At 61.4% G+C, this 56,477-nt stretch carries 50 protein-coding genes (2 of these 50 running past the window's edge); 28 read left to right on the top strand and 22 right to left on the bottom strand.

The window, feature by feature from the left end:
• Positions 1-832, bottom strand: partial view of a phosphoglycerate dehydrogenase gene (gene serA, locus N2A98_RS25535; RefSeq protein ID WP_003195214.1) — the 5' portion only. 398 nt of this gene lie to the left of the window's left edge; only the first 832 of its 1,230 coding nucleotides appear in the window; the start codon lies at positions 830-832; its stop codon lies off the left edge, out of view.
• A gap of 205 nt (positions 833-1,037) precedes the next feature.
• On the opposite strand from serA, the gene N2A98_RS25530 reads away from it, so the two are divergent.
• The 4 genes from N2A98_RS25530 (at position 1,038) to N2A98_RS25515 (ending at position 5,321) form a co-directional block, all read left to right on the top strand.
• The gene (locus tag N2A98_RS25530) at positions 1,038-2,432 is read left to right on the top strand and encodes an FAD-binding oxidoreductase (RefSeq protein WP_275622790.1); all 1,395 of its coding nucleotides are present in this window, start codon (positions 1,038-1,040) and stop codon (positions 2,430-2,432) included.
• Between the two features lie 22 nt (positions 2,433-2,454).
• A complete protein-coding gene (locus tag N2A98_RS25525; protein WP_034134009.1) occupies positions 2,455-3,120 on the top strand; it encodes a fumarylacetoacetate hydrolase family protein in 666 nt (221 codons plus the stop codon).
• A 247-nt stretch (positions 3,121-3,367) separates the two neighbouring features.
• Complete coding sequence (locus tag N2A98_RS25520; RefSeq protein WP_003195207.1) at positions 3,368-4,291, top strand: SdiA-regulated domain-containing protein; 924 nt, start codon at positions 3,368-3,370, stop codon at positions 4,289-4,291.
• Positions 4,292-4,412: 121 nt separating this feature from the next.
• Entirely contained in the window at positions 4,413-5,321 is a 909-nt protein-coding gene (locus tag N2A98_RS25515) for an SdiA-regulated domain-containing protein (RefSeq protein WP_044269658.1), read from the top strand.
• Here N2A98_RS25515 and N2A98_RS25510 read toward each other — a convergent pair whose 3' ends face one another.
• Positions 5,322-7,268, bottom strand: coding sequence for an autotransporter domain-containing protein (locus tag N2A98_RS25510; protein ID WP_275622789.1), 1,947 nt, complete (start codon positions 7,266-7,268; stop codon positions 5,322-5,324).
• Between the two features lie 347 nt (positions 7,269-7,615).
• A complete protein-coding gene (rpiA, locus tag N2A98_RS25505; RefSeq protein WP_044269656.1) occupies positions 7,616-8,287 on the bottom strand; it encodes a ribose-5-phosphate isomerase RpiA in 672 nt (223 codons plus the stop codon).
• 138 nt (positions 8,288-8,425) lie between these two features.
• Between rpiA and ilvA the strand changes: the two genes are divergently transcribed.
• Both ilvA and N2A98_RS25495 read left to right on the top strand, forming a co-directional pair.
• Positions 8,426-9,940 (top strand): threonine ammonia-lyase, biosynthetic, encoded by a 1,515-nt coding sequence (ilvA, locus tag N2A98_RS25500; protein ID WP_032894657.1) that lies wholly within the window; start codon positions 8,426-8,428, stop codon positions 9,938-9,940.
• A gap of 40 nt (positions 9,941-9,980) precedes the next feature.
• On the top strand, positions 9,981-10,394 hold the full coding sequence (locus N2A98_RS25495) for a DUF2269 family protein (RefSeq protein WP_044269654.1): 414 nt from the start codon (positions 9,981-9,983) through the stop codon (positions 10,392-10,394).
• A gap of 105 nt (positions 10,395-10,499) precedes the next feature.
• Here the strand turns inward: N2A98_RS25495 and N2A98_RS25490 are convergent, their stop codons facing one another.
• Entirely contained in the window at positions 10,500-11,156 is a 657-nt protein-coding gene (locus N2A98_RS25490) for an HAD family hydrolase (protein ID WP_275622788.1), read from the bottom strand.
• 143 nt (positions 11,157-11,299) lie between these two features.
• Here N2A98_RS25490 and N2A98_RS25485 point away from each other — a divergent pair, with 143 nt between their 5' ends.
• Positions 11,300-11,779: an RNA pyrophosphohydrolase gene (locus N2A98_RS25485; protein WP_003176750.1), complete on the top strand. Its 480-nt coding sequence runs from the start codon at positions 11,300-11,302 to the stop codon at positions 11,777-11,779.
• Positions 11,780-11,801: 22 nt separating this feature from the next.
• Positions 11,802-14,081, top strand: a complete 2,280-nt coding sequence (ptsP, locus tag N2A98_RS25480) for a phosphoenolpyruvate--protein phosphotransferase (protein WP_078804005.1) — start codon at positions 11,802-11,804, stop codon at positions 14,079-14,081.
• 98 nt (positions 14,082-14,179) lie between these two features.
• On the opposite strand, the gene N2A98_RS25475 is transcribed toward ptsP, so the two are convergent.
• Entirely contained in the window at positions 14,180-14,926 is a 747-nt protein-coding gene (locus N2A98_RS25475) for an NRDE family protein (RefSeq protein ID WP_044269649.1), read from the bottom strand.
• Positions 14,927-15,142: 216 nt separating this feature from the next.
• On the opposite strand from N2A98_RS25475, the gene lgt reads away from it, so the two are divergent.
• Positions 15,143-15,955 (top strand): prolipoprotein diacylglyceryl transferase, encoded by an 813-nt coding sequence (lgt, locus tag N2A98_RS25470; protein WP_003195189.1) that lies wholly within the window; start codon positions 15,143-15,145, stop codon positions 15,953-15,955.
• A gap of 51 nt (positions 15,956-16,006) precedes the next feature.
• Positions 16,007-16,840: a thymidylate synthase gene (locus tag N2A98_RS25465; protein ID WP_014720362.1), complete on the top strand. Its 834-nt coding sequence runs from the start codon at positions 16,007-16,009 to the stop codon at positions 16,838-16,840.
• Between the two features lie 130 nt (positions 16,841-16,970).
• On the opposite strand, the gene cadR is transcribed toward N2A98_RS25465, so the two are convergent.
• Positions 16,971-17,411, bottom strand: a complete 441-nt coding sequence (cadR, locus tag N2A98_RS25460) for a Cd(II)/Pb(II)-responsive transcriptional regulator (RefSeq protein WP_003195185.1) — start codon at positions 17,409-17,411, stop codon at positions 16,971-16,973.
• An 85-nt stretch (positions 17,412-17,496) separates the two neighbouring features.
• On the opposite strand from cadR, the gene N2A98_RS25455 reads away from it, so the two are divergent.
• The 8 genes from N2A98_RS25455 to N2A98_RS25420 all read left to right on the top strand — a co-directional run bounded on the left by N2A98_RS25455 (position 17,497) and on the right by N2A98_RS25420 (position 27,241).
• Entirely contained in the window at positions 17,497-19,809 is a 2,313-nt protein-coding gene (locus N2A98_RS25455; RefSeq protein WP_275622787.1) for a heavy metal translocating P-type ATPase, read from the top strand.
• A gap of 16 nt (positions 19,810-19,825) precedes the next feature.
• Positions 19,826-20,689 (top strand): LysR family transcriptional regulator, encoded by an 864-nt coding sequence (locus N2A98_RS25450; RefSeq protein ID WP_275622786.1) that lies wholly within the window; start codon positions 19,826-19,828, stop codon positions 20,687-20,689.
• 247 nt (positions 20,690-20,936) lie between these two features.
• Entirely contained in the window at positions 20,937-22,001 is a 1,065-nt protein-coding gene (locus tag N2A98_RS25445) for a putative 2-aminoethylphosphonate ABC transporter ATP-binding protein (protein ID WP_003195180.1), read from the top strand.
• Position 22,002: 1 nt separating this feature from the next.
• Positions 22,003-23,715, top strand: a complete 1,713-nt coding sequence (locus N2A98_RS25440) for a putative 2-aminoethylphosphonate ABC transporter permease subunit (protein WP_044269641.1) — start codon at positions 22,003-22,005, stop codon at positions 23,713-23,715.
• A 23-nt stretch (positions 23,716-23,738) separates the two neighbouring features.
• Positions 23,739-24,761: a putative 2-aminoethylphosphonate ABC transporter substrate-binding protein gene (locus tag N2A98_RS25435; RefSeq protein WP_275622785.1), complete on the top strand. Its 1,023-nt coding sequence runs from the start codon at positions 23,739-23,741 to the stop codon at positions 24,759-24,761.
• A 126-nt stretch (positions 24,762-24,887) separates the two neighbouring features.
• Entirely contained in the window at positions 24,888-26,024 is a 1,137-nt protein-coding gene (locus N2A98_RS25430) for a TIGR03364 family FAD-dependent oxidoreductase (protein ID WP_275622784.1), read from the top strand.
• A complete protein-coding gene (locus N2A98_RS25425; RefSeq protein WP_044269637.1) occupies positions 26,021-26,575 on the top strand; it encodes a phosphonate degradation HD-domain oxygenase in 555 nt (184 codons plus the stop codon). The genes N2A98_RS25430 and N2A98_RS25425 overlap by 4 nt, the downstream gene beginning before the upstream one ends.
• Positions 26,576-26,665: 90 nt before the next feature.
• Positions 26,666-27,241 carry a hypothetical protein gene (locus N2A98_RS25420; protein ID WP_078804001.1) on the top strand — a complete coding sequence of 192 codons (576 nt, stop codon included), beginning with the start codon at positions 26,666-26,668 and terminating at the stop codon, positions 27,239-27,241.
• Between the two features lie 45 nt (positions 27,242-27,286).
• Here the strand turns inward: N2A98_RS25420 and N2A98_RS25415 are convergent, their stop codons facing one another.
• Together N2A98_RS25415 and N2A98_RS25410 are read right to left on the bottom strand one after the other, a co-directional pair.
• The gene (locus tag N2A98_RS25415; protein ID WP_275622783.1) at positions 27,287-28,669 is read right to left on the bottom strand and encodes a DUF3482 domain-containing protein; all 1,383 of its coding nucleotides are present in this window, start codon (positions 28,667-28,669) and stop codon (positions 27,287-27,289) included.
• Positions 28,662-30,041, bottom strand: a complete 1,380-nt coding sequence (locus N2A98_RS25410; protein ID WP_275622782.1) for a DUF2868 domain-containing protein — start codon at positions 30,039-30,041, stop codon at positions 28,662-28,664. The genes N2A98_RS25415 and N2A98_RS25410 overlap by 8 nt, the downstream gene beginning before the upstream one ends.
• Before the next feature lie 69 nt (positions 30,042-30,110).
• Between N2A98_RS25410 and N2A98_RS25405 the strand changes: the two genes are divergently transcribed.
• A complete protein-coding gene (locus N2A98_RS25405; protein ID WP_044269630.1) occupies positions 30,111-30,623 on the top strand; it encodes a dihydrofolate reductase in 513 nt (170 codons plus the stop codon).
• Between the two features lie 84 nt (positions 30,624-30,707).
• On the opposite strand, the gene N2A98_RS25400 is transcribed toward N2A98_RS25405, so the two are convergent.
• A complete protein-coding gene (locus N2A98_RS25400) occupies positions 30,708-32,099 on the bottom strand; it encodes an L-cystine transporter (RefSeq protein ID WP_044269628.1) in 1,392 nt (463 codons plus the stop codon).
• A gap of 242 nt (positions 32,100-32,341) precedes the next feature.
• Between N2A98_RS25400 and N2A98_RS25395 the strand changes: the two genes are divergently transcribed.
• On the top strand, positions 32,342-33,403 hold the full coding sequence (locus N2A98_RS25395) for a hypothetical protein (protein ID WP_044269626.1): 1,062 nt from the start codon (positions 32,342-32,344) through the stop codon (positions 33,401-33,403).
• A 188-nt stretch (positions 33,404-33,591) separates the two neighbouring features.
• On the opposite strand, the gene ilvD is transcribed toward N2A98_RS25395, so the two are convergent.
• The 3 genes from ilvD to N2A98_RS25380 all read right to left on the bottom strand — a co-directional run bounded on the left by ilvD (position 33,592) and on the right by N2A98_RS25380 (position 38,174).
• Positions 33,592-35,433, bottom strand: coding sequence for a dihydroxy-acid dehydratase (ilvD, locus tag N2A98_RS25390; protein ID WP_003195159.1), 1,842 nt, complete (start codon positions 35,431-35,433; stop codon positions 33,592-33,594).
• Positions 35,434-35,662: 229 nt separating this feature from the next.
• Positions 35,663-36,853 carry an MFS transporter gene (locus tag N2A98_RS25385; protein ID WP_275622781.1) on the bottom strand — a complete coding sequence of 397 codons (1,191 nt, stop codon included), beginning with the start codon at positions 36,851-36,853 and terminating at the stop codon, positions 35,663-35,665.
• Positions 36,854-36,977: 124 nt separating this feature from the next.
• On the bottom strand, positions 36,978-38,174 hold the full coding sequence (locus N2A98_RS25380) for a class I SAM-dependent rRNA methyltransferase (protein WP_003195152.1): 1,197 nt from the start codon (positions 38,172-38,174) through the stop codon (positions 36,978-36,980).
• 298 nt (positions 38,175-38,472) lie between these two features.
• On the opposite strand from N2A98_RS25380, the gene N2A98_RS25375 reads away from it, so the two are divergent.
• Both N2A98_RS25375 and mutM read left to right on the top strand, forming a co-directional pair.
• Positions 38,473-39,285, top strand: coding sequence for an HDOD domain-containing protein (locus N2A98_RS25375; protein WP_179119776.1), 813 nt, complete (start codon positions 38,473-38,475; stop codon positions 39,283-39,285).
• Between the two features lie 21 nt (positions 39,286-39,306).
• The gene (gene mutM / locus N2A98_RS25370; RefSeq protein WP_044269621.1) at positions 39,307-40,119 is read left to right on the top strand and encodes a bifunctional DNA-formamidopyrimidine glycosylase/DNA-(apurinic or apyrimidinic site) lyase; all 813 of its coding nucleotides are present in this window, start codon (positions 39,307-39,309) and stop codon (positions 40,117-40,119) included.
• Positions 40,120-40,251: 132 nt separating this feature from the next.
• Here the strand turns inward: mutM and N2A98_RS25365 are convergent, their stop codons facing one another.
• The 5 genes from N2A98_RS25365 to N2A98_RS25345 form a co-directional block, all read right to left on the bottom strand.
• Complete coding sequence (locus N2A98_RS25365; protein ID WP_003195146.1) at positions 40,252-40,503, bottom strand: YfhL family 4Fe-4S dicluster ferredoxin; 252 nt, start codon at positions 40,501-40,503, stop codon at positions 40,252-40,254.
• Positions 40,504-40,605: 102 nt separating this feature from the next.
• Positions 40,606-41,085, bottom strand: a complete 480-nt coding sequence (gene coaD / locus N2A98_RS25360) for a pantetheine-phosphate adenylyltransferase (protein WP_003195136.1) — start codon at positions 41,083-41,085, stop codon at positions 40,606-40,608.
• A gap of 103 nt (positions 41,086-41,188) precedes the next feature.
• The gene (locus tag N2A98_RS25355) at positions 41,189-42,784 is read right to left on the bottom strand and encodes a GMC family oxidoreductase (RefSeq protein ID WP_275622780.1); all 1,596 of its coding nucleotides are present in this window, start codon (positions 42,782-42,784) and stop codon (positions 41,189-41,191) included.
• An 87-nt stretch (positions 42,785-42,871) separates the two neighbouring features.
• Positions 42,872-43,417: a hypothetical protein gene (locus N2A98_RS25350; protein WP_044269617.1), complete on the bottom strand. Its 546-nt coding sequence runs from the start codon at positions 43,415-43,417 to the stop codon at positions 42,872-42,874.
• Positions 43,418-43,446: 29 nt separating this feature from the next.
• Positions 43,447-44,874, bottom strand: a complete 1,428-nt coding sequence (locus N2A98_RS25345; protein ID WP_044269614.1) for a coniferyl aldehyde dehydrogenase — start codon at positions 44,872-44,874, stop codon at positions 43,447-43,449.
• A gap of 145 nt (positions 44,875-45,019) precedes the next feature.
• On the opposite strand from N2A98_RS25345, the gene N2A98_RS25340 reads away from it, so the two are divergent.
• Both N2A98_RS25340 and N2A98_RS25335 read left to right on the top strand, forming a co-directional pair.
• A complete protein-coding gene (locus tag N2A98_RS25340) occupies positions 45,020-45,691 on the top strand; it encodes a TetR/AcrR family transcriptional regulator (RefSeq protein WP_005792294.1) in 672 nt (223 codons plus the stop codon).
• Between the two features lie 33 nt (positions 45,692-45,724).
• Positions 45,725-46,579: a sulfurtransferase gene (locus tag N2A98_RS25335; protein ID WP_044269612.1), complete on the top strand. Its 855-nt coding sequence runs from the start codon at positions 45,725-45,727 to the stop codon at positions 46,577-46,579.
• 117 nt (positions 46,580-46,696) lie between these two features.
• On the opposite strand, the gene N2A98_RS25330 is transcribed toward N2A98_RS25335, so the two are convergent.
• The 4 genes from N2A98_RS25330 to N2A98_RS25315 form a co-directional block, all read right to left on the bottom strand.
• Positions 46,697-47,692, bottom strand: a complete 996-nt coding sequence (locus N2A98_RS25330) for a hydrolase (RefSeq protein WP_044269608.1) — start codon at positions 47,690-47,692, stop codon at positions 46,697-46,699.
• Positions 47,693-47,804: 112 nt separating this feature from the next.
• Positions 47,805-48,410: a 16S rRNA (guanine(966)-N(2))-methyltransferase RsmD gene (gene rsmD / locus N2A98_RS25325; RefSeq protein ID WP_044269606.1), complete on the bottom strand. Its 606-nt coding sequence runs from the start codon at positions 48,408-48,410 to the stop codon at positions 47,805-47,807.
• The gene (locus tag N2A98_RS25320; RefSeq protein WP_044269604.1) at positions 48,410-49,900 is read right to left on the bottom strand and encodes a pitrilysin family protein; all 1,491 of its coding nucleotides are present in this window, start codon (positions 49,898-49,900) and stop codon (positions 48,410-48,412) included. Before N2A98_RS25320 ends, rsmD begins: the two co-directional genes overlap by 1 nt.
• Positions 49,893-51,248, bottom strand: a complete 1,356-nt coding sequence (locus N2A98_RS25315; RefSeq protein WP_003195117.1) for a pitrilysin family protein — start codon at positions 51,246-51,248, stop codon at positions 49,893-49,895. The genes N2A98_RS25320 and N2A98_RS25315 overlap by 8 nt, the downstream gene beginning before the upstream one ends.
• A 232-nt stretch (positions 51,249-51,480) precedes the next feature.
• Here N2A98_RS25315 and ftsY point away from each other — a divergent pair, with 232 nt between their 5' ends.
• From ftsY to rpoH, 4 genes are all read left to right on the top strand, one after another.
• Complete coding sequence (gene ftsY / locus N2A98_RS25310) at positions 51,481-52,881, top strand: signal recognition particle-docking protein FtsY (RefSeq protein WP_044269603.1); 1,401 nt, start codon at positions 51,481-51,483, stop codon at positions 52,879-52,881.
• Positions 52,878-53,549 carry a cell division ATP-binding protein FtsE gene (gene ftsE / locus N2A98_RS25305; protein WP_003213784.1) on the top strand — a complete coding sequence of 224 codons (672 nt, stop codon included), beginning with the start codon at positions 52,878-52,880 and terminating at the stop codon, positions 53,547-53,549. Before ftsY ends, ftsE begins: the two co-directional genes overlap by 4 nt.
• Positions 53,546-54,568 (top strand): permease-like cell division protein FtsX, encoded by a 1,023-nt coding sequence (ftsX, locus tag N2A98_RS25300; protein WP_044269599.1) that lies wholly within the window; start codon positions 53,546-53,548, stop codon positions 54,566-54,568. Before ftsE ends, ftsX begins: the two co-directional genes overlap by 4 nt.
• Before the next feature lie 130 nt (positions 54,569-54,698).
• Positions 54,699-55,553, top strand: coding sequence for an RNA polymerase sigma factor RpoH (rpoH, locus tag N2A98_RS25295; RefSeq protein ID WP_005792286.1), 855 nt, complete (start codon positions 54,699-54,701; stop codon positions 55,551-55,553).
• A gap of 620 nt (positions 55,554-56,173) precedes the next feature.
• On the opposite strand, the gene mtgA is transcribed toward rpoH, so the two are convergent.
• Positions 56,174-56,477 carry the end of a monofunctional biosynthetic peptidoglycan transglycosylase gene (gene mtgA, locus N2A98_RS25290; RefSeq protein ID WP_047711999.1) on the bottom strand. Its footprint extends 419 nt past the window's final position, so 304 of the gene's 723 nt are visible here — the last part of the coding sequence; its start codon lies off the right edge, out of view; it ends in the stop codon at positions 56,174-56,176.

Raw genomic sequence — 56,477 nt, 5'->3', positions numbered from 1 at the left:
CGAAGATGTCATCGTTGGAGCGTGGCTCCACCGGGAACACGTCGATGGCAGCGCCGATCAGGTGCTTGTCCTTGATCGCGTCGGCCAGGGCGTCCAGTTCGACCACGGTGCCGCGTGCGGCGTTGATCAGGATCCCGCCTTTCTTGATGGCGCGGATTTCCTTCTCGCCGATCATCCACTGAGTCTCGGCCGTTTCCGGAACGTGCAGGGTGACGATGTCGGACATGCCCAGCAGCTCGGTCAGGCTGGCCACTTGGGTGGCGTTGCCCAATGGCAGCTTGGTCAGGGTGTCGTAGAAGAACACCTGCATGCCCAGGCCTTCAGCCAATACCGACAATTGCGTGCCGATCGAACCGTAACCGACGATACCCAGCTTCTTGCCGCGGATTTCGAAGGAGTTGGCCGCGCTCTTGATCCAGCCGCCACGGTGGCAGGAAGCGTTCTTCTCAGGGATACCGCGCAGCAGCAGGATGGCCTCGGCCAGCACCAGCTCCGCAACGGAACGGGTGTTGGAGTACGGTGCGTTGAACACCGCGATGCCGCGCTCGCGCGCTGCATTGAGGTCGACCTGGTTGGTGCCGATGCAGAAACAGCCGACAGCCACGAGTTTCTTGGCGTGGTCGAAGATCTCTTCGGTCAGCTGAGTGCGGGAGCGAATGCCGATAAAGTGCGCGTCGGCGATCTTTTCCTTGAGCTGGGCTTCCGGCAGAGAACTGGTGATGTACTCAATGCTGGTGTACCCGGCGGCTTTCAGAACGTCGACAGCCGATGGGTGGACGCCTTCCAGAAGAAGGAACTTGATCTTGCTCTTATCGAGAGAAGTCTTGCTCATCTGCGTAAACCTGTATCCCGGAGAAAAATGGCAGGGAATCGGATCGCTTAAGCTGACCCGGACGGCAGGAAAGCCGTCACCGCAGAAACGCCCTTTGGGTCTGTCCTGCGGGGGCGGTATGCTAGCATACGCACCCCGCTAAACACCTATTCCTGCGACGTGAAGCGTTCTCAGGATGACCATGAATTGTTCGAGAGTTCTGTCGATGACCCATCCTGCCCTGATTGATGAGCTAAAGACCCTGGTTGAGCCCGGCAAAGTGCTGACCGATGCCAACTCCCTGGAGGCTTACGGCAAGGATTGGACCAAGCACTTCGCCCCCGCACCCACCGCCATCGTGTTCCCCAAGACCACCGAGCAGGTGCAGGCCATCGTACGCTGGGCCAATGAACACAAGGTGGCGCTGGTGCCATCGGGTGGGCGCACCGGCCTGTCGGCGGCTGCCGTGGCCGCCAATGGCGAAGTGGTGGTGTCGTTCGACTATATGAACCAGATCCTCGACGTGAACCTCACCGACCGCACCGCCGTGTGCCAGCCGGGTGTGGTCACCAAGCAGTTGCAGAACGTCGCTGAAGAAAACGGCCTGTATTACCCGGTGGACTTCGCCTCGTCCGGTTCCAGCCAGATTGGCGGCAATATCGGCACCAATGCCGGCGGGATCAAAGTAATTCGCTATGGTATGACCCGCAACTGGGTGGCCGGCATGAAGGTCGTCACTGGCAAAGGCGATGTGCTGGAGCTGAACCGCGACCTGATCAAGAACGCCACCGGCTACGACATGCGCCAGCTGTTTATCGGTGCCGAGGGCACCTTGGGCTTTGTGGTCGAAGCCACCATGCGCCTGGACCGTGCGCCAAAAAACCTCACCGCAATGGTGCTCGGCACGACTGATTTCGATTCGACCATGCCGGTGCTGCACGCCATCCAGAGCAAGCTGGACCTGACCGCCTTCGAGTTCTTCTCCGACAAGGCCCTGGCCAAAGTCCTCGGCCGTGGCGATGTGCCGGCGCCGTTCGAAACCGAGTGCCCGTTCTACGCCCTGCTGGAATTCGAAGCCACCACCGAAGAAGTCGCCAACCACGCCCTGGAAACCTTCGAACATTGTGTGGAGCAGGGCTGGGTGCTGGATGGCGTGATGAGCCAGAGCGAAACCCAGCTGCACAACCTGTGGAAGCTGCGTGAGTACATCTCCGAAACCATTTCCCACTGGACGCCGTACAAGAACGACATCTCGGTGACCGTTTCGAAAGTGCCGGCCTTCCTGAGCGAAATTGACGCGATCGTCGGCGAACACTACCCGGACTTCGAAATTGTCTGGTTCGGCCATATCGGCGACGGCAACCTGCACCTGAACATCCTCAAGCCGGAAAACCTGAGCAAGGATGAGTTTTTCGCCAAGTGCGCCACTGTGAACAAGTGGGTATTCGAGACCGTCGCCAAGTACAACGGCTCGATCTCCGCCGAGCACGGCGTGGGCATGACCAAGCGCGATTACCTGACCTACAGCCGTTCACCGGTTGAAATCGAATACATGAAGGCCGTCAAAGCCGTGTTCGACCCTAACGGGATCATGAACCCCGGCAAGATCTTCGCTGTTTAACCGCACCTGAAGGAGTCGTTCCATGAGCTACCAGCACAAGTATGTCGACGGCACCAACATCCACTTCCCGGTGGGTAAAGTGGTGTGCATCGGGCGTAACTACGCCGAACACGCCAAGGAACTGGACAACCCGGTGCCCACCGAGCCGCTGCTGTTCATCAAGCCGGGCAGCTGCGTGGTGCCGTTGGAAGGCGGTTTTGCCATACCGACCGAACGCGGTTCGGTGCACTACGAAGCGGAAATCGCCGTGTTGATCGGTAAGCCTTTGTCCGCCAAGCCGAGCCGGGAAGAAGTGCTGGACGCCATCTCCGGCTTCGCCCCGGCCCTGGACCTGACCCTGCGCGACAAGCAGGCCGAGCTCAAAGCCAAGGGCCTGCCGTGGGAAATTGCCAAGTCGTTCGATGGCGCAGCGGTGATTGCGCCCTTCGTGGTCAGCAGTACCTTTGCGGACATGGCCGATATCGGCATTCGCCTGAGCATCAACGGCGAAGTGCGCCAGGACGGCAACAGCGCGCAGATGCTCAACCCGATTGTGCCGATGATCCAGTACATGGCGGGTTGCTTCTCCCTGCAAGCGGGCGACGTGATCCTGACCGGCACCCCGGCGGGCGTTGGCCCGTTGAATGTGGGGGATGAAGTGGTGCTTGAGCTGGCGGGTGTGAATCGCTTCGAAAGCGTTGTGCGCTAAGTAGCAGGCAAACTGCGATCAAACGGGGGGAGCGGGCTTGCTCGCGAATGCGCAGTGTCAGTCAATGCATCAACGACTGGACCACCGCATTCGCGAGCAAGCCCGCTCCCACATTGGCTCTTCATTACATCCTGAATCCTTGCTTTTGCATTTTTTTCACACGCCATCCGGATAATTTCCTGCTCTTGCGCGCGGGTCCTTGAATCCTGTGCTATCCCCTACAGCTCACTTTCCGGAAAAGCGCTCAATGGTCGTGCCTCTGCCCACTTCGAAAACCTCGCTCCGCTCACGCTTGTCCATGCGCTGGTATTCCTGGGTATTTTTGGCCGGTGCCATTTTGTATGGCATCGCCTGGGCCATGCACTGGGACGATCGCGGCCTGCTGTGGGTGCTGGAACGTTTCGAGAGTTCGGCCGAGCGCCGCGAAAGTGTGTGGCTGCCCGACTATCACGCGGTGATCGACGCCAAGTTGCTGCCCGGTATGGAGAAGGACGAGGCATCAGACCTGTCTTACAACCCCCAGACCAAAACCCTGTTTTCGGTGATGGGCAAGAACCCCTTCCTGGTCGAGCTGAGCCTGCAAGGCGATGTGTTGCGCAAAATGCCGCTCAACGGCTGGAACAATCCGGAAGGCGTGGCGGTGATGGAAAACGGCTTGATGGCCGTGGTCGATGAGCGCGATCACAGCCTCACCGTGGTCAAGGTGGACGCCAGCACCACCGCGCTTAACAAAGCCGATTTCCCCAGTCATGACCTGGGCCCGTCCAAAGACCAGAACAAAGCCTTTGAAGCCGTCACCTGGGACAAGCGTAACCAGCAACTGGTGCTGGGCGAAGAGCGCCCGCCCGCCTTGTTCACCTGGAAAAGCGATGGCAACACGCTGACCGGCGACAAGCAGAAACTGGCCAGCACCGAACTGGATGTGCGTAACCTCTCGGCTTTGTCCATCGACCCACGTACCGGGCATTTGCTGGTGCTGTCGGCCGATTCCCACCTGCTGCTGGAACTGGATGAAACGGGCGAGCAAGTCAGCTTCATGACCTTGCTTGGCGGCTTCAATGGCCTGAAAGACACGATCCCACGTGCCGAAGGCGTGACCATGGACGAGAGCGGCAACCTGTACATGGTCAGTGAGCCAAACCTGTTCTATCGCTTTGAAAAGCAGAAATAACTGACGAATTACGTCAGACTTTTCTTTATAAACGGCATTCGCCAGACAGTCCGGTGCGTTTAAGTTTAAATTCAGGTGACCTTGATATCTATTCGCCAGTTTTTTCTCTGAGCCCGCCCCGATGCGTCGACTTGCCCGCCCCAAACCTGCTGTTTTTATCCTGCTGTTGCTCGCCCTGGTTGCTGCCGGGCTGGTTGCACAGCAGTTCCGTCTGTTCGAACGTGCCTGGTTCAACTGGCGGGTGTGGTACCAGCCGGCTGATGAGCGTGCCATTGGCTTGGCGGATTACCGCGTCACCCTCGAAGGCCAAGTGATCGAAGGGCTCGACGACGATGTGTCGGCTCTGACCTACGACCCCGTGCGCAAAAGCCTGTTTACCGTCACCAATAAAAACGCCGAACTGGTCGAGTTGTCGCTGGAGGGCAAGATCCTGCGGCGTATTCCCCTGGTGGGCTTTGGCGATGCCGAAGCGGTTGAATTTATCAGCGACAACATCTACGTCATCAGCGATGAGCGCCAGCAGCGCTTGATCAAGGTGCATGTGGATGACGACACCACGTTCCTCGATGCCGCCGATGCGGAGCAAATGACCCTGGGCGTGCACGTCGGCGGCAACAAGGGCTTTGAAGGGTTGGCCTACGATTCGGTGGGCAAGCGCCTGTTCGTGGCCAAGGAGCGCGACCCCATGCTGATCTACGAGGTGCATGGGTTTCCCCATTTCAAACCGGAAAAAACCTACTCGGTGCACGTAATCAACAACCCCAAGCGTGATGCCGGGCTGTTTGTGCGCGACCTGTCGAGCCTGCAATACGACGAGCGCAGCGGCCATTTGTTGGCGCTGTCGGATGAGTCGTTCCTGGTCTTGGAGCTGGATATTGATGGTCGCCCTCTAAGCAGTCTGTCGTTGCTTAAAGGGCGCCATGGCCTGAGCAAGCGCGTGCCCCAGGCCGAAGGGATCGCCATGGATGACGACGGCACGCTGTACATGGTCAGCGAGCCCAACCTGTTTTACGTGTTCAAGAAACCCTGATCAGAACATCCATTGCACGCCCAGCGAATAACCGGTCTGGCTGCCTTCGGCATGCCCCAGGCGGCCATTGACCTCGGCAAACACGCCCAACTGTGGGGTGATCGCCAGTTGGCTGCCGAGTTGTGCGCGAGCGAAGCTTTTATCCACTGAGCCCAGCCTGGCGGTGCGGGCCTGGCCATCGGCGCGTGCGGTGAGTTGCAGGTCGTCCAGGCGGCCATCGGCCAATTCCTTGACCCAGGCGATGTCGCCGTAGGGCATCAGGCTCAGCCCATAGGGCAGGGCAACCGCGCCGCGCACGCGCCAGCCGAGGCTGGCTTCCAGGGAGTCGAAAGACTGCTCTTGGTACTCCAGGGCCGTGCGCAGGTTCTGCTTTTCGTGGAACTTGTCGATGCGGTAATGGCTGTAGTCCAGGCCGGCGAACGGCCCGCTCTTGATCGCGCCAAACTCAAAATCATAGCCACCCAGCACCCGTGCGCCCAGCGCCAGGGCATCGGTGTCGCCCGTCTGTTGCTGGTTGAGCAGGATCGGCCCGCCATTGGCCTGGATGATCAGGTTGCGCTTGGAATCGAAGCGCGTGTGGCCCACGCTCAGGTCCCCGGCCAGCCAGCTTGGCCCGCCATCGTTGAGCAGCGCATAGACGGCTGCCTGCCAGGTGTCGCTGTCGAGCTTGCCACGATGTTCCAGCTTGTCGCGCCCATTGAGGTAGCTGAGGCTGGCGCCGATATTCAGGCTTGAAGTCAGTTGGTAGTCGCCGAGGGCATGAAGGCCCAGGCGCCGGGCCTCGGCGTTGGGGGCGTTGTCGAAGCCGCTGTCCGGGTTGTATTCGCCATCCACGCCGATCTCGCCATCAAAGCTGCCCACCTCGCGGCTGGCCGCTTGCAGGGTCAGCCAGCGGCGATCATGCAGGCGTACCAGGGCCTGATGCTGGCGCTGCAGGTTGTCTTGCATATTGCGCGCAACGGCACCGCCGGAAGCGGTCGAGGCCATCAGGTCGGCATTGGTCAGTTCCAGCACCAGGCGGCTGAGCAGGCGCGAATAGTCACGCAGGCGCTGGTCGATGCGCGCCTGGCCGAACGCGTCGGTCAGCACGGCTTTGTTGTCTTCGTTCGGGTCGTGCCAGGTCGAGCCGCCGGGGATTTTCGGGTTGTCGGTCTGGGTGTAGCCGTCCAGGTCGCCCAGTTCCCAGTTGGTGGCCTCTATATAAAGGATCGGGATATTCAGCGGTTCGAACGCTTCACCATCGCTGCAGCAGCCGGTGCCCTTTGGGTACTGCGGGTCGAGGCCGGGGTTGCTGAACAAGGGGATGTTCAATTCCCTGGCGATCTGGAAGGTGTGCTCGCGCAAGGAGGCCAAGGCCGGGTTGGCGGTGCTGTTCTGGCCGGCGTGGGCGTACATCATGTCGCCGGTGATCAGGCTGTCGAGGTTGATCATCGCGAGCATGTTGGCACGCTGGGTGGCGCTGAGTGAGTCGACAAAGGCACGGGAGCCGCGCAGGCCTTCTTCTTCGGCGCCGAAGCCAACGATTTGCAGGCCATTTTCCAGTGACAGGCCGCCGAGGTTCTTCGCCACCTCGGTCAACACGCTGGCGCCGGAACCGTTGTCATCCAGGCCTTGCAGGGTCGGGCGGCCGAAGTAAGTGTCGAAGTGCGCGCCAATCACCACGTACTGGGGCTTGGTGCCAGCGGCAGAGGCCACCACGTTTTGCGAAGCCCGGCTGCCGTTGTTCCAGGTGAAGTCCTGGCGGCTGAGGCTATAGGCGGTGCCCATCTGGCTCTGCATCCAGTCGGCTGCCCCGGCAAAATTGGCCGTGCCGCGATAACGGCCAGGGTAATCGTTGATCAGCTTTTCCAGGGTGGTGTTGGCGTGCTGGCCGTAATCGTAGGCCTGGCTATGGGTGGACAACAGGGCACTGGCAACGCTGATGGCGAGGGCTAGAGGCTTTATCACAAGGTCTTCCTTGAGGTGAGGGGGACGTTCAAGCCCAGACCCTTTGCACAATGCGCGCCTCATTCCATGGGCGGCTGCGAATTGGCGCATTGTTAAACGCGTGGGTCGCGTGGCTGTAATTTGTATCCGATTGGATAACAGGCGGGGCAGGGGATGCCGTGACAGAGCGCACGGTTTTGGCGAGGAGTGCTGCGAAAAGTAGCGTTTTTGTTACATCGCTCTAAAGCCGAGCGCCTAACAAATGTGGGAGCGGGCTTGCTCGCGAATGCGATGTGTCAGTCACTATTTTTGTTACTGACGCACCGCATTCGCGAGCAAGCCCGCTCCCACACTAGCCCGGTTTGTTCTTAAGCTTTGAGGGCTTTCACGCCTTCCGGGGTACCCAGCAGCAATACATCCGCCGGGCGCGCGGCGAACAGGCCGTTGGTGACCACGCCCACGATGGCGTTGATCTGCGTCTCCAGCTCCACCGGGTTGGTGATCTGCATATTGAACACGTCGAGGATGATGTTGCCGTTGTCGGTCAACACGCCTTCGCGGTACACCGGGTCGCCGCCCAGTTTCACCAGCTCGCGGGCCACGTGGCTGCGGGCCATGGGGATGACTTCCACCGGCAGCGGGAACGTGCCCAGCACCGGCACCAGCTTGCTCGCGTCGGCGATGCAGATGAAGGTCTTGGCCACGGCCGCGACAATCTTCTCGCGGGTCAGGGCCGCGCCGCCGCCTTTGATCAGGTTCAGGTGTTCGTCGCTTTCATCGGCGCCGTCAACGTAGAACTCCAGGTCGCTCACGGTGTTGAGCTCGTACACCGGTATGCCATGGCCCTTGAGGCGGGCAGCGGTGGCTTCGGAACTGGCCACGGCGCCGTCGAACGCGCCCTTGTGCTGGGCCAGTGCGTCGATAAAGCAGTTGGCGGTGGAACCGGTGCCGACACCGACGATGCTCTTGTCGTCGAGTTTAGGAAGGATTAAATCGACAGCGGCCTGGGCCACTGCCTGTTTGAGTTGATCCTGGGTCATGCGGGCTCCGGAACGGGCGGGGAATTAACGAGGGCGGCGAGTATAACCCAACAAAACCTCGGGATTCGTGTGGTCGCCCGGCCAAACGCTGGGTTAGACTCCTTGGCCCTGCCCAACCCGTGAAGTAGATGCCTGCCGATGCTTGAACACTACGTCAAAAAAATCCTCACCTCGCGCGTTTACGACATCGCCGTGGAAACCCCCTTGCAGACTGCCCGCCAGCTCTCCGAGCGGCTGGGTAACAAGATTTGGCTCAAGCGCGAAGACTTGCAGCCGGTGTTCTCGTTCAAGATTCGCGGCGCCTACAACAAGCTCACCCAGCTCAGTGCCGAAGAACGTGCGCGCGGCGTCGTCACCGCGTCGGCCGGCAACCATGCCCAGGGCCTGGCCCTGGCGGCCAAGGTGCTGGGGGTGAAAGCCACCATCGTGATGCCTAAGACCACCCCGGAGATCAAGGTCGAAGGCGTGCGCTCCCGTGGCGGCAAAGTGGTGTTGCACGGCGATTCCTTCCCGGAAGCCCTGGCCTACTCGCTCAAGCTGGTCGACGAAAAAGGCTACGTGTACATCCACCCCTACGATGATCCGCACACCATTGCCGGGCAGGGCACCGTGGCGATGGAAATCCTGCGCCAGCACCCAGGGCCGCTGGACGCGATTTTCGTACCGGTGGGCGGCGGCGGCCTGATCGCCGGGATTGCGGCGTATGTGAAATACCTGCGCCCGGAGATCAAGATCATCGGTGTGGAGCCGGACGACTCCAACTGCCTGCAAGCTGCCATGGCGGCGGGCGAGCGCGTGGTATTGCCCACCGTTGGCATCTTCGCCGACGGCGTGGCGGTGGCGCAGATCGGCCAGCACACCTTCGACATTTGCAAAGACTACGTGGATGAAGTGATCACCGTCAGCACCGATGAAATCTGTGCGGCGATCAAGGACATCTACGACGACACCCGCTCCATCACCGAGCCGGCCGGTGCGCTGGGCGTGGCCGGGATCAAAAAGTACGTCGAGACCCGTGGCGTCAGCGGCCAGGCCTTTGTCGCCATCGACTCGGGCGCCAACGTCAACTTCGACCGTTTGCGCCATGTGGCCGAGCGCGCCGAACTGGGTGAAGGCCGTGAAGCCATCATCGCGGTGACGATCCCCGAGCGGCCGGGCAGCTTCAAGGCCTTCTGCGAAGCGGTGGGCAAACGCCAGATCACCGAATTCAATTACCGCTACCACTCTGGCAGCGAAGCGCACATTTTCGTCGGCGTGCAGACCCACCCGGAGAACGACCCGCGCAGCGCGTTGGTGGCCAGCCTGACCAGCCAGGGTTTCCCGGTGCTGGACCTCACCGAGAACGAACTGGCCAAGTTGCACATCCGCCATATGGTCGGTGGGCATGCGGCCAAAGTCAGCGACGAGCTGGTGTTTCGCTTCGAATTCCCGGAGCGGCCGGGGGCGTTGTTCAACTTCCTCCACAAGCTCGGCGGGCGCTGGAACATCTCGATGTTCCACTACCGCAACCACGGCGCGGCTGATGGCCGTGTGGTTGCCGGGCTGCAAGTACCGGCGGACGAGCGCCATCTGGTGCCTGCCGCGCTGGCGCAAATCGGTTACCCGTACTGGGATGAAAGCGAAAACCCGGCTTACCAGCTGTTCCTCGGTTGAGCGACTACGCTGACTGAGCGGCCTATAAGGAATAGAGACCATGGAAACGCTGACCACCCTCAAGGTTGTCCACATCACCGCCACCGTATTGCTGCTGCTCAGCGGCCTGGGCCTGGCGGTATTGGCGTGGCGTAAACGCAGCGCCGGCCCGGCCGCAACCGTACAACGCCCCTGGGCATTTGTATGGCTGCTGATGGGCATTTGCCTGGTGAGCATGCCCTTCACCGGCTGGTGGCTGGTGCACCTGCTCGGCTGGCCATTGGGGCAAACCTGGATCTTGGGCTCCAGCATCCTCTACACCGTGGCGGCGCTGGCGTGGTTCTGGCTGGTGGCGCGGCTCAATCGGCTGCGCAAGGGTGAGGGCGGGAGCCTGAATTTTACCCTGGTGCTGGCGGTGGTCAGCCTGGCGGGGTTTGTGGCGATTGCAGGGCTTATGGGCGCCAAGCCGGTTTGAAACCGCGTCGCCTTCATCGCAGGCAAGCCAGCTCCCACACTTGACCGGATTCCAACATGAGAACAGGGTCAAAATGTGGGAGCTGGCTTGCCTGCGATAGCGTTGTCAGCTGCGCAGTGTAATCACCGGCCAACCACGCTTTTCAGCCTCAGCGCGCAAATTCGGATCCGGATCCACTGCCACCGGGTGAGTCACCTGCTCCAACAACGGCAAATCATTCATCGAATCGCTGTAGAAGTAGCTGTCTTGCAGGCTATGCCCGGTTTCTTCCAACCAGCGGTTCAAACGTGTCACCTTGCCCTCGCGAAAGCACGGCACATCAGTGCTGCGCCCGGTGTAGCGGCCATCCACCATTTCGCACTCGGTGGCGATCAAGGTCTCGACGCCCAGGCGTGCGGCAATCGGCGCGGTGACGAAGCGGTTGGTGGCGGTGATGATCACCAGCTTGTCGCCGGCGGCGCGGTGCTTGGCCAGCAGTTCGATGGCCTTGGGGAGCAGGATGGGCTCGATGCAGTCGCGCATGTAGTCGTTGTGCCACGCGTCCAGCTGGGCCATCTCGGTGCGGCCGAGGATTTCCAGGCAGAAGTTCAAGTAGGCGGCGTTATCCAGCGTGCCGGCCAAGTAGTCGTCGTAGAACGCGTCGTTGCGGGCCTTGTAGGCCACCGGGTCGAGAAAACCGCGTTCACACAGGTAATCGCCCCAGGCGTGATCGCTGTCACCGCCCAGAAGGGTATTGTCCAAGTCGAATAAAGCCAGGCGCATTGCAGTTACTCGCTGAAAAGTCTGTAAAAAGGCGTCCAGAATACGGTCTTTTCACAAGAGTGCACATAAGGTAAGAAGCCTCGTTGCCGCTGGAACAACCTTTGTGGAACAATGCGGCGACATGCGTTTGCGAGGTTGTTGCCGTGATCGACCCCGATGGTTTCCGTCCTAATGTCGGCATTATTCTGACGAATGATGCCGGACAGGTGCTATGGGCTCGCCGAATCAACCAAGATGCCTGGCAGTTTCCTCAAGGTGGAATCAACCCCGACGAAACCCCTGAAGACGCCTTGTACCGTGAGTTGAACGAAGAAGTCGGCCTTGAGCGCGAAGATGTGCAAATTCTGGCCTGTACCCGTGGCTGGTTGCGCTATCGTTTGCCGCAACGCCTGGTGCGTACCCACAGCCAACCGCTGTGCATCGGCCAGAAGCAGAAATGGTTTCTTTTGCGCCTGATCTCCAATGAGCAGCGGGTGCGGATGGATTTGACCGGTAAACCGGAGTTCGATGGCTGGCGCTGGGTCAGCTATTGGTATCCGTTGGGCCAGGTGGTGACATTCAAGCGCGAGGTTTATCGTCGCGCTCTCAAAGAGCTTGCCCCGCGCCTTTTAGCGCGCGACTGACGACGGAGTTCGACCCCGAGCCATGCTCAATACGCTGCGCAAGATCGTCCAGGAAGTTAACTCCGCCAAGGATCTCAAGGCGGCGTTGGGGATTATTGTGTTGCGCGTCAAGGAAGCCATGGGCAGCCAGGTCTGCTCGGTTTACCTGCTGGACCCCGAGACCAACCGTTTTGTGCTGATGGCCACGGAGGGCTTGAACAAGCGCTCCATCGGCAAGGTCAGCATGGCGCCCAATGAAGGTCTGGTGGGCCTGGTGGGGACGCGTGAAGAACCCCTTAACCTTGAGAACGCGGCCGATCACCCGCGTTATCGCTACTTTGCCGAAACCGGTGAAGAGCGCTACGCCTCGTTCCTCGGTGCGCCGATCATCCACCACCGCCGCGTTGTCGGCGTGTTGGTCATTCAGCAAAAAGAACGCCGCCAGTTCGACGAAGGCGAAGAAGCCTTCCTGGTGACCATGAGTGCGCAACTGGCCGGGGTTATCGCCCACGCCGAAGCCACCGGCTCGATTCGCGGCCTGGGGCGCCAGGGCAAGGGTATCCAGGAAGCCAAGTTCGTCGGCGTACCGGGTTCGCCAGGCGCTGCGGTGGGTACCGCGGTGGTCATGCTGCCGCCCGCCGACCTCGATGTGGTGCCGGACAAGAGCGTCAGTGACATCGACGCCGAGATCAAACTGTTCAAGACCGCCCTCGAAGGCGTGCGCGCCGACATGCGCAACCTGTCGACCAAGCTGGCCACCCAACTGCGCCCCGAAGAGCGTGCGCTGTTCGACGTGTACCAGATGATGCTCGACGACGCGTCCCTGGGTAACGAAGTCAAGACCGTGATCAAGACCGGCCAGTGGGCCCAGGGCGCGTTGCGCCAGGTGGTCACCGATCACGTCAACCGTTTCGAAATGATGGACGACGCCTACCTGCGCGAGCGGGCATCGGATGTGCGCGACCTGGGTCGCCGCCTGTTGGCGTACCTGCAGGAAGACCGCAGCACCAACATGGTCTTCCCCGATAACACCATCTTGGTCAGTGAAGAGTTGACCGCCACCCAGCTTGGCGAAGTGCCTGAAGGCAAGCTGGTGGGCCTGGTCTCGGTATTGGGTTCGGGTAACTCCCACGTGGCGATCCTGGCCCGGGCCATGGGTATCCCGACGGTGATGGGCCTGGTGGACCTGCCGTATTCCAAGGTCGATGGCATCGACATGATCGTCGACGGGCATCGCGGCGAAGTATTCACCAACCCCAGCGACGTGCTGCGCAAGCAATACGCCGAGGTGGTGGAAGAAGAGAAGCAACTGGCCCAGGGCCTGGATTCGCTGCGCGAGCTGCCGTGTGTGACCCCCGATGGCCACCGGGTACCGCTGTTGGTCAACACCGGCCTGCTGGCGGATGTAGCCCGTGCGCAACAGCGCGGCGCCGAAGGGGTGGGGCTGTACCGCACCGAAGTGCCGTTCATGATCAACCAGCGTTTCCCGAGCGAGAAGGAGCAGCTGGCGATTTATCGCGAGCAACTGCAAGCCTTCCACCCGTTACCGGTGACGATGCGCAGCCTGGATATCGGCGGCGATAAGTCACTGTCCTATTTCCCCATCAAGGAAGACAACCCCTTCCTTGGCTGGCGCGGTATTCGCGTTACCCTCGACCATCCCGAAATCTTCCTCGTCCAGACCCGCGCCATGCTCAAGGCCAGCGAGGGCTTGAACAACCTGCGCATCCTGCTACCGATGATCTCCGGCACCCATGAACTGGAAGAAGCCCTGCACCTGATCCACCGCGCGTGGGGCGAAGTGCGCGACGAAGGCGCCGATGTGCCGATGCCGCCGATTGGCGTGATGATCGAAATCCCGGCGGCGGTGTACCAGGCCAAGGAACTGGCGCGGCAGGTGGACTTCCTGTCGGTAGGCTCCAACGACCTGACCCAGTACCTGCTGGCCGTGGACCGTAACAACCCACGGGTGGCCGACCTTTACGACTACCTGCACCCGGCGGTGCTGCAAGCGCTGCAACACGTGGTGCGCGAAGCCCATGCCGAAGGCAAGCCGGTGAGTATCTGCGGCGAAATGGCCGGCGACCCGGCGGCGGCGGTGCTGTTGATGGCGATGGGTTTTGACAGCCTGTCGATGAACGCCACCAACTTGCCGAAAGTGAAGTGGATGCTGCGCCAGGTGGAGTTGAGCAGGGCCAAGGATTTGCTCGCCGAGTTGATGACCATCGACAACCCGCAAGTTATCCACAGCTCGCTGCAACTGGCGTTGAAGAACCTGGGGCTGACCCGGATGATCAACCCGGCCTCGGCCAAAACCCTCTAAACCGAGGCGCCTTCATCGCAGGCAAGCCAGCTCCCACAGGGAACCGCATTCCAAATGTGGGAGCTGGCTTGCCTGCGATGACGTCAGCCCAAGCGCCGTCAGATTTTCAGTTCGACCTCACCCAGCCGCCCTCCATGGGGGCCAAAGCTACGCTCCAGCATCCGTCGCGTCCCATCGGCATTCACAATCAGCGCCGTGCTCGCCCGTGTCCCGTAACTGGGGCTGGCGATAAACACGCTCGACAGCAGGCTTTCTGTCGCCAGGCCTACGCCGGTGTCCGGCAGCTCAGCAAACGGCGCGATCTGCGGGTCGCTCAGAATCTCCAGCAGGGCTTCCGGCTCGGGGTTCTCCAGCACTGCGCTGAACGCTGCCTTGGCCTTTAGCAACTTCGGCCAGGGCGTATCCAGCCCGGCATTGGATAACCCATACACCCCAGCCTTCAACCGCGTCGGTTCGGTGTCCTTGGCGTTGTAGTGCCACAGCTCATCCCGCGTGCCCACCAGCAGGTTGAACCCGGCGTATTCAATCGAGCGTCCATTCACATCGGCCAAATAATCGTCGATCGGCAGCGAACCACTGAGAAACCGCGCAACCAGTTCGCCGCGAGACTTGCGTGCCGGTGGCTGGTGCGGGTCGCGAATATTGGTCAAGGCGGCAAAGCGCCCATCCGCGTTCACCCCCAGCCAGGTGCCCCCGGCCTCCTGATCACGACCGGCGTAAACCCGGGGCGCATCCGCCCACTGGGCCAAGGGCAGGCTGGGGCGGGCGTAGAACTCATCGCGGTTGGCCGCGACGATCAGTGGTTGGGCATGGCCCGGTCGCCAGGCGAAAATAATCAGGCACATCGGGTGACCCCTTTTGTGTTTTTGCCACTCTACCCACAGACGCGCAGGTGTTCCATCGTCTCGAAGTTGGGCCGTGCACCTCTGATCCGTTAACATGCCGGGCTGTTTGGTGTGTATGTGAACTTCTTAATTTGATCTCGCAGCTGTAACGCAGGCTTAATCGCACATCGGCATGGTCCGGTGCGTCATGACTAAATGTTTTAACGAGGAGTCGCAATGCTGCCTTACCCGCAGATCGACCCGGTGGCCCTGGCCATCGGTCCGCTGAAAATCCATTGGTACGGGTTGATGTACCTGATCGGCATCGGCGGTGCCTGGCTGCTGGCTTCCCGGCGCCTGAACCGTTTCGACCCGACCTGGACCAAGGAGAAGCTCTCCGACATGGTGTTCTGGATGTCGATGGGCGTGATCGTCGGCGGGCGCCTGGGGTATGTGCTGTTCTACGACCTGTCTGCGTATCTCGCCAACCCGACCCTGATCTTCGAAGTGTGGAAGGGCGGCATGGCGTTCCACGGCGGGTTTATCGGCGTGATGATCGCCGCCTGGTGGTTTGGCCGGCGCAATGGCAAGTCGTTCTTCCAGCTGATGGACTTCGTCGCCCCCTTCGTGCCGATCGGCCTGGGCGCCGGGCGCATTGGTAACTTTATCAACGCCGAGCTGTGGGGCAAGCCGACCGACGTGCCGTGGGCGATGGTGTTCCCGCCGTTCAGCGACCCGGCGCAACTGCCGCGCCACCCGTCGCAGCTGTACCAGTTCGCGTTGGAAGGTGTGGCACTGTTCCTTATTCTCTACATCTTCTCGCGCAAGCCACGCCCAACCATGGCCGTGTCGGGCATGTTCGCGCTGTTCTACGGGATTTTCCGCTTTATCGTCGAATTCGTACGGGTGCCGGATGCGCAGTTGGGCTACCTGGCGTGGGGCTGGCTGACCATGGGTCAGGTGCTTAGCCTGCCGATGATCCTGGCGGGCCTGGGCATGCTGTGGTGGGCGTACAATCGCCCGCAGCCGCTGAAGAACGCCGCGCTTTAAATTCGAATGCCAAGACCAGGAGGTCTTGGCTTCAACGATACGGGTAAAAACATGAAGCAATATCTCGAACTGCTGCAGGACGTCGTGACCAATGGCCTGACCAAGGGCGACCGCACGGGCACCGGCACCAAGGCTGTGTTTGCGCGTCAGTATCGGCATAACCTGGCCGACGGCTTCCCGCTGCTGACCACCAAGAAGCTGCACTTCAAAAGCATCGCCAACGAACTGATCTGGATGTTGAGCGGCAACACCAACATCAAATGGCTCAACGAAAATGGCGTGAAGATCTGGGACGAATGGGCCACCGAAGACGGCGACCTGGGCCCGGTCTACGGCGAGCAGTGGACCGCCTGGCCGACGAAGGACGGCGGCACGATCAACCAGATCGACTACATGGTGCACACGCTCAAGACCAACCCCAATAGCCGCCGCATCCTGTTCCACGGCTGGAACGTCGAATACCTGCCGGACGAAACCCAGAGCCCGCAGGAAAACGCGCGTAACGGCAAGCAAGCCCTGCCACCGTGCCACTTGCTGTACCAGGCGTTCGTGCATGACGGCCATCTGTCGATGCAGTTGTATATCCGCAGCTCCGACGTGTTCCTGGGCCTGCCGTACAACACCGCCGCGCTGGCGTTGCTGACCCACATGCTGGCCCAGCAATGCGACCTGATCCCCCACGAGATCATCGTCACCACCGGCGACACCCACGCCTACAGCAACCACATGGAGCAGATCCAGACCCAGTTGGCGCGCACGCCGAAAAAACTGCCCGAGCTGGTGATCAAGCGTAAGCCTGCGTCGATCTACGACTACAAGTTCGAAGACTTTGAAATCGTGGGCTACGACGCCGACCCAAGCATCAAGGCCGACGTGGCTATCTAAAGCCTTACTCGGTGAGAAACTGTGGGAGCTGGCTTGCCTGCGATGGCGGAGTGTCAGGCGACATCAATGTTGCTGGTCCACCGCTATCGCAGGCAAGCCAGCTCCCACATGGGTTCGGTGTTCGCTTGTGTTAGTGGCCGTGGCTTCTGCCCACATGCGAAGGCTCGGCCTCGCTGGCCGCAATCCCTCCGCTGACTTCCAACTGCTGCAAGATCCCGCACTGGTTCCCACCGCCGCAACGTTGGCGCAGGTCCAGCAGTTGCTCCTGCAAGGCCAACAACCCGTCGATCCGCGCTTTCACATGGTGGATATGCTCGTCGATCAAGGCATTCACGCTTTCGCACTGGTCCTGGGGACTGTCGCGCAGCCCCAGCAGGCTGCGGATTTCTTCGAGGGTCATGTCCAGGCTGCGGCAGTTGCGGATAAAAGTCAGCCGCTCGGTGTGCGCCTGGGTGTACACGCGGTAGTTGCCGTCGGTGCGGGCCGGGGGCGGCAGCAGGTTTTCCTTCTCGTAATAACGGATGGTTTCCACCGGGCAATCGGTGAGTTTGGCCAGTTCGCCGATCTTCATCGCAGCAATCTCCAAATGGGTGCTTGACCCTATAGTGGCTACAGGGTCTTTACTTGGCAACAGGCACCTTTACGGACGCGACCTGATGAGCCACTCCATTCATACCCCGCACAAGCACGACCACAAGCATGATCACGATCACGATCACGATCACGATCACGATCATGACCACGGCCATGATCACAAGCATGACCATGCGCCCGCCAAACTCACGCCTGTGGATAACCACGGCCATTCCGGCTCCTGCTGCTCCGGCGCTGCCGGGCCTGCCATCGTGACCCTGAGCGAGGCGCCCACCGCCGGCTCGCGCCTGAGCACCTTCCGCATCGAAGCCATGGACTGCCCCACCGAGCAGACGCTGATCCAGAACAAGCTGGGCAAGCTCGCTGGCGTGCAGCAACTGGAATTCAACCTGATCAACCGCATCCTCGGCGTCACCCATGACCTGCCGAACACCGCGCCGATCATCGAAGCAATCAAGTCCATCGGCATGCAGGCCGACCCTATCGAAGAAGGCAGCCCCGCCGCCGCGCCGCCCGCCAAGAAGCATTGGTGGCCGTTGGCGGTGTCGGGCGTGGGGGCCCTGGGTGCCGAGGTGTTGCATTTCACCGGCGTGGCGCCCACCTGGGTAATCGCGCTGGTGGCGCTGGTGTCGATCCTCAGCGGCGGCCTTACTACCTACAAGAAGGGCTGGATTGCCCTGAAGAACTTCAACCTCAATATCAATGCCTTGATGAGTATCGCGGTGACGGGCGCGATCCTGATTGGCCAGTGGCCGGAAGCGGCGATGGTGATGTTCCTGTTCACCGTGGCCGAGTTGATCGAGGCCAAATCCCTGGACCGGGCGCGCAACGCCATCAGCGGCCTGATGCAGATGACCCCCGAACAGGCCACGGTGCGCCAGGCCGACGGTTCCTGGCTGGAACAAGAGGTCAAAAGCATTGATCTTGGCGCGATTGTCCGAGTAAAACCCGGCGAGCGCATCGGCCTCGACGGTGAAGTCACGGTCGGCCAGTCCACCATCGACCAGGCACCGATCACCGGGGAAAGCCTGCCGATTGAGAAAACCGTGGGCGATAAAGTCTTCGCCGGCACCATCAACCAGGCCGGTTCCCTGGAGTACAAGGTCACCGCAGCGGCGAACAATTCGACCCTGGCGCGAATCATCCACGCCGTGGAACAGGCCCAAGGCGCACGCGCACCGACCCAGCGGTTTGTCGACAGTTTCTCCAAGGTTTACACCCCGGCCGTCTTCCTGTTTGCCCTCGGTGTGGCGGTGATTCCGCCCCTGTTCATGGCGGGCGTGTGGTTTGACTGGATCTACCGCGCCCTCGTGCTGCTGGTGGTGGCCTGCCCGTGTGCCTTGGTGATCTCCACTCCGGTGACCATTGTCAGTGGCCTGGCAGCAGCAGCGCGCAAAGGCATCCTGATCAAAGGCGGCGTGTACCTGGAGGGCGGCTACAAGCTCGACTACCTGGCCCTCGACAAGACGGGCACCATCACCCACGGCAAACCGGTGCAAACCGATTACCTGCCGCTGTTCCCGAATATCGAAGACAGCGCGCCGGCCTTGGCCGCGAGTTTGGCATCGCGTTCTGACCACCCGGTGTCCCTGGCGATTGCCAACGCGGCTGTGGATAAAAACTTGTCGACTCACGCTGTGGATAACTTCGAGGCCCTGGCCGGGCGCGGTGTGCGTGGTGATATCAACGGTCAGACCTATCACCTGGGTAACCACCGCCTGGTGGAAGACCTCGGCCTGTGTTCCGAGGCCCTGGAAGAAAAACTCTTCGCCCTGGAAAAACAAGGCAAGTCCGTGGTGCTGCTGCAGGACAAGTCCGGCCCGCTGGCGCTGTTTGCCGTGGCCGACACGGTCAAGGAGAGCAGCCGCGAAGCCATTCAGCAGTTGCACGACCTGGGCATCAAGACCCTGATGCTCACCGGCGACAACACCCACACTGCCAAGGCCATTGCGGCCCAGGTCGGTATCGACCAGGCCCAGGGCGACCTGTTGCCCACCGACAAGCTGCAAGCCATCGAAACCCTCTACGGCCAGGGCCATCGGGTGGGCATGGTCGGTGACGGCATCAACGACGCCCCGGCCCTGGCCCGTGCCGAGATCGGCTTTGCCATGGCCGCAGCGGGCACCGACACCGCCATCGAGACCGCCGACGTGGCGCTGATGGACGATGATTTGCGTAAGATTCCGGCTTTCATTCGGTTGTCGCGGCAAACGTCGAGTATCCTCAAGCAGAACATCGCCCTGGCGCTGGTGATCAAGGCGATCTTCCTGGCCGTTACGTTCATGGGCATGGCGACCATGTGGATGGCGGTCTTCGCCGACATGGGCGTGAGCCTGCTGGTGGTGTTCAATGGCCTGCGCCTGGTGCGCAAATAGCGGATGAGAGGGTGGTGTGCTGAGTGCTGAGTTAAAGGCGTTTTTCATGGTCGCCCGCCTGGGCAGCATTACCCAGGCGGCGAAGAAACTCGGCTTGAGCCAGCCCACGGTGACCACCCAGATTCGCAACCTGGAAAGCCACTACGGCGTCGAGTTGTTCTACCGTGGAGGCCGCCGCCTCACCGTCAGCGACGAAGGCGCGCGGCTGTTGCCGATGGTCAAGGCGCTGTTGCAGCAGGAAGCGGATATCGAGTTTTTCCTGCGCAATAACGGCCAGGTCCAGGGTGCGCTGAGGATTGCCGCGACGGCGCCGTATTACATCCTCGATCTGGTCAAAGCCTTTCGCGAACGCCTGCCACAGGTGGACGTGTCGGTGGAAATCGGCAACTCCCAGCAGGTGCTTGAGGCACTGGACGATTACCGCGTCGATGTCGCGGCCTCATCACAATTGCTGGAAGATGCCCGGCTGATCCGCCGCGTGCTGGGCACGGACCCGCTGGTGCTGGCGGTGCACCGCAATCACCCGTTGGCCAAGCTTGATCATGTACCGTTGAGCGCGCTTATCGGGCACACCTTGCTGATGCGTGAAGCGGGCTCCACCACCCGCCGGCTGACGGAAGAGATGTTGAAGAACGCCGGCGTGGGGTACGGGCCGTTGCTGGAGATTGGCAGCCGTGAGTCGATTCGCGAGGCGGTGCTGCGCAATATCGGCATCAGCATCATCGCTCGCCAGGAAGTGCCCCATGACCCGCAGTTGCGTGTGCTGACCATCGAGAATGCACCGCAGATTCCGGAGTACCTGTATTGCCTCAAGGAGCGCAAAGGGGCGCGGTTGCCGGCGGCGTTTCTTGGTTTGGCTCAGGAAATGTCACCCCTCTGAATTTTTCGCTGGCTTTGAGGGCCTCTTCGCGAGCAAGCCCGCTCCCACATTTGATCGCGTTTCAACATGAGAATGCGGTCGGCCTGTGGGAGCTGGCTTGCTCGCGAAGGCGGTAGACCAGGCAGCTCATTACCATGAGTCCTACACAAATCCACCAATACCACTATCACCTCCTTTTGCCTTTCTGCCACACCCGCTACGCATTCCCTCCCTAGCATGGCCTTCATCCGTTCGATGAGGTGCCATCATGCACACAGCCCTGACCCAACCCGGCGCACCGATGAAAGTGCGCGCAATCCAGAAGCGCTTTGGCGCGTTCACCGCGCTGGACAACGTCTCCCTGGACGTCGCCGCCGGCGAGCTGGTGTGCCTGCTGGGCCCTTCCGGCTGCGGCAAGACCACACTGCTGCGTTGCATCGCCGGCCTGGAGCGCCAGGACAGCGGTGAGCTCTACCTGGGCGAACGGGACGTGTCCCTGCTGCCACCCCAGGCGCGGGACTACGGCATCCTGTTCCAGTCCTACGCGTTGTTTCCCAACCTCAGCGTTGAAGCGAACATCGGCTATGGCCTCACCGGCAGCGGCCGCGATGAAGTGCGCAAGCGGGTCGCGCAGATGCTTGAGCTGGTGGGCCTGGTGGGCAGCGAAAAGAAGTACCCCGGCCAACTCTCCGGCGGCCAGCAACAGCGCGTCGCCCTGGCCCGCGCACTGGCGCCGGCGCCGTCGTTATTGTTATTGGATGAGCCGATGTCGGCCCTCGATGCCCGGGTGCGCGAGCACCTGTGCACCGAACTTCGCCAACTGCAGCGACGCCTTGGCATCACCACCTTGATGGTGACCCACAACCAGGACGAAGCCATGTTGATGGCCGACCGTATCGCCGTGATGAACAACGGCAAGGTCGAGCAGTACGCCACGCCCCAGGAAATCTACGACCGCCCGGCCACGCCGTTCGTGGCGGAGTTTGTCGGCCAGGGCAACTGGTTGCCGTTCAGCCGTAACAGCGCCAGCCATGCCCAGGTGGGTGGGTTGAACATGCGCCTGGCTGAGGACGCGGGTGTCGCCCAGTCCGGCCGCTTGTTCTGCCGCCCGGAAGCCATTTGCGTCAACCCGCCGGTGCATGAAGAAAACCTGTTCCCGGCCAAGGTTCGCGAGATTACTTTCCTCGGCAACCGCTGCCGCATGAGTTTTGAACTGGAGCAGTTGCCGGGCCATCCGTTGCTGGCTGAACTGGCGCCGGAAGCCATGCCGCGCCTGGGCGCCCAGGACATCTGGGTGGCGTTGCCGCCGCGCAGCCTGCAGGTGTTTGCCTGAGATGGGGGCTGTGATGACATTGCCGGTACCGCGTCAGGTGTCCCGCGCCGAGTGGGGCGACCGCCTCTTTGTGGTCGGCGGCAAATGGCTCTGGCTAGGCCTGTTGGTGGTGGCGGTGCTGTTGCCGCTGTTGGCGATCTTCTGGCGCGGCTTCAGCAGCGAAGCCGGGCAGGGCGGTGGCCTGGTGGCCGCGCGCGAACTGCTGAGCAGCGCCAACTTCCACTGGTTGCTGGGCAATAGCCTGAAAGTTTCCCTCAGTGTGGCGGCCATCGTCGTGCCGCTGGCCTACTTGTTTGCCTATGCCCTGCAACGCACGCTGATCCCCGGCAAGTCCATCTGGCGTGGCCTGTCCTTGCTGCCATTGATGGCGCCGTCGATGCTGCCGGGCATTGCCCTGGTTTATCTGTTCGGCAACCAGGGCCTGCTGCGGGGCATGTTCTCGGAGAATATCTACGGGTTCTGGGGCATTGTCCTCGGCGAGGTGATCTACACCTTTCCCCATGCCTTGATGATTTTGCTGTCGGCGTTGTCCCTGGCGGATGCGCGCTTGTTCGACGCCGCTTCGAGCATGGGCGCCAGCCCGGCCCGGGCGTTTCGCAGCATTACCTGGCCGGCCACGCGCCAGGCGGTGTTCGCTGCGTTTTGCCTGGTGTTCACCCTGACCATCACCGACTTCGGGGTACCGGTGGTGGTGGGCGGCGATTACCAAGTGTTGGCGCTGGAGGCCTACAAGGCCGTGGTGGGCCAGCAACAGTTCGGTCGCGGCGCGTTGATCGGCATGGTGTTGCTGCTGCCGGCGCTGTTCAGCTTCGGCGTGGATGCGTGGTTGCGCCGTCGGCATGGCGAGGCGATGAGCGGCCGCGCCCAGGTGTTTCAGCCGGCGCCATCGCGGCTGCGCGACGGGTGCTACCTGGCCATCGTGCTGCTGATCTGCGCGGCGTTGCTGCTGGTGTTCGGCATGGCGGTGTACTCCTCGCTGGTGAAATTCTGGCCGTACAACCTGTCGCTGTCGCTCAACCACTACCAGTTCGAAGACACCGCTGGCGGTGGCTGGCTGGCCTATCGCAACAGCCTCACCATGGCGTTGTGCACGGCGTTGATCGGCAGCGTGCTGATCTTCACTGGCGCTTACCTGATGGAAAAGACCAAGGGCCAGAAGAACCTCAACCTGGCACTGCGCATGCTCAGCTTCGTGCCGATGGCCGTGCCGGGCCTGGTCCTGGGGCTGGGCTACGTGTTCTTCTTCAACCTCAACGGCAACCCGCTGCATGTGTTGTACGGCAGCATGGCGTTGCTGGTGGTGTGCACCATTGCGCATTACCTGACCACCGCGCAGATGACCGCGACCACCGCCTTGCGCCAGTTGGACGCCGAGTTCGAAGCCGCCGCGCTGTCCCTCAAGGCGCCGTTGTATCGCCACTACCTGCGCGTCACGGTGCCGATCTGCCTGCCGGCGCTGCTGGACATCCTGCGCTACCTGTTTGTGTCGGCGATGACCACCGTGTCTGCCGCGATCTTCCTCTACAGCCCCGACACCATCCTCGCCGCCGTCGCCGTGCTGAACATGGACGACGCCGGCAATGTGGGCGGCGCGGCGGCCATGTCGACCCTGATCCTGTTCACCTCGGCCAGCGTCTCGCTGCTGCTGGCGTGGGCCTCACGTGGCGCGCTGCGCCGCTCCCAAGCCTGGCGCCAGCGCGCACCCGGCCAATAAAACATCCCTGAAGGAGGTGCTCCATGTTCAAGCCCCTGGCGCTGGTCGCTGCAGTCCTCACGGCATTCAGCCTGAATGCTTTCGCCAAGACCGAGTTGACGGTGTACACGGCCCTTGAAGCCGAGCAGTTGAAGACCTACAAAAAAGCTTTCGAACAGGCCAACCCCGACGTCGAGATCAAGTGGGTGCGCGACTCCACCGGCATCATCACCGCCAAACTGCTGGCCGAGAAGGACCGCCCCCAGGCTGACGTGGTATGGGGCCTGGCCGCCTCCAGCCTGGCGATCCTCGATCAGCAAGGCATGCTCGACAACTACGCGCCCAAGGACCTGGACAAGATCGGCAAAAACTACCGCGACGCCGCCAACCCTCCGGCCTGGGTCGGCATGGACGTGTGGGCCGCCACCATCTGCTTCAACACCGTCGAAGCCGAGAAGCAGGGCCTCACCAAACCCGTGAGCTGGCAGGACCTGACCAAGCCTGAGTACAAGGGCAAGATCGTGATGCCCAACCCGGCGTCGTCGGGCACTGGTTTCCTGGATGTCAGCGCCTGGCTCCAGACCTTCGGCGAGAAGCAAGGCTGGCAGTACATGGACGACTTGCACCAGAACATCGGCCAGTACGTTCACTCCGGCTCCAAGCCGTGCAAGCTGGCGGCCTCCGGTGAGTTCCCGATTGGCATTTCCTTCGAATACCCGGCGGTTCAACTCAAGCGCCAGGGCGCGCCGCTGGACATCATCCTACCCAAGGAAGGCCTGGGCTGGGACATCGAAGCCACCGCCGTGATCAAAGGCACTGCCCATGCCGACGCGGCGAAAAAACTCGCTGACTTCTCCGCCAGCACCGCGGCGATGGACCTGTACAAGGACAACTTCGCCGTGCTCGCCCAACCGGGTATCGCCAAGCCGCAGACCGAATTGCCGGCGGACTATGAGCAACGATTGATCAAGAACGACTTTGTCTGGGCTTCCAAAAACCGTGACAGCATCCTGGCCGAATGGCGTAAGCGTTATGACGGTAAGTCGGAGAAGGTAGCCGGTCAGTAGGACTTTCGTTAGGGCTGATGGCCTCATAGCAGGCAAGCCAGCTCCCACATTTTGATGTGTGAACCCGTTCAAGTGTGGGAGCTGGCTTGCCTGCGATTGCGGCCTCAAGGACAGGAACATCATGTCATGACACAACACAGCGATTTACTGATCGTCGGCGCCGGCATCCTCGGCCTCTCCCACGCCTATGCCGCCGCCAGGCGCGGCCTCAAGGTCAAGGTGTTCGAGCGCAGCGCCACGCCATTGGGCGCCTCAGTGCGCAACTTCGGCCAGGCCCTGGTCACCGGCCAACCACCAGGGCCCATGCTGGATTTGGCGCGGGAAAGCCGCGAAATCTGGGGCCAGTGGGCGCAAGCGGCGGGCCTGGCGCTCAAGCGCAATGGCTCCTACCTGTTCGCCCGCACCGAAGCCGAAGAGCATCTGCTCGAAGCCTTCTGCGCCGGGCGAGCGCGGGAGCACGGCTACAACGTCGAGCTGCTGCAAGGCGCTGCCATGAACGACCTGTACGCCGGCCAGTTCCGCCATCACCGCGCCGCGCTGCATGGCAAGGACGACCAGCAACTCTATTCCCGTGAGGCCATACCGGCGCTGATCTATTACCTGAGCCAGGCGCTGAACGTGGAGTTTCATTTCTCCACCCTGGTGCGCGAGGTTGAGCCGGCCCAGTTGCACAGCACGGCGGGCAGCTTTCGCGGCGAGCAGATCATCGTCTGCTCCGGCCACGATTATCAGACCCTGCTGGCCGACGCCATCGCCGCGCTCAACCCGCAAACCTGTCGCCTGCAAATGCTGCGCGCCCGGCCGGTGCTCAACCTGAACCTGCAACATGCCTTGCTCACCGGCTTGAGCTGCGTGCACTACGGCGCCTTCGCCGACCTGCCGGAAGCGGCCGCGGTGCAGGCGCAGATCCTGCGGGAAACGCCGTACCTGCACGAGCACGGCATTCACCTGTTGATCAGCCCTACGCCCCATGGTGAGTTGATCATCGGTGACTCCCACCATTACGACAGCGATCCGTCGCCCTTCAACGCCGAGCAGGTGGATGACTGGCTGATCGAACTGGCGCAGCAGACCCTGGGTTGCAAGGTCCAGGTGGTGGAGCGTTGGCAGGGTGTCTACGGTTCGCGCGGGCCTGGGCCGTTTTCGTTTGTGCAGGCGGCACCCGGCGTCAGCGCTGCCTTGATGCACACCGGCGTAGGGATGAGCGTGGGGCCGGCGATGGCCGAGCGTAATATCAGCACACTGTGGGGCACGACGCGATGAGCCCGGAACAGGCGATTGCCCAGGTGTTTGGTTTGTACGAGCAGCATGGCACGGCTGACTACATCGGCGAACCGGTGTCGCAAATCGAGCACATGTCCCAGGCCGCACAATTGGCCATGGCCGAAGGGTTTGACGACGAGGTGGTGCTGGCGGCGTTCTTCCACGACATCGGCCACCTCTGCGGCCAGGGCGGCGCGAACATGGGCGGTTATGGTGTGGTCGGCCACGAGCGGCTGGGCGCCGATTACCTGCGCCGCGCAGGCTTCAGCGAACGCCTGGCCAAATTGGTGGAATACCACGTGCAGGCCAAGCGCTACCTGACCTTCAGCCAGCCGGATTATTACGCACGCTTGAGCCAAGCCAGCCGTCGCACCCTGGGTTATCAGGGCGGCGTCATGAGCGCCGAAGAGGCCAGGGCTTTTGAACAGGACTCGCTATATGCCGTGAGTTTGCGTATGCGCCACTGGGACGAGCAGGCCAAGCAAACGCAGGTGCCGGTGTTGGATCTGCAACTGCTCAAAGCCATGGCCGCCCGACTACTGGCCGCGTAGACGGGCCTTACACACATCGCAGATACGCCGCCTGGAGCCTCGATAGCCGCCGCACTAAGGTGCTTGCTTCTTAGCAAGGGAGCAACGCAGATGCGCTATTTAAAGGTGGTTGCACAGGATCAAACGGGAGATGGCCGAGCGAATACGGTGCGTCTTCAGTTCTACCAAGGTACGCCCTGCAATCAGGACGAGTTGCTCAATGAGGCCGTAGCCTATGACGTCACCTCAGACGCAAAGGTCGATTACAGCAGGGGAGACGTTACCCATGACGGTCAGGAAAGCAGTCTTGATCAAGCGTTGCTGGATCAATTTGCCAATGCCTATTTGAAGATCAACTGGGTGAATCGCGGCGCCAGTAGCCGGCTTTACATGAAGATCTTTTCCGAAGACTTCTATAAAGACGGCACCCCCGACACCGTGCGCCTGCACTTACATAAAGGCCCAGGGCTGCTGAGTTCGGACGCTCAGGTGTCTTGGAGCGCCGCCTATGATTTTGATAACAACGGTGAACTTGAGTGGAACATTCACGCCGACATCAACTGCGATGGCGTCATTGATGAAGTTGATAAGCACTTGGTCCAGCAATTGGCTGAGCTTTATTTGAAGTTCAATTGGCACACACCTGAGCCCTTCGATGCCAAGGTTGTGGATATTCAGGCACATTGATCAGTAAGCAAAAGACCACACCGTTTGACGCTGCTTACTGAGCATTCAAGGCATGAGCCCCGGTTCATTCAGTTGCACCGACAATGCCTCGACCTGCTCCTGACGCTCGGCCTGGCTCAGTTTGGCGTGGGGGTTGAGGGACGACCATTGCGGATAGGCGCGGGCCTTGTGCAAGGCGTCCGGCAGCTTGCCTTCGCGCCAGGTTTTGTCCTGGGGCGTATCGACCTTGATGCTGTGCATCGCCGCATGCCCGCGCAGGTTCATGGCCTTGAGCAGTTGGCGTTGGCGCAGGGCGAGCAGGCGCAGCACGCTGTCATCGACGGTGAGTTCGCGTTGGCCCTTGATCTTGCCCATCAGGCGGCTGCCATAGCTGCGTGCGGTTTGCAGCGCACCGCCGGCAATCGCGCCGGCCAGGGCAGCCGCGCCCAGTGTCAGGCCACCGACCAGCAGATCCACGCCCGCACCGGCGGCCGCACCGGCGGCGATCCCGCCACCCACGCGCACGCCCAGTTGCTTGAGGGTTTCGGGGTTGAACAGGTCGTCGCCCCAGCGCCCGTCCAGCAACGGCAAGTCGCTGGCGGCGGCGTCCTGTGGGCGGAAGCCGAACAGTTTGAGCAGGGCTTCTACGCACTTTTGTTCGCGTTGGCGCACGGCCTTGCGTAAATCACTGATGGCCTGGGGCTCATCTTCGGTGGTGACGCTGCGACGGCAGGCGGCACAGTCGATCAGCAATTCGGCGATCAGCCGTGCTGCGCTTTGCTGGCGAGCCTGGCGCTGGGCTTCTTGATCAAGGATCAGGCGTTCCAGCTGGGGGCGGGCGTTTTCCAGCAGCAGGGCCAGGCTTTCATACAGCCGACGTTCGCCGTCTTCGGGCGGTGCCACGCTGTCGAAACGCACCAGCGCATGCAGGCCGAGGCGGGCCAAGGCTTCGCGCCAGTCTGGTTCGCGGTGGTCGCTGCTGCTGCTGACGAAGTTGAGCACCGGCAGCAACGGCTTGCCGCAACTGGCCAGCACTTGCAGCTCGTCGCGGTACTTGGCCAGCACCGGCTCCCGAGCGTCGATCACGTACAGGCCGGCATCCGAGGCCAGTAATTGGCGCAACACCTTGGCTTCCTGTTCGAAACGCTGGCGCGCTTCGCTGCCTTCCAGAAAACGCGCCAGCCGCGCAGGGCCATCCAGGCGTTCGCCGGGGCGGTCGAGGCGTTCCAGGTAATCGAGCAGGGCGATGGCGTCTTCCAGGCCGGGCGTGTCGTACAGCTCCAGCAAGGCTTCGCCATCTACCGATAGGCGCGCACCTTCCACGTGCCGCGTGGTACTGGGGCGATGGGACACTTCGCCAAAGCCGACATCGCGGGTGAGGGTGCGCAGCAGTGAGGTCTTGCCCACGTTGGTGTGGCCGACCACGGCGAGTTTCAGCGGTTTAGTCATGACCGGTCTCCAGCCAGCTTAACGGCGCGCAATCGGCAAACGACAGCTCAAGCTGTTGCAGCGCGGCATGCCAGTCGCCCAGGCGCTCGGCGTCCAGCGCCTGGCCCGGTGGCGCCTGCAGCAGCCATACGCGGGTGTCGGTGGCGCTGCGTGCCAGCTCGGCGATCAGCGCCAGGCTGCCACGGTCGGGGGAGCGGCGCGGGTCACAGGCGATGGCCAGGCGCGCGGGGGGGAAACGGCTGAGTTGTTCCAGCAGCTTGTTGCGTGATTCGCGGCTGTCGAGGATGCCGGCGTTCTTGACGTTGGCGGGCAGTTTGGGCGGCCAAGGGTGTTGGTCATCGAGTTCGATGGCGACCAGCAACGCACCGTCGCTCTCCAGCTCGCTCACGCCGCCGCTGACCTGGTGCAGGTGCTCGGGCGCCACATCGTTGACCCCAAGGCGCTCGCTGCTGGGCATCAGGCGTTCGCGCAGTTGGGCGTAGCCGGGCAGGTTGAGGTCCAGGCGCAACGCTGCGCGCCCGCGTTTCCATCGCCACAGGCACAGCAGGGCGAGGATCAGCCGCGGCAACAGGCCGTAGACCAGCAACACGCCCACCAGCCAGGCGGCCCAGGCCTGGCGGGCGCTTTCGATATTCAGCGCGGAGTCGCCGCTGGCGCGGATCATCTCCACGGTTGGCACATTGAAACCCAGCAGAGCCGGGAGTGTGCCGAGGGCCTGGGTCACGGCGACAAAGGTATCGGCGCCGAGAATGGTGGTTTCCCACACAAACCCGTAGCGGCGGGTGGCGAGCAGGGTCAGCAGGATCACCAGGGCGCTGAGCAAGGCCAGCAACCACAAGCTGTTGACCAGCACACCCACCGCCCAGCGATTGAGTTTTTGCCGTTGCAGCAACAGCAATAACGCTGGGGCCAGTTGCGCGGCCTTGGCGTCGCGCGCCAGTTTCTCGCTGAGCCACAACCACAGTCGGCCGAGACTGGCGTTGTGTTCACCGGCAAACAGCAGGCCCAGGGTCCAACTGACCAGCAAAATCAGGTTCAGGCCGAGCAGGCTGCCCAAGGCCCAGAACACATTCACCGGGGCCAAGCCATTGCCCAGCGCCGCGAACGCCAAACCGGCGCCGCTGATGACGGCGACCACCGCCAGTAACACCAGGGCCAGGCGTGCGCCTTGCAGCCAGCGGCTGAGCGCGGCGGTCAAACCATCGCGTTCGGCCAGGTGCAGCGCACGCTGCTGGATGCGCGTGGGCAGGTCGCCCCCGGCGGTGCGGGCCAAGCGGTTGGCTTCCAGGTCTTCCAGGGGGCCGGCGTGTTCTTCGCGCAGGCGCACGGTTTCTGTCAGCCAAAGTCTGTGCAGCGGGTTCAGTGCAGTCACGCGCCGTCCTGTCGTGTTGATGAGGTTGGAGCATAACCGCTGGCTCGCCGCTCTGGTATTCTCGTCGCCATGAAAAAAACTCTCCCTTTAAGCCTGATCGCAGCCCTCGGTGAAAACCGTGTGATCGGCGTCGACAACAGCATGCCCTGGCATTTGCCGGGGGATTTCAAATATTTCAAGGCCACCACGCTCGGCAAGCCGATCATCATGGGGCGCAAGACCTGGGATTCCCTGGGCCGACCGCTGCCAGGGCGTTTGAACCTGGTGGTCAGCCGTCAGACCGATCTTGTGCTGGAAGGTGCGCAAGTGTTTCCGTCATTGGAGGCTGCGGTAGAACGCGCTGAGGAATGGGCCAAGGCGCAAGGCGTGGACGAACTGATGCTGATCGGCGGCGCGCAGTTGTATGCGCAGGGGCTGGAACAGGCCGATCGCTTGTACCTGACCCGCGTGGCGCTGAGCCCGGAAGGGGATGCGTGGTTTCCAGAGTTTGATAGGAGCCAGTGGAAGCTGGTGTCGAATGTCGAGAATCCAGCCGAAGGTGATAAGCCGGCCTACAACTTCGAGGTGTGGGAAAAAGCCTAAAAGCATCGCAGGCAAGCCAGCTCCCACAGTTTGATGTGTGAATACATTAAATGTGGGAGCTGGCTTGCCTGCGATAGCGGTCTATCAGACCTGCGCTAACTCGGCATGCTCATCGGCATCCAGCAACGCTTTATCCGTCTGCCCCATGATCTGGCTGGTAATCGCCCCGGCCGTCATCGAACCATTCACGTTCAACGCCGTGCGGCCCATGTCGATCAGCGGTTCCACGGAAATCAACAGCGCCACCAGTGACACCGGCAAGCCCATGGCCGGCAGCACGATCAGCGCGGCAAAGGTCGCACCGCCGCCGACGCCGGCAACGCCCGCCGAACTCAAGGTCACAATCGCCACCAGGGTCGCGATCCACAGCGGGTCCAGCGGGTTGATGCCCACGGTCGGCGCGACCATCACCGCCAACATGGCAGGGTAAAGACCGGCGCAACCGTTCTGGCCGATGGTCGCGCCAAACGAGGCGGCGAAGCCGGCGATGGATTGCGGAATGCCCAGGCGACGGGTCTGCGCTTCAATGCTCAGCGGGATGCTTGCAGCGCTGGAGCGGCTGGTAAAGGCGAAGGTCAGCACCGGCCACACCTTGCGGAAGAAGCGCAGCGGGTTGATCCCGGCCAGGGACAGCAGCAGGCCGTGCACCACGAACATCAGGCCCAGGGCCAGGTACGACACCACGACGAAACTGCCGAGCTTGATGATGTCTTGCAGGTTGGAACCGGCGACCACTTTGGTCATCAGCGCCAGCACACCATAAGGGGTCAGCTTCATTACCAGGCGCACCAGGCGCATCACCCAGGCTTGCAGGGTGTCGATGGCGTTAAGGACTTTCTGGCCTTTTTCCACGTCGTCCTTGAGCAGTTGCAGCGCGGCAACCCCAAGGAATGCGGCGAAAATCACCACGCTGATAATCGACGTCGGTTTGGCCCGGGCCAGGTCGGCGAACGGGTTGGCCGGTACGAACGACAGCAGCAACTGCGGGATATTCAGGTCGGCGACCTTGCCTGCGTAATCACTCTGGATCACTTGCAGGCGCGCCATTTCCTGGGTGCCGGCCACCAGGCCTTCGGCGGTGAGGCCGAACAGGTTGGTCAGGCCGATGCCGATCAGCGCCGCGATGGCCGTGGTGAACAGCAGCGTGCCGATGGTCAGAAAGCTGATCTTGCCCAGGGACGAGGCGTTATGCAGGCGCGCCACGGCACTGAGGATCGAGGCGAACACCAGCGGGATCACGATCATTTGCAGCAGTTGCACATAGCCGTTGCCGACCAGGTCAAACCAGCCGATGGAGGCTTTGAGCACCGGGTTGCCGTCGCCATAGATCGTGTGCAACGCCGCGCCGAACAGCACGCCCAGCACCAGGGCGAACAGCACCTTCTTGGCCAGGCTCCAGTGGGTACGGCGGGTTTGTGCCAGGCCCAACAACAGGGCCACGAACACCAATAAATTGAGAATCAGGGGCAGATTCATTGAAGCTCCGTTGAGAAGGCAGCCAATCGCGTGAGCCTGCGATTGCGAACCGGGAAGCCTAACAGCTTGAAATATATTGATTTAATACCGATATGGAATGGCGACTGTCGTTTTTGGAATAAGCGTTTGACGCTCAGGCGTATGCCCTTGGCGTGATCACGACGTCCTTGGTCGTGCTCGGGCGATAACTGTCATACGGATTTGTTAGCGTCGATGTCTTTCACTTGAGGGAGACAACGCCTATGAAGCTTGCGCCGAAACTATTGGTATCCGCCGCCTTTTGCCTCGGGCTCGCCAGCCAGGCGTTTGCCGCCACCGAGTTGAAACACTGGCCGGCACCTGCCGCCAAACAACTCAACGAAATGATCGCCGCCAACGCCAACAAGGGTAACTACGCGGTGTTCGACATGGACAACACCAGCTACCGCTACGACCTTGAAGAGTCCTTGCTGCCGTACATGGAAAACAAGGGCCTGATCACCCGCGACAGCCTTGACCCGTCGCTCAAGCTGATGCCGTTCAAAGACACCGCCGAGCACAAAGAGAGCCTGTTCAGTTACTACTATCGCCTGTGCGAAGTCGATGACATGGTCTGCTACCCGTGGGTGGCCCAGGTGTTTTCCGGCTTTACCCTCAAGGAACTCAAGGTTCAGGTGGATGAGCTGATGGCCTCCGGCAAGCCGGTGCCGGTCAGTTATTTTGAAGGCGACGCGGTGAAGACATCCGAGGTGCAGCCGCCAAAAGTCTTCACTGGCCAGGCCGAGCTGTACAACAAGCTGATGGAAAACGGCATCGAGGTGTATGTGATGACGGCCGCATCCGAGGAGCTGGTGCGCATGGTCGCCGCCGATCCGAAGTACGGCTACAACGTCAAACCCGAAAACGTCATCGGCGTGTCCACCCTGCTCAAGGACCGCAAGACCGGCGAGCTGACCACCGCCCGCAAGCAGATCGCGGCCGGCAAGTATGACCAAGCCGCCAACCTCGGCCTGGAACTGACCCCCTACCTGTGGACCCCGGCGACCTGGATGGCCGGCAAGCACGCGGCGATCCTCACCTACATCGACGAATGGAAAAAACCAGTGATTGTCGGCGGTGACACACCCACCAGCGACGGCTACATGCTGTTCCACGATGTGGACGTGGCCAAGGGCGGCGTCCACCTGTGGATCAACCGCAAAGACAAGTACATGACCCAACTCAACGGCATGATCGCCAAGCACGCGGCGGCGCAGGCCAAGGAAGGGCTGCCGGTGACGGCGGATAAAAACTGGGTGATCGTGAAGCCGGAAGATATCCAGTGACCATGGATGTAAGCCGGTAAATGTGGGAGCGGGCTTACTCGCGAATGCGGCCGGTCTGTAACAGATGAGATGACTGACCCAACGCTTTCGCGAGCAAGGCCGCTCCCACATTTTGATCTTCAGCGTCCTGAGTTTTTCTCCAGGCAAAAAAAGCCCCGCACCTGGCGGGGCTTTTTTATGCGCGAAGCTTACAGGCCGTCGAGCATGGCTTTGTTGCGTACCGCACCCTTGTCGGCGCTGGTGGCCAACAATGCGTAGGCCTTCAACGCGGTAGTGACTTTACGCGGGCGCTTCTCCACTGGCTTCCAGCCTTTCTTGTCCTGCTCAACCCGGCGTGCCGCCAGTTCTTCATCGCTGATCAACAGGTTGATCGAGCGGTTTGGAATGTCGATCAACACCTTGTCGCCATCCTGCACCAGGCCAATCGCGCCACCGGCAGCGGCTTCCGGGGAAGCGTGGCCGATGGACAGGCCCGAGGTGCCGCCGGAGAAACGGCCGTCGGTCAGCAGGGCGCAGGCTTTGCCCAGGCCTTTGGATTTCAGGTAGGACGTGGGGTAAAGCATCTCCTGCATACCCGGGCCGCCTTTGGGGCCTTCGTAGCGGATGATCACGATGTCGCCTTCCTTGACTTCGTCCGCGAGGATGCCGCGTACCGAACTGTCCTGGCTTTCGTAGATCTTGGCGCGGCCTTCGAAGACGTGGATGGATTCATCCACCCCCGCGGTTTTGACCACGCAGCCGTCGAGGGCGATGTTGCCGTACAGCACGGCCAGGCCGCCTTCTTGCGAGTAGGCGTGCTCGACACTGCGGATGCAGCCGTTTTCACGGTCGTCATCCAGGGTGTCCCAACGGGTCGACTGGCTGAACGCGGTCTGCGTCGGAATGCCCGCAGGGCCGGCCTTGAAGAAGGTGTGCACGGCTTCGTCGTCAGTCTGGGTGATGTCCCACTTGGCGATGCCTTCGGCGATGGACTTGCTGTGCACGGTCGGCAGGTCGGTGTGCAGCAGGCCGCCACGTGCCAGGGAGCCGAGGATCGAGAAGATCCCGCCGGCGCGGTGCACGTCTTCCATGTGGTATTTCTGGATGTTCGGCGCGACCTTGCACAGTTGCGGCACGTGACGAGACAGGCGGTCGATGTCGCGCAGGTCGAAATCGATCTCGGCTTCCTGGGCGGCGGCCAGCAGGTGCAGAATGGTGTTGGTGGAACCGCCCATGGCGATGTCCAGGGTCATGGCGTTTTCGAACGCCTTGAAGTTGGCGATATTGCGCGGCAACACCGACTCATCGTTCTCGCCGTAGTAGCGCTTGCACAGCTCGACGATGGTGCGGCCGGCCTGCAGGAACAACTGCTCGCGGTCGCTGTGAGTGGCCAGTGTGGAACCGTTGCCCGGCAAGGCGAGGCCCAAGGCTTCGACCAGGCAGTTCATCGAGTTGGCGGTGAACATGCCGGAGCACGAACCACACGTCGGGCACGCGCTGCGCTCGTATTCCGCGACCTTCTCGTCAGAAGCGCTGGAATCGGCGGCGATCACCATGGCGTCGACGAGGTCGAGGCCGTGGGAGGCGAGTTTGGTCTTGCCGGCTTCCATCGGCCCGCCGGAAACGAAGATTACCGGGATGTTCAGGCGCAAGGCAGCCATCAACATGCCAGGGGTGATCTTGTCGCAGTTGGAGATGCACACGATGGCGTCGGCGCAGTGGGCGTTGACCATGTATTCCACGGAGTCGGCGATGATCTCGCGGCTCGGCAGGGAATACAGCATGCCGTCATGGCCCATGGCGATACCGTCGTCCACGGCGATGGTGTTGAATTCTTTTGCCACGCCACCGGCGCGTTCGATCTCGCGGGCGACCAGTTGGCCGAGGTCCTTGAGGTGGACATGGCCCGGCACGAACTGGGTGAACGAGTTGGCAATCGCGATGATCGGCTTTTTGAAGTCGTCATCTTTCATCCCCGTGGCACGCCACAGCGCGCGCGCGCCGGCCATGTTGCGGCCGTGGGTGGATGTTTTCGAGCGGTAATCAGGCATTGGAGCACTCCGGGCGGCTAATCAAGTACTAAAGGGGAGTGAGCTTCTAATTGACGACTGGAACACTCAGAAAATGGCCGTGTGTCCGGAAGTTGCCACTCGCGTCGCGGGATCGCCGCTTGCTTGGGCCTCGAGCTCATAAACCCGCCGGGGGATGACTGGCGATGAATAGGGCCGATTCTACACCGCTGGCGGCTGGAGGGAATGGGCGCAACCTTGAAGTTAGCCGCTACAGGACGTGCGGGCGCCGCCGTGCCCATGAGTTCAACGCAAGGGCGGCAAGGCTCAGGATTAGAAAACACAAGCCAAGCGCAGTACTCAACTGGTGGGTAAAGGTGCTGATAAACGCACTGATACAGCCGCCAGCAATGAACAGCACTGCCGCAACGGCGGAAGCTGCGGCTCCCGCATTGTCTGGAAACAGGCTCATGGCCTTGGAGTTGGAAATGGGCCGGGTGATGGTGGTGCCCGCCGTGCAGAGCAGCATGGGCACCAACACTGTCGGGGTTGATAAGCCGAACAGGTAGGCCAACAGCAGCATGACTACGCCAGAGATAGCCATCAGAACCAGCCCGACTGCCATCTGGGTAGCCGCCGCCAGCCGTTTGTGCAGGACGCCGGCACAGAGGCCTCCCACTACGTAGGCGGCGCCGTAGAGAAGCAAGGTCAATGAGTACTCATGGGGTGACAGCTTTAACTGGTCCATGAAAATGAGCGGTGACACAACGATGAATGAGAAATGACAGGCGAAGGTGATCGCGGAGATCGTGGCGTAGCTGGCGAAATGTCTGTTGGCGAAAACCTTGGCGTAGGCCCTGAAAATACCCCGCTCGCTTGGCGCGGTTGGAGGGAAGCCGCCATGCAGTAATCGGTGAGCCATAATCCACGTTGCGGCACAGAGGGCGATAAACGCGTAGAAGCTGGCTTTCCATCCCCAGTGCAATTGCAGCCATGCGCCCAGCACTGGGGAAATCGAGATGAAAATGCCTCCGGCCGTGGCCATTGCTATGCGCAACCGCTCCTGTTCCCTGCCGAGAAAAAGGTCCTGCACCAGAGCTTGGGACAGTATGAAACCACCGCAGCCTATGGCCTGAATGACTCGGAAGAACAGGAATTGGGGCGTGTTTCTGGCGGCCAGACACCCGACTGCACCCAGGATGGCTACTACCATACTGGCCAGGAGTAGCTTCTTGCGACCGATTCTGTCGGACAGCGGGCCGATCAGCAGCATTGAGCAGGAAAATCCAATGGCGAACAGGCTGACGGATCGAGCGATATGGGTGGTCGAGGTATGGAAGTGTTCAGCCAGGGCGGGAAAGGAGGGCAGTACGACGTCAAGGGGGAAGACGCCCAGCAAAGTCATGGTCATCAGCCAGAAAACCAAGAGCGGTTTTTCAGCCTGTGTAATTGCCTTCGACATGCGCGAGCCTCGGTTCCATGAGAGGGCGAGGATCGAGTCTGCGCTACGGAAAGTCAAAGCCTGGGGCAGTACGACATTTCCTGAAAACCTGTAGGAACCCGCAAGTCCCTACAGGGGAACAGCATCAGCTATTGGGCAACAACCGGCAGGTAATGCTCTTGATGTAGCGCGTCTCGGCAATCGCCGGGTGCACCGGGTGGTCCGGGCCTTGGCCGCCGCGTTCGAGCATCTGGATGTTGCGGTCCAGGTGGCGGGCGCTGGTGAGCAGGATGTTTTGCAGGTCATCTTCCGGCAGGTGCATGGAGCATGAAGCGCTGACGAGGATGCCGTCCTTGCTGAGCAGGCGCATGGCTTGCTCGTTGAGGCGGCGGTAGGCGCCTTCGCCGTTTTTCATGTCTTTTTTGCGTTTGATGAAGGCCGGTGGGTCGGCGACGATCACGTCGAAGCGTTCTTCGCTGGCTTTCAGTTCTTTCAACGCCTCAAAGACGTCGCCTTCGATGCAGGTCATCTTCTCGGCAAAGCCGTTCAGCGCGGCGTTGCGCTCTACGCCGTCGAGGGCGAAGGCCGAAGCGTCGACGCAGAACACTTCACTGGCGCCGAAGGCGGCAGCTTGCACGCCCCAGCCGCCGATGTAGCTGTACAGGTCCAGTACACGCTTGCCCTTGGCATACGGGGCCAGGCGGGCGCGGTTCATGCGGTGATCGTAGAACCAGCCGGTTTTCTGGCCTTGGATCACCGGGGCTTCGAATTTCACGCCGTTTTCTTCCAGCGCCACCCACTCCGGCACCAGGCCGAATACGGTTTCGACGTAGCGGTTGAGGCCTTCGGCGTCGCGCGCGGCGGAGTCGTTCTTGAACAGGATGCCGCTGGGCTTGAGCACTTGGGTCAGCGCGGCGATCACATCTTCTTTATGCGCTTCCATGGTCGCCGAGGCGATCTGTACCACCAGAATGTCGCCGAAGCGGTCGACCACCAGGCCCGGCAGCAGGTCGGAATCACCGTAGACCAGGCGGTAGAACGGCTTGTCGAACAGGCGGTCACGCAGGGACAGGGCCACGTTGAGGCGGTGTACCAGCAGCGACTTGTCCAGTGGTAACTTGATGTCGCGCGACAGCAGGCGGGCGCAGATCAGGTTGTTCGGGCTCATGGCCACGATGCCCAGGGTCTTGCCGCCGGCTGCTTCCAGGATAGCCTGGTCGCCTGCCTGGAAGCCGTGGAGTGGGGTGGCGGCCACGTCGATTTCGTTGCTGTAGACCCACAGGTGGCCGTTGCGCAAACGACGATCGGCGTTGGCTTTGAGACGCAGGCTTGGCAGGGACATGACGTCGCTCCGGAAAAAAGAGCGGGAGTATAGCGTGTTGTGTATTACTTGGCGGCACCGCCGGACATGTGGGAGCGGGCTTGCTCGCGAAAGCGGGGGGCCAGTCACCGAATGTATTGGCTGGCCCACCGTATTCGCGAGCAAGCCCGCTCCCACATTTGGTCCGATTTCACAGTTGGGTTTTTGGGTGTCGGCCACGTCTGCATAAGGGGTAGAATTCGCGCCTAGCCCAGAGTGTGTACTTATGTCCCAAGAGCTTTCCCCCGAGCAGATCCAACAGGCCCTGCAAGGCATCAGCGTGCCGCCTCAACCGCAAATCATGGTGGATTTGCAGATGGAGCAGTACATGCCCGACCCGGACCTGGAAGTGATTGCGCGGCTGATCTCCCAAGACCCGGGCTTGTCCGGTGCGCTGCTCAAGATTGTCAATTCGCCGTATTACGGCCTGAGCAACAAAATCGCTTCGATCCAGCGTGCGGTGAACCTGCTGGGCAGCCGCTCGATCATTAATCTGATCAACGCGCAGTCGATCAAGGGCGAGATGTGCGACGACACCATCGTCACCCTCAACCGCTTCTGGGACACTGCCCAGGATGTGGCCATGACCTGCCTCACCCTGGCCAAGCGCACTGGCTCCCAGGCCGTGGACGAAGCCTATGCCTTGGGCCTGTTCCATGATTGTGGCGTGCCGCTGATGCTCAAGCGCTTCCCCAATTACATGGCGGTACTGGAAGAAGCCTACGCCAATGCCGGCCCGGATTGCCGCGTGGTCGACACCGAAAACAACGCGTTCCACACCAACCATGCGGTGGTTGGCTACTACACCGCCAAGTCCTGGCGCCTGCCGGAGCATGTGACAGACGCCATCGCCAATCACCACAACGCTCTGGCGATTTTCAGCGATGAGACGTCGCGCAACCCGCAGCTCAAGAACCTGCTGGCCATTTTGAAGATGGCCGAGCATATCTGTTCGTCCTATCGCGTACTGGGTAACCAGGCGGTGGACCATGAGTGGAATGCCATCGGCCATCTGGTGCTGGATTACGTGGGCCTGTCGGACTACGACTTCGAGAGCCTGAAGTTGTCGATCCGCGAACTGGGCGCGCACTGACCCGTTATTCAAGAGGTACACATGCCCGAGTTACCAGAAGTCGAAACCACCCGCCGCGGGATTGCCCCGCACCTGGAAGGCCAGCGCGTCAGCCGCGTGGTGGTGCGTGAGCGGCGCCTGCGCTGGCCGATTCCGGAAGACCTGGATGTGCGCCTGTCGGGGCAGCGCATCGTGCTGGTGGAGCGCCGGGCCAAGTACCTGTTGATCAATGCCGAAGTGGGCACCTTGATCAGCCACCTGGGCATGTCGGGCAACTTGCGCCTGGTGGAAGTCGGCATGCCGGCGGCCAAGCATGAACATGTGGATATTGAGCTGGAATCGGGTATGGCCCTGCGCTACACCGACCCGCGGCGTTTCGGCGCGATGCTCTGGAGCCTCGACCCGCACAACCATGAGTTGCTGATGCGGCTGGGGCCGGAGCCGTTGACCGACCTGTTTGATGGCGAGCGTTTGTTCCAACTGTCTCGCGGCAAGTCGATGGCGGTGAAGCCGTTCATCATGGACAACGCGGTGGTGGTGGGCGTGGGCAATATCTATGCGACAGAGGCGCTGTTTGCGGCGGGGATTGACCCGCGCCGCGCCGCCGGGGGGATTTCACGCGGGCGTTATTTGAAGCTGGCGATTGAGATCAAGCGGGTGCTGGCCGCTGCCATTGAGCGGGGCGGTACCACGTTGCGGGACTTTATCGGCGGCGATGGGCAGCCGGGGTATTTCCAGCAGGAATTGTTCGTGTATGGCCGTGGTGGCGAGGCGTGCAAGGTTTGCGGCACTGAGCTACGCAATGTGGTGCTGGGGCAGCGGGCGAGTGTGTTTTGCCCCAAGTGTCAGAGCTGAATGGTGCGGAGGGCTGATGCAGCCTTCGCGAGCAAGCCCGCTCCCACATTTGACTGCATTTAACCTGAAGAAACTCGGTCAATGTGGGAGCGGGCTTGCTCGCGAAGAGGCCTTTACGGGCAATGAAGAGGCTTAGGCCTTACCGGTAATCTTGCGGTACTTCTCCATCAACTGCTCTTCAGTCTCAGGGTGTGCCTCATCCAGCGGAATGCAATCCACCGGGCATACCTGCTGGCACTGCGGTTCGTCGTAGTGGCCGACGCACTGGGTGCACAGGTTAGGGTCGATCACGTAGATCTCTTCGCCCTGGGAAATGGCGGCGTTCGGGCACTCGGGTTCGCAGACGTCGCAGTTGATGCAATCGTCGGTGATGATCAGGGACATGGAAACTCCTGCCAGGGCACTCTGCCAAGGCATCTGAAAACTAATGCGCGCAATTGTGCCGCATTGGCGCCCGCAGTGCGAGCAGGCACCGACCGAGCAGCCTTACTTCTTGAAGCGTAGCGTCAGCGCATCGGCCACGGCTGGGTGGACGAACTTGGTGATATCTCCGCCCAAAGCGGCGATTTCACGAACCAACGTCGAGGAAATGAACGAATAACGCTCCGACGGCGTGAGGAACAGACTTTCGACGTCCGGCGCCAATTGGCGGTTCATGTTGGCCAGCTGGAATTCGTATTCGAAGTCCGACACCGCGCGCAGGCCACGCAGGAACACATTGGCGTTCTGCTCCTTGGCAAAATGCGCCAGCAATGTCGAAAAGCCCACTACTTCCACATTTGGCAGGTGCTTGGTGACCTCTTGCGCCAGCTCCACACGTTGTTCCAAGGGAAACAGCGGGTTTTTCTTGGGGCTGGCCGCGACCGCGATGATCACATGGTCGAACAGGCGAGAGGCGCGTTCGACCAGATCGCCATGGCCTTTGGTAATCGGGTCGAAGGTACCTGGGTACAACACTCGGTTCATCGCGTCGTCCTGGCGGAGTCCGTTGGGGAACCGGATGGTATCGCAGCATTACCGGTGGGCCAAGTCGACTTATGTAGATAGATACCGTGAATACCCTGTCTTTTCATGCCGTTTTCAGACGTTCGGCCAATGCGCTCGCCAGTTGCGCGGTCAATCCGTACACCGACAATTGCGGGTTGGCGCCAATGCTGGTGGGGAACAGCGAGCCGTCGTGGATCGACAGATTGCGCAACTGATGGTGGCGACCCAGGCTGTCGGCCACGGCATTTTTCGGGTCTTCTCCCATGGCACAACCGCCCATCACGTGGGCGCTGCCCAGGGTGGTGCGATGCAGTTCCAGGTTCAGACCGTCGATCACGCTGCGCGCTTCGGCCGGGTTGTTCACGAAGCGCGCGTCGTGATGCAAGGGCTTGACCGATTTGGCCCCCGCCGCGAACTGAATCTCGGCCATGCTGTGGAAGGCCCGGCGCAGGCCGTCCCAGGCGTAGGGCGAGACCTGATAGTCGAGCACGGGCGTGCCGTCACCGCGTAACTCCACGGTTCCGCCTGGGCTGTCGGGGTGAAAACCGTCGCGCAGCAGGGCGAGCATGGCGTGGGTGTGGGGTAATTGGTTCATGTCCAAGGCGTTCTGGTTGCCGTAGCCACCGAACAGGGTGCTTGCCAGGCCTGGGTGCAAGGGTGGTGCTTCCAGTTTGTAGGACATTTTGCCGGTAGTGCCGTCCTGCCATTGGAAATGGTCGGAGTAGATGGATTGCGGCGCGCCGTAGAAGGGGTTGATCACCTCGTCGAACAGCCCGGCGGAGAAATTGACCAGGTGCAGGAAGGTGCGCTTGCCCAACCGCGAGTGCGGGTCGGGTGCGTCCGAGCGCATCAGCAGGGCCGGGCTGTTGATGCCGCCGCCCGCCAGCACATAGTGCTTGGCTTTCACGCTGATCTTGCGCCCGGTGGGCGCTACGCAGCGCTCGTCCATGGCCACGCATTCGAGGCTGCTGATGGTGTCGCCGCTGTAGATGAGCCGTTCGGCGCGAGCCAGGTAAAGCAGTTCGCCGCCCTTTTCCAGGGTGGACGGGATGGTCGTCACCAGCATTGACTGCTTGGCGTTGACCGGGCAGCCCATGCCGCAGTACCCCAGGTTGAAGCAGCCGCGCACATTGCGCGGGATCACATGCCAGCTATAGCCGAGCTTTTCGCAGCCTTTGCGGATCACATCGTTATTGGCATTCGGCGGCAGCGCCCACGGCGCGATGCCCAGGCGCTGTTCCATTTTTTCGAACCAGGGCGCCATTTCGGCGCTGCTATGGCCTTTGACCGCATATTCGCTGGCCCAATGCGAGAGGGTGGCATCGGGGGTGCGAAAGCTGGAGGTCCAGTTGATCAAGGTGGTACCGCCCACGGCCCGGCCCTGCAGGATGGTGATAGCGCCGTCCTTGCTCATCCGCCCGATGCCTTCCTGGTAAAGGCTGGCGTAGGCTTCGTCTTCCAGCAGCTTGAAGTCGCTGCTGGTCTTGAGCGGGCCTTCTTCGATCAGCAACACTTTGTAGCCGGCGGCGCTGAGGATTTCGGCGGTGGTACCGCCCCCGGCGCCGCTGCCGATGATGGCGACATCCGCCTCCAGGGTGAGGTCGTTATCCAGGGCGGCGCCATTGTGGGTTTTCCAGCCACGGGCCAGGCCGTCGCGGAACAGATCGGGTACGGGCATAGCAGGGCACTCTTATTTTTTTACGAAGTTGCGGCCTATGTGGGCGCGAGCAAGCCCGCTCCCACATTGTTCATTGAAGTTTCAACGCTAGATCTTCGGCGGGCCGGGGTAGCCGCAATGGGCCCAGGACTCGGGCCGGAAGTACCAGGCCATGATCACCAGCTTGAGCAGCGAGCCCTGGCCCATGCGCAACAGGTTCAGGTAACTGTTTTCCCAGCGGTGCAGGAAATTGCGGATCTGTTCGCTGCTGGCATTTTCCCAACTGCCCCATATACCGGTCAGCGGGCCGCGGGTGATGCCCATTGCCAGCACGTCGAATAATTGCTGAGTGAGCTTGAACATCTCGGGCGACAAGTGCTGCAGGCTGTAATCGAGCTTTTTCAGGGTGTCCTCAATGCCGGCAAACACTTGCTCGGCGCTGGCCGCGCCTTCCAGCAACACCGGGATCACCGCCCGTAAGAACGGCAAGTCGCTGGTGCGCAACATCGCAAAGCCGCTGGCCGGCGTACTGCTGGAGCAACCGCTGAGGCTGGCGCCCAGCCCAGCGGTGGCGAGGAAGGCGCTGGCACACAGGCCGATTTTCAAGACGCCGCGCCGTGACAGCGCGGGTGAATCAGTCAGGCTGGGGTTCATTGTTTTTATTGTCCCGAAGGTGGCGGTTATCAGCGGATAAACAGCTTCTGGATCAGCTTCTGGATCGACTTGCCATAGGGCGGGTAGATCAACTTCGCCGCGTTCAGGCGCTGTTTGACCAGCACACCCTTGGCCTTGCTGAACGTCAGGAAACCTTCGTGACCGTGGTAATGGCCCATGCCCGACGGGCCGATGCCACCGAACGGCATATCGTCCTGGGCGACGTGCAGCAAGGTGTCGTTCAGGCATACACCACCGGAATGGGTTTCGTGGAGCACCCGGGCTTGTTCGCCTTTGTTGTAGCCGAAGTAATACAAGGCCAGTGGGCGAGGGCGCTGGTTGATGTAGGCAAAGGCTTGGTCAAGGCCGCGATACGGCACGATGGGCAGGAGCGGGCCGAAGATTTCGTCCTGCATCACGGTCATGTCGTCGCTGACATTCAACAGCAGGCTGTGGACCATTCGCCGCGCCTGGCCTTGCTCGTACAGCGGGATCAAAGTGGCACCTTTGTCGGTGGCGTCCTTGGCATAGGCATTGAGCCGAGCCAGTTGGCGTTCGTTGATGATGGCGGTGTAGTCCGGGTTGTCGGCCAGCGTCGGGTAAAACCCACGCACGGCCTTGGAATACGCCTCGACAAAGCCCTCTACACGATCTTCCGGCACCAGCACATAATCCGGTGCCACGCAGGTTTGCCCGGCGTTCAAGGCTTTGCCGAAGGCGATGCGTTCGGCGGCGTCCTTGAGCGGCACATCGGCCGAAACGATCGCCGGCGATTTGCCGCCCAGCTCCAGAGTCACCGGCGTGAGGTTTTCGGCCGCCGCACGCATCACGTGCTTGCCTATGCTGGTAGCGCCAGTGAACAGCAGGTGATCGAAGCGCAACTTGGAAAACGCCATGCCCACGTCAGCTTCGCCCAGCACGACGCACACCAGGTCCTCGGGGAAAATCTTGGCCAGCAACGCCTTGAGCAGTTCACCGGTGGCCGGTGTGGACTCGCTGAGCTTGAGCATCACCCGGTTACCGGCAGCCAATGCTCCCACCAACGGGCCGATGGCCAGGTACAGCGGGTAGTTCCACGGCACGATGACGCCGACGACGCCCAGTGGCTGGTAAATGACTTTGGCTGAGGCGGGCTGGAAGGCAATGCCTACAGCGCGGCGGGAAGGTTTCATCCAGCCCTTGAGGTGTTTGCTCGCGTAGTGAATGCCATGCAGGCTGGGCATCAATTCGGCAAACAGGGTTTCGTCGGCGCTGCGATGGCTAAAATCCTCGCTGATCGCATCGATCAGCGCCTGGCGTTCGTCGCTCAGCAGATCTCTCAGGGCCTTGAGCCATTGCTGGCGCTGCCCGGCCGGCGGCATCGGGTTGGCGGCATACGCGCGGCGTTGGGCGTCGAACAGGTCCTGGAGTTGATCCAGCGCCTGGGAATCTTGCAGGTAGGCAACGTTGGCAGACATAGCGCGGCACCGATTGTTATTGGTCTGCCTGGATTTTTAGAGTCATTGCTCTAAATTGTCAAATAACATTGCAGTAACATCCAGATTTATCCTGGCCGGGTTAGGCCGTAAGATGCCCCATCCCGTGTATAGAAGCTGATCCCCTATGGCACCACGAGTAAAGACCAGCGAGCGCATTGTGCAAACCAGCCTGGAGCTTTTTAACCAGCAGGGCGAGCGCAGTGTCAGTACCAACCACATTGCCGCCCACATGGAAATTTCCCCGGGCAACCTGTACTACCACTTCCCTAACAAGCAGGCGATCATCGCCGTGCTGTTCCGCGAATATGAAGCGTTGGTAGACAGTTTCCTGCGTCCGCCCCAGGGACGCACGATGGTGGTGGAGGACAAGCGCTTTTACCTGCAAGCCGTATTGGCCGGCATGTGGCGTTATCGCTTCCTGCACCGCGACCTCGAACACCTGTTGGAGAGCGACCCGGAACTGGCGACCGGCTACCGGCGTTTTTCCCAGCGTTGCCTGATCCAGGGCGGCGCCATCTACCAAGGCTTTGTCGACGCCGGCATTCTCAACATGGACCCGGTGCAAACCGAAGCCCTGACCCTCAATGCCTGGATTATCCTCACTTCGTGGGTGCGCTTTTTGTGCACCACCAATGAAAAATCCACCCACCTGAGCGCCGAGGCGATCAAGCGCGGGGTCTATCAGGTGCTGGTGCTGGAGGCGGGGTTCGTTACGCCACAGGCCAAAGAGGCGGTGGACGCCTTGTTCAAAGAGTTTTACGTGCCGTTGAATCAGGCACTGGAAGAAGTGAAGTAAGACCTTTCCCCTTTGTATTCACAGGAGTCAGTCATGCCGCTTGCCCAACTGATCAGCCCCCAGCAATTGGCCGAGCGCCAGCAGTCTACCGGGTGGGTGATCCTGGATTGCCGCTTTGCCCTGGAAGACCCGGACTACGGCCGGTGCAGTTACGCCGAAGGGCATATCGAGGGCGCGCAATACGCCGACCTTGAGCGCCACCTGAGCGGCCCGGTGACCAAGGGCGTGACCGGTCGTCATCCTTTGCCGGCGGCGGACACGTTCGCCAGGCAACTGCGGGCCTGGGGTATCAGTGCCGACACCGATGTGGTGCTGTATGACGACGGCCCCGGTGCCTACGCCGCCCGTGCCTGGTGGCTGCTGGCCTGGCTGGGCAAGCGTGATGGCGTGTTTATTCTGGATGGTGGCCTCAAGGCCTGGCATGCCGCGGGTTTCCCCCTGAGCCTGGACGCGCCTGTGGTTGAGCCGGGCACCTTCGCCGGTACGCCGGATCCTCGGCTATTGCTGGATGCCGAACACTTGCAAAAACGCCTGGGCCAACCCGGCCTGACCTTGATCGACGCCCGCGCCCAGCCGCGTTTTCGTGGTGACGTAGAGCCCATCGACCCGATTGCCGGGCATATCCCCGGTGCGCAGTGCGCGGCGTTCAGTGAAAACCTGGGCAGCGACGGCCGCTTCCTGCCGGCCGAGCAGCTCAAGCAGCGCTTTGCCGCGCAGTTGCAAGGACGCCCGGCGCAGGAATTGGTGGCGTATTGCGGGTCTGGGGTGACGGCGTGCCATAACCTGTTTGCGTTGAGCCTGGCGGGATACCCGTTGGGCAAGTTGTATGCGGGGTCGTGGAGTGAGTGGATTACCGATCCTGCTCGGGAAATAGCAACGGGCGACTAAGGCTCGATCTGCAAACCCAATCAAATGTGGGAGCGGGCTTGCACGCGAATGCAGAGTGTCAGTCGATACAGGTGTGACTGATACACCGCATTCGCGAGCAAGCCCGCTCCCACATGTTTAACCGCGTTGTGTCAGTAACCAGTCAGGGATCCGGCGTTCCAGGTAGTAACCAGGACGCTTCAGCGAACCCTCCACAAACCCCACATGCCCGCCCTTGGCCAGCAACTCGAACTCGGTGCAGTCCGACAGCTCACTGGCGTCAGGCAAGCTGTGCGCAAATACAAACGGGTCATCGGCCGCCTGGATAATCAACGTGGGCGTACGGATATCGCCCAAGTAATAACGGCTCGACGCGCGGCGATAGTAGTCTTCAGCACTGATGAAACCGTGCAGCGGCGCGGTTACCCGCCCGTCGAAGTCCCAGAACGTGCGCATCTTTTCCAGGGAGCCAAGGGCCTCCAGGGTTTTGAGCCCATCCTCACGACCGTCCTGCAGGAATTGGCGTTGCTTGACGCGGATATACGCCAGCATTTCGCGCATGAAGTGCTTCTGATACACCCGCGAGAACCCCAGGCCGATGCGATCGGCGCATTGATCCAGGCGAAACGGCACCGACACCGCCGCCGCGCCCTGCAAGCCCGAGGCCTGGCCGGTTTCGCCCAAATGCTTGAGCAACACATTGCCGCCCAGGGAATAACCCACCGCGTACAAGGGCGCCAACGGCCGCTTGGCGCGTAGATGAGCAATCGCTGCCGCCAGGTCTTCGCTGGCGCCGGAGTGATAACTGCGAGCCAGCAGGTTGGGTTCGCCCGAGCAACCACGCCAGTTCAGCGCAGCGCTGGCCCAGCCTTGGGCGGCCAGGACTTTTTGCAGGCCGGCCACGTAGGGCGAGTTGGACGAGCCGGTCAGCCCATGCAGCACCAGCACCAGGGGCGCTTGCACGTCATGGGGGCCATGCCAGTCGAGGTCGAGAAAATCGCCGTCGTCCAGCCACAAGCGCTCGCGTTGGCGTTCGATGTGGGTGGTCGGCCGCCACAGCGGCCCCCACAGTGTCTGCAAGTGGGGGTTGCCGAGGCCGAAGGCGGGTTTGAAGCGGTCTGTCGATGGAATCATGAATTACCCGCTGCCGTGTAGGAGCGAGCTTGCTCGCGAAAAACGTTAACGATAACGCGGCGCTGTCAGACAGTCCGTGTCGCCTGTTTGACCTTCGCGAGCAAGCTCGCTCCTACAGGGCGCGATGCCACAACGCGTAATACACCCGCCCGGACTTCTGCTCCCGGTGCAGGCGCCAGCCACTGGGCAGGCCGAGCGTGGAGGGCGCGGTCTCGCTCTCAGTGTAGATCCAGGCATCCGCTGCCAGCCACTGGCGTTCTTCCAGCAGGGTGCAGACGGCCGGCAGCAGATTCTGGTTGAACGGCGGGTCGAGGAACACTACGTCGTATTCAGTGGCTGCCTGGGTTTCCAGGTAGCGCAGCGCGTCGGCCGTCTGCACCTGGCCGGTGGTGCAACGCAGCGTGCCCAGGTGCTCCTTGAGGCTGGACACCGCCACATTGCTGGCGTCCAGCGCTTGGCCCTGGGCCGCGCCACGGGACAGCGCCTCCAGGAACAGCGCGCCGCTGCCAGCGAACGGGTCCAGCACCTTGGCCCCGCCAATGTACGGCGCGAGCCAGTTGAACAGGGTTTCGCGCACGCGGTCGGGCGTCGGGCGCAGGCCCACGACGTCGGGGAAGCTCAGCTTGCGGCTGCCCCATTCACCGCCAATGATGCGCAGTTGGCCCACACCGTTATGCACGTTGTGGACAGGTTTTTTCGGGCGAGATGAACTGGCCATTAATGCTCCGGAACCCCGAGCGGCTGCTCGGCAGGTTTATCAGTGGGGGGCGGTAGTGGCTTTTGCGCAATCGTCGGGCCGGCGGTCACGATGACCATCTTGTCGGCGCTCAAGTGTTTGTTCATTGCAGCCTTGACCTGATCGACGGTCAGGGCCTGGGATTGTTTCATGAAATCTTCCAGATAGCTCAGCGGCAGGTTGTAGAAACCCATGGCGCCCAACTGCCCGACGATATCGGCATTGCTGGCGGTGGACAGCGGGAAGCTGCCGGCCAGCTCGCGCTTGGCGTCATCCAGTTCTTTTTGCGTCGGGCCGGTCTTGAGGTAGTCAGCCAATACGTCCTCCACCAGACGCAAGGTGCCACCGCTCATTTCGGCGCGGGTCTGCAGGTTGATCATGAACGGGCCGCGCACCTGCATCGGTGAGAAACCGGAGTACACGCCGTAGGTCAGGCCGCGTTTCTCCCGCACTTCGCTCATCAAGCGGGTACCGAAGCCGCCGCCGCCAAGGATCTGGTTGCCCAGGGACAAGGCTGCGTAGTCCGGGTCGGCGCGGTCGATGCCCAATTGCGCAAACAGCAGGTGGGTTTGCTTGGACGGAAACTCGATACGGCTCAGGCCGGCTTTTGGCTCGGACGGTTGAGCGATCTTGGCCATGGCCGGGCCTTTGGGCAGCGATGCCGACACTTTGGCCGTCATGGCCTCGGCTTCTGCACGGGTCAGGTCGCCGACGACCGCAATCACGGCATTGCCCGCCGCATAGGCTTTGGCATGGAACGCCTGCAACTGTGCCAGGGTAATTTTCGGCACGCTTTCTGGGGTGCCTTCGCTCGGATGCGCGTAAGGATGGTCGCCGTACAGACGCTTGAATAGCTCGATGCTCGCCAGTTTGCCGGGGTTCTGTTTCTGGTACTCGAAACCGGCCAGGATCTGGTTCTTGATCCGCGCCAGGGAATCCGCCGGGAACGTCGGCTGGCCAATCACCTGGTCGAACAGGGCCAGGGCGGCGGTGCGCTTATCGTTGTCGCTCAGGCTGCGCAGGGTCACCAGCGCCATGTCGCGATAGGCGCCGTTGCCGAAATCGGCCCCCAGGCCTTCGAACCCACTGGCGATCTGGCTGACATCCTTGCCCGGCACGCCTTCGTTGAGCATGGCGTTGGTCATCAGCGCCAGGCCTGGCACGTCGCCATCCTGGCTGCTGCCGGCGGCAAACAGCAGGCGCATGTCGAACATCGGCAATTCGTGGGCTTCGACGAACAGCACCTTGGCGCCTTCGGCGGTGGTCCAGGTTTGTACGTCGAGCTTGCGGTTGGTCGGTGCCTTGCCATCCAGTTCCGCCAGGGACTGCAGGGTGCTGGCCGTTTGAGCCTTGTCCAGGGCCTGGCTGGCGACCGACTCGCTCGGGCGCAAAAAGTAAACGGCGCTGGCCGCCATCAGGGTGACGGCGATCAGGCCGGGCAGGATCAGGCGGCTGTTTTTGCGATCACTCATGAGCGGTCTCCTCTGGCAAAACATGGGCGACGCTCAGACGTTCGCGGGTGAAGTAGGTGCGCGCGGCTTTCTGGATATCTTCCGGCGTCACGCTTTGCAGGTCGGCAAGCTCGGTGTCCATGAGTTTCCAGGACAGGCCGACCGTTTCCAGGGAGCCAATGGCCGTGGCCTGGCTGGTGATGGAATCACGCTGGTACACCAGGCCGGCAATCACTTGGGCGCGGATGCGCTCCAGTTCTTCGGCGGTCGGTGGCTTGGCCTTCAACTCATCGAGCAGGCGCCACAGGCCGGCTTCGGCTTGGGCAACGGTTTTCTTCTTCTGCTGGTTCGGCGTGGCCGAGAGGGTGAACAGGCTGTCGCCACGGGTATAGGCGTCGTAGTTGGTGGATGCGGCGGACACCAGCTCCTCACCGCGTTCCAGCTGCTCGGAGATCCGTGCACTGTAGCCGCCGTCCAGCAGGGCCGAGATCAGGCGCAGGGCCTGCACCGAACGTTTGTCTTCAGCGGTGGCCAGGCCGGGCACGTTGAAGCCCAAGAACACGCTCGGTAGTTGGGTCTGCACGTGCAGGGTCAGCAGGCGCTCGCCGGGCTCGGCCAGTTCCATCGGGATTTTTGCCGGTGGCACGTCACGCTTGGGGATCGGGCCGAAGTAACGTTGGGCGAGGTTTTTCACCTCGTCCGGGGTCACGTCGCCGACCACCACCAGGGTGGCGTTGTTCGGCACGTACCAGGATTGGTACCAGTGGCGCAGTTCCTCGACCTTCATGCGGTCCAGGTCGGCCATCCAGCCGATGGTCGGCGTGTGGTAGCCGCTGGCCGGGAACGCCATCGCCTTGAAGCGCTCGAACGCCTTGGACATGGGGTTATCGTCGGTGCGCAGGCGGCGTTCTTCCTTGATGACCTCGATTTCACGGCTGAACTCGTCGGCCGGCAGGCGCAGGCTGGCCATGCGGTCGGCTTCCAGTTCAAAGGCCACACCCAGGCGGTCACGGGCCAATACCTGGTAGTACGCGGTGTAGTCGTCGCTGGTGAACGCGTTTTCTTCGGCGCCCAGGTCGCGCAGGATCAGCGAGGCTTCGCCGGGGCCAACCTTGGCGCTGCCCTTGAACATCATGTGTTCCAGGGCGTGGGACAAACCGGTCTGGCCCGGGGTTTCGTAGCTTGAGCCAACCTTGTACCAGACCTGGGAAACCACCACTGGCGCGCGATGATCTTCGCGCACGACCACTTTAAGGCCGTTATCGAGGGTGAATTCATGGGTGGGTTGTGGATCGGCAGCCAAAGCTGAGAGAGGCAGACAAACTGTGCTGAACAGCAGGCCTGCGGCGCGGCGGGCTAGAGCATTCATTCGTTTTTAAACCTGTTGGGCTGCCCGCTTGGTCTTAGCGTCGGCGGGCGAGGAGGTGCTAGGATACTGGTCCGACTTAAGGACGGCCACTGCGGCTGTCTTGTGAAGGCCCTATTTAGGCCTTACAAAATGTTGCGCATGAACGAGCTGGCTAAAAAACAGTCTGTTACGCATCGAATTTTATTTACCGGCGCGCCCTGTGGCGCGTCGCTACCTTGAGATAGCCGTCTCCATGTTTGGTTCCAACGACGACAAGAAGACCCCAGCTGCGGCTGGCGAGAAGAAAGGCCTGTTCGGATGGCTGCGCAAAAAGCCGCAGGAAACCGTCGTCGAACAGCCACAGGTTCACGCTGAACCGACCCCTGAACCCGTAATAGAAGCCGAACCGGTTGCCGAGACGCCTGTACCGGTGGTGTTGCCGATGGCTGAGCCGGTGTTGCAGCCGGTCGTCGAGGCCGAGCCGGAGCCGGAACCTGAGCCCGAGCACAAGCCCTGGTTGGAGCTGCCCGTGGCCGAAGAGCCTGTGGCGTTGGTGGAGGATGTTCAGGCCGAGCACGTCGTGCCGCCGATTCCTGCAGTGGTTGAGCCGGCGCCGGTAGAGGTTGTGGCTGAAATACCGCCCGTCGTTGAAGTGCCTGCACCGGTTGTCGCTGCACCTGCCGTTATCGAGCCAGAACCCGCCGTTGCCGCAACCGAAACCAGCAAAACCGGGTTCTTTGCCCGCCTCAAGCAGGGCCTGAGCAAGACCAGCGCCAGTATTGGCGAAGGCATGGCCAGCCTGTTCCTGGGCAAGAAAGTCATTGATGACGAACTGCTGGAAGACATCGAGACCCGCCTGCTCACCGCCGACGTGGGCGTCGAAGCCACCGCCGTGATCATCCAGAGCCTGACGCAGAAGGTCGCGCGCAAGCAGTTGACCGACGCCGATGCGCTGTACAAATCCCTGCAGGCCGAGCTGGCCGCCATGCTCAAACCGGTTGAAGCGCCGCTGGTGATCACGCCGAAAAAGCCGTTCGTCATCCTCGTGGTAGGCGTCAACGGCGCTGGCAAGACCACCACCATCGGCAAACTGGCCAAGAAGCTGCAGGGTGAGGGCAAGAAAGTCATGCTCGCCGCCGGTGACACCTTCCGTGCCGCAGCCGTCGAGCAGTTGCAGGTGTGGGGCGAGCGCAACAAGATCCCGGTGATCGCCCAGCACACCGGTGCCGACTCTGCGTCGGTGATTTTCGATGCCGTGCAAGCCGCCAAGGCGCGCAACATCGATGTGCTGATCGCCGATACAGCCGGCCGCCTGCACACCAAAGACAATTTGATGGAAGAACTGAAGAAAGTGCGCCGCGTGATCGGCAAGCTCGACGCCGATGCACCCCATGAAGTCCTGCTGGTGCTCGACGCCGGTACTGGCCAGAACGCCATCAGCCAGGCCAAGCAATTCAACCAGACGGTGCAGCTGACCGGCTTGGCATTGACTAAGCTCGACGGCACGGCCAAGGGCGGTGTGATTTTCGCCCTGGCCAAACAGTTCGGGTTGCCGATTCGTTATATCGGCGTCGGTGAAGGCATCGACGACCTGCGCACCTTTGAAGCCGAACCCTTTGTACAGGCACTGTTTGCCGAGCGGGAGCGTTCATGATTCGATTCGAACAGGTCGGTAAACGCTATGCCAACGGGCATGTGGGCTTGCATGAGCTGAGCTTTCGAGTGCGTCGCGGCGAATTCTTGTTTGTCACCGGCCATTCGGGCGCGGGCAAAAGTACGCTGTTGCGCCTGCTGCTGGCCATGGAACGCCCGACCACCGGCAAGTTGCTGCTGGCGGGCCAGGACCTGGCCACTATCAGCAACGCGCAAATTCCATTCCTGCGCCGCCAGATCGGCGTGGTGTTCCAGAACCACCAATTGCTGTTCGACCGCACGGTGTTCAACAACATCGCGCTGCCGCTGCAGATTCTCGGGCTGTCCAAAGCCGAAATCGTCAAGCGCGTGGATTCGGCGCTGGAGCGCGTGGCGTTGTCGGACAAGACCGACCTTTACCCGGGGGATCTGTCCACCGGTCAGCAACAGCGCGTCGGTATTGCCCGCGCCATCGTCCATCGCCCGGCTTTGCTGCTGGCGGACGAACCCACCGGTAACCTCGACCCGCGCCTGGCGGCCGAGATTATGGGGGTGTTCGAAGACATCAACCGCCTGGGCACCAGCGTCTTGATCGCCAGCCACGACCTGGCCCTGATTGCGCGCATGCGCCATCGCATGCTGACCCTGCAACGCGGCCGCCTGATCGGCGATGGGGAGGCTGGCGTATGAGTGCTACACGCAGCCCTAAAGTATCCGAACGGGTGGCTCCGAAGCCGGCCGACCCGCAACCGAAAAAGAAGAAACACGACGACGACGACGGCCCGGACTTCGGCACCCTGGTGCACGCCTGGATCGAAAGTCATCGCGCCAGCCTGCTGGACAGCCTGCGTCGCCTGGGCAAGCAACCGATCGGCAGCTTTTTCACCTGCCTGGTCATGGCCGTGGCCTTGAGCCTGCCGATGGGCTTGTCGCTGTTGCTTAATAATGTGGAGCGCCTGGGCGGTTCCTGGCAGCGGGCGGCGCAGATTTCGCTGTACCTGAACCTGGACACCAGCAGCAAGGAAGGCGAAGCGCTGCGCGATGACATCAAAAACATCCCGGGGGTGGCCGAGGCCGAGTACATCAGCCGCGACCAGGCCCTTGAAGAGTTCCAGCAGCAATCCGGCCTGGGCGAGGCGCTCAAGGAGCTGCCGCAGAACCCGTTGCCGGGCGTGGTGCTGGTAACGCCGAACGAGGTCGACAAGCCGGCGCTGGAAGCCCTGCGACAAAAACTCGCAGAGATGCCGAAGGTGCAACAGGCCCAACTTGATCTAGTCTGGGTGGAGCGCCTGGCCGCAATCCTCAAGCTGGGTGACCGCTTTGTGTTCGGTCTGACGGTGTTATTAGTGTCTGCATTACTTTTGGTGATAGGTAATACCATTCGTCTTCATATTGAAAACCGTCGCACCGAGATAGAAGTGATTAAACTGGTGGGCGGCACGGACAGCTATGTACGTCGTCCTTTCCTGTACATGGGCGCGCTGTATGGCCTGGGTGCCGGGGTGTTGTCCTGGGGCGTACTGGCGTTTGGCCTGAATTGGCTGAACGACGCGGTTGTCGGGCTGGCCGGTTTGTATGGCAGTGACTTTGCCCTGGCCGGTGTGCCGGTAGCCGATGGTCTGAGTCTCTTGCTTGGCGCGGTCTTGTTGGGGTATATCGGTGCCTGGATTGCGGTAGCGCGGCATTTACGTGAGCTGGCGCCGAAGTAGTTAATGCCAGATTAATGTGGTTTCGTTTGTATTGACCGTATCAGCGGTTTAGGGAACTTGTCCTACGGTTCCCAGGTCAATTTTCGCAGTGCTGAACTGCACGAGTTATGTGAGTCGGAGGTTTTTTCGTATGACCACTTCTTTGCAACCTGCTTATGCCTTGGTCCCGGGTGCGAACCTGGAAGCCTATGTGCACACGGTCAACAGCATTCCATTGCTGACGCCCGAGCAGGAGCGTGAACTGGCCGAGAGTCTCTACTATGAGCAGGATTTGGGGGCGGCTCGGCAGATGGTGCTCGCCCACCTGCGTTTTGTCGTACATATCGCCCGTAGCTATAGCGGCTACGGTCTGGCCCAGGCCGACCTGATTCAGGAAGGCAACGTGGGCCTGATGAAGGCTGTAAAGCGCTTCAACCCTGAAATGGGCGTGCGCCTGGTGTCGTTTGCCGTGCACTGGATCAAGGCGGAAATCCACGAGTTCATCCTGCGCAACTGGCGCATCGTGAAAGTGGCCACCACCAAGGCCCAGCGCAAGCTGTTCTTCAACCTGCGCAGCCAGAAAAAACGCCTGGCGTGGCTCAACAACGAAGAAGTCCACCGCGTGGCCGAAAGCCTCGGCGTGGAGCCGCGTGAAGTGCGCGAGATGGAAAGCCGCCTGACCGGCCATGACATGGCCTTCGACCCAGCCGCCGAAGCGGATGACGACAGCGCCTTCCAATCGCCGGCCAACTACCTGGAAGACCACCGGTACGACCCGGCGCGTCAACTGGAAGACGCCGACTGGAGCGACAACTCCAACCACAACCTGCACGAAGCGCTGGAAGTGCTGGACGAGCGCAGCCGTGACATCCTCTACCAGCGCTGGCTGGCCGAGGAGAAAGCCACGCTGCACGACCTGGCGCAGAAGTACAACGTGTCGGCCGAGCGGATTCGTCAGCTTGAGAAAAGCGCGATGAACAAGCTGAAGTTGTCGATCGCCGCCTAAAACGCAGCGAACAAAAAAATGCCCCGTTCGAAAGATCGGGGCATTTTTGTATGTGTTCGTAAATTCCAAATCCACCACAGTCCACTGTGGGAGCTGGCTTGCCTGCGATAGCGGTATGTCAGTTTGCAGATAAGTTGGCTGACCTGCCCTCATCGCAGCATAGGTATCTACACAACTTTGTGGGCTGTAGCAGCAGACGGTAACCACGATGCGAAGCGAGCCGCTCTTGATCTGCTTTTGATCTTGATCTTAAGCGCCCCGTCAAACCACGCTGGCGGATTACGGGCACAGCGAGCCTAAGCGAGGTGCCGAGTGGTGGGGCAAGAGCGTTTTGCTTACTTTTGCGCTGTTCAAAAGTGAGCCGCCGTCAGGGCGGAACCCTAAGTGGCCGTTACCGCAGCAATGGATATGTACACAATCCAGCTGCGTTGACTGTGAGGCCGCCTTCGCGAGCAAGCCCGCTCCCACATTTGGATCGCCGGGCGTCAGGTAGATATGCGCTGGCCGCCGGGGCCGTCACGGGAGCAAGCTCCCTCGCCACAGGCCCAGCGTCGTATCGAAGTTGTGTAGATGCCTACGCTCATCGCAGGCAAGCCAGCTCCCACAGGTCCCGTATTGTGTCAGTCGGACCAAGGTGCCTTTCGAGAGTTATTCAGTTCCACCAGATATCCATCCCCACCGAGCTGGCTCATCTGCTGACGAATCCACGCCGCTCTACGTGCCACATACGCCGTCGGATGGCTGGCACTCCACACCCGTGGATTAGGCAACACCGCCGCCAGGTAACTGGCCTGCTGCCGCGAAAGCCCCTTGGCACTCACGCCAAAATGGTGCCGCGCCGCCGCCTCTGCGCCAAACACACCTTCATCCCATTCCACGCTGTTGAGGTACACCTCAAGAATCCGCTGCTTGGGCCACAACACC

The organism is Pseudomonas sp. FJ2-5-13 (genome assembly GCF_029201605.1).
In the GTDB taxonomy this organism is placed as follows: domain Bacteria; phylum Pseudomonadota; class Gammaproteobacteria; order Pseudomonadales; family Pseudomonadaceae; genus Aquipseudomonas; species Aquipseudomonas lactis.
Note: the sequence above shows the minus strand (reverse complement) of the source record. Positions and strands in the feature narration are given on the sequence as shown.

Excerpts from the sequence above, each read along its gene's own strand:
- N2A98_RS25530 (WP_275622790.1), top strand. The coding sequence starts at position 1,038 with ATGACCCATCCTGCCCTGATTGATGAGCTAAAGACCCTGGTTGAGCCC.
- N2A98_RS25525 (WP_034134009.1), top strand. The coding sequence starts at position 2,455 with ATGAGCTACCAGCACAAGTATGTCGACGGCACCAACATCCACTTCCCG.
- N2A98_RS25520 (WP_003195207.1), top strand. The coding sequence starts at position 3,368 with ATGGTCGTGCCTCTGCCCACTTCGAAAACCTCGCTCCGCTCACGCTTG.
- N2A98_RS25515 (WP_044269658.1), top strand. The coding sequence starts at position 4,413 with ATGCGTCGACTTGCCCGCCCCAAACCTGCTGTTTTTATCCTGCTGTTG.
- rpiA (WP_044269656.1), bottom strand. The coding sequence starts at position 8,287 with ATGACCCAGGATCAACTCAAACAGGCAGTGGCCCAGGCCGCTGTCGAT.
- ilvA (WP_032894657.1), top strand. The coding sequence starts at position 8,426 with ATGCTTGAACACTACGTCAAAAAAATCCTCACCTCGCGCGTTTACGAC.
- N2A98_RS25495 (WP_044269654.1), top strand. The coding sequence starts at position 9,981 with ATGGAAACGCTGACCACCCTCAAGGTTGTCCACATCACCGCCACCGTA.
- N2A98_RS25490 (WP_275622788.1), bottom strand. The coding sequence starts at position 11,156 with ATGCGCCTGGCTTTATTCGACTTGGACAATACCCTTCTGGGCGGTGAC.
- ptsP (WP_078804005.1), top strand. The coding sequence starts at position 11,802 with ATGCTCAATACGCTGCGCAAGATCGTCCAGGAAGTTAACTCCGCCAAG.
- N2A98_RS25475 (WP_044269649.1), bottom strand. The coding sequence starts at position 14,926 with ATGTGCCTGATTATTTTCGCCTGGCGACCGGGCCATGCCCAACCACTG.
- lgt (WP_003195189.1), top strand. The coding sequence starts at position 15,143 with ATGCTGCCTTACCCGCAGATCGACCCGGTGGCCCTGGCCATCGGTCCG.
- N2A98_RS25465 (WP_014720362.1), top strand. The coding sequence starts at position 16,007 with ATGAAGCAATATCTCGAACTGCTGCAGGACGTCGTGACCAATGGCCTG.
- cadR (WP_003195185.1), bottom strand. The coding sequence starts at position 17,411 with ATGAAGATCGGCGAACTGGCCAAACTCACCGATTGCCCGGTGGAAACC.
- N2A98_RS25455 (WP_275622787.1), top strand. The coding sequence starts at position 17,497 with ATGAGCCACTCCATTCATACCCCGCACAAGCACGACCACAAGCATGAT.
- N2A98_RS25445 (WP_003195180.1), top strand. The coding sequence starts at position 20,937 with ATGCACACAGCCCTGACCCAACCCGGCGCACCGATGAAAGTGCGCGCA.
- N2A98_RS25440 (WP_044269641.1), top strand. The coding sequence starts at position 22,003 with ATGGGGGCTGTGATGACATTGCCGGTACCGCGTCAGGTGTCCCGCGCC.
- N2A98_RS25435 (WP_275622785.1), top strand. The coding sequence starts at position 23,739 with ATGTTCAAGCCCCTGGCGCTGGTCGCTGCAGTCCTCACGGCATTCAGC.
- N2A98_RS25430 (WP_275622784.1), top strand. The coding sequence starts at position 24,888 with ATGACACAACACAGCGATTTACTGATCGTCGGCGCCGGCATCCTCGGC.
- N2A98_RS25425 (WP_044269637.1), top strand. The coding sequence starts at position 26,021 with ATGAGCCCGGAACAGGCGATTGCCCAGGTGTTTGGTTTGTACGAGCAG.
- N2A98_RS25420 (WP_078804001.1), top strand. The coding sequence starts at position 26,666 with ATGCGCTATTTAAAGGTGGTTGCACAGGATCAAACGGGAGATGGCCGA.
- N2A98_RS25415 (WP_275622783.1), bottom strand. The coding sequence starts at position 28,669 with ATGACTAAACCGCTGAAACTCGCCGTGGTCGGCCACACCAACGTGGGC.
- N2A98_RS25405 (WP_044269630.1), top strand. The coding sequence starts at position 30,111 with ATGAAAAAAACTCTCCCTTTAAGCCTGATCGCAGCCCTCGGTGAAAAC.
- N2A98_RS25400 (WP_044269628.1), bottom strand. The coding sequence starts at position 32,099 with ATGAATCTGCCCCTGATTCTCAATTTATTGGTGTTCGTGGCCCTGTTG.
- N2A98_RS25395 (WP_044269626.1), top strand. The coding sequence starts at position 32,342 with ATGAAGCTTGCGCCGAAACTATTGGTATCCGCCGCCTTTTGCCTCGGG.
- ilvD (WP_003195159.1), bottom strand. The coding sequence starts at position 35,433 with ATGCCTGATTACCGCTCGAAAACATCCACCCACGGCCGCAACATGGCC.
- N2A98_RS25385 (WP_275622781.1), bottom strand. The coding sequence starts at position 36,853 with ATGTCGAAGGCAATTACACAGGCTGAAAAACCGCTCTTGGTTTTCTGG.
- N2A98_RS25380 (WP_003195152.1), bottom strand. The coding sequence starts at position 38,174 with ATGTCCCTGCCAAGCCTGCGTCTCAAAGCCAACGCCGATCGTCGTTTG.
- mutM (WP_044269621.1), top strand. The coding sequence starts at position 39,307 with ATGCCCGAGTTACCAGAAGTCGAAACCACCCGCCGCGGGATTGCCCCG.
- N2A98_RS25365 (WP_003195146.1), bottom strand. The coding sequence starts at position 40,503 with ATGTCCCTGATCATCACCGACGATTGCATCAACTGCGACGTCTGCGAA.
- coaD (WP_003195136.1), bottom strand. The coding sequence starts at position 41,085 with ATGAACCGAGTGTTGTACCCAGGTACCTTCGACCCGATTACCAAAGGC.
- N2A98_RS25355 (WP_275622780.1), bottom strand. The coding sequence starts at position 42,784 with ATGCCCGTACCCGATCTGTTCCGCGACGGCCTGGCCCGTGGCTGGAAA.
- N2A98_RS25350 (WP_044269617.1), bottom strand. The coding sequence starts at position 43,417 with ATGAACCCCAGCCTGACTGATTCACCCGCGCTGTCACGGCGCGGCGTC.
- N2A98_RS25345 (WP_044269614.1), bottom strand. The coding sequence starts at position 44,874 with ATGTCTGCCAACGTTGCCTACCTGCAAGATTCCCAGGCGCTGGATCAA.
- N2A98_RS25340 (WP_005792294.1), top strand. The coding sequence starts at position 45,020 with ATGGCACCACGAGTAAAGACCAGCGAGCGCATTGTGCAAACCAGCCTG.
- N2A98_RS25335 (WP_044269612.1), top strand. The coding sequence starts at position 45,725 with ATGCCGCTTGCCCAACTGATCAGCCCCCAGCAATTGGCCGAGCGCCAG.
- N2A98_RS25330 (WP_044269608.1), bottom strand. The coding sequence starts at position 47,692 with ATGATTCCATCGACAGACCGCTTCAAACCCGCCTTCGGCCTCGGCAAC.
- rsmD (WP_044269606.1), bottom strand. The coding sequence starts at position 48,410 with ATGGCCAGTTCATCTCGCCCGAAAAAACCTGTCCACAACGTGCATAAC.
- N2A98_RS25320 (WP_044269604.1), bottom strand. The coding sequence starts at position 49,900 with ATGAGTGATCGCAAAAACAGCCGCCTGATCCTGCCCGGCCTGATCGCC.
- N2A98_RS25315 (WP_003195117.1), bottom strand. The coding sequence starts at position 51,248 with ATGAATGCTCTAGCCCGCCGCGCCGCAGGCCTGCTGTTCAGCACAGTT.
- ftsY (WP_044269603.1), top strand. The coding sequence starts at position 51,481 with ATGTTTGGTTCCAACGACGACAAGAAGACCCCAGCTGCGGCTGGCGAG.
- ftsE (WP_003213784.1), top strand. The coding sequence starts at position 52,878 with ATGATTCGATTCGAACAGGTCGGTAAACGCTATGCCAACGGGCATGTG.
- ftsX (WP_044269599.1), top strand. The coding sequence starts at position 53,546 with ATGAGTGCTACACGCAGCCCTAAAGTATCCGAACGGGTGGCTCCGAAG.
- rpoH (WP_005792286.1), top strand. The coding sequence starts at position 54,699 with ATGACCACTTCTTTGCAACCTGCTTATGCCTTGGTCCCGGGTGCGAAC.